This window comes from Microvirga sp. ACRRW (genome assembly GCF_022346925.1).
Classification (GTDB): domain Bacteria; phylum Pseudomonadota; class Alphaproteobacteria; order Rhizobiales; family Beijerinckiaceae; genus Microvirga.
Map to the genome: position 1 here is coordinate 1 of NZ_JAKRNJ010000010.1, position 56,377 is coordinate 56,377.

Below are 56,377 nucleotides of genomic sequence, written 5' to 3' on the forward strand. Positions count from 1 at the left end.
GGCTCGGCAGCAACCGTGCGCGAGGGGCTGGAGGGTTTCATCGAGCAGACGGGAGCCGATGAACTGATCGTGGCTTCTGCCATCTACGATCACGCTGCGCGCGTGCGGTCTTATGAAATTCTGGCGGATGTACAGAGAGCGATGAAGTCTGCTTAAGCCGCTGCGCTGCGGCCTTTCAGCGTGGGGTCGAGCGCGTCACGCAGGCCGTCACCCAGAAGGTTCAAGCCCAGCACCGAGAGTGCGATCGCGACGCCCGGCGCGATGGCGAGGTGAGGGGCTTGGGAGAGATAGGTCTGCGCATCGCTGAGCATGCGGCCCCAGCTCGGATTGGGCGGCCGCACGCCGAGGCCCAGATAACTCAACCCCGCTTCGGTGAGGATCGCGAGCGCAAGCTGGATCGTCACCTGCACGATGAGTGCGCCCGCGATGTTGGGGATCACGTCTTCCCAAGTGATCCGCAGCGGATGCTTGCCGATGGCGCGGGCGGCGGCGATGTAGTCGAGGGTCCAAACCTGAAGCGCCACGCCGCGCGTGACGCGCGCAAAGACAGGCACATTGAACACCGCAATCGCGAGGATGGCCGCGAGCGGGCCGGATCCCACGAGCGCGCCGATCATGATGGCAGAGAGAACGGCCGGAAAGGCGAACACCACGTCGGACACGCGCATGGCGATCTCGTCCGCGATGCCTTTCCAGGCAGCCGCGGCGCAGCCGATGGCGGTGCCGATGGCCGCACCCAGCAGCACCGCAGGCCATGCGATGGCAAGCGAATTCCAGGCACCCACCATCAGAAGCGAGAGGACGTCGCGGCCGAAATGATCGGTGCCGAGAAGGCCCGCTTCCAGCGGCCCTTTCAGGCGCATGGCGACGCGCACGCGGGTCGGCACTTCCGGCGTCCAGACAAGCGAGAGGAGGGCGGTGGCGATCAGCAGACTCGTGAGAATGCCGCCGAGGATGAGAGCCGTATTCCAGCGGATCGAGGAGCGCTTCATGCCCGGCTCCTCAGGCGCGGATCGAGGATCGTGTAGCCGATATCGACCAAAAAGTTCACGACGATCACGAGGCCGGAGAAGATCAGCACGATGTCCTTGATCACCACGAGGTCGCGCTGGTTGAGTGCCTGATAGGCGAGCCGCCCGAGGCCCGGCAGGTTGAACACGTTTTCAACGAGGATCGCGCCGCCGAAGAAGAAGGAGAGCTGAAGTCCCAGGATCGTGGTGACGGGGATGAGCGCATTCGGCACCACATGGCGGCGTAAGGTGGAACGACGGTCCACGCCCTTGGCGCGCGCGGTGCGCACAAAATCCGCGCCGATCACTTCGAGCGTCGCCGAGCGCGTTACACGCGTGAGCACGGCGGCCTGGGGCAGGGCGAGTGCGACGGCGGGCAGAAGCAGCGCTTGAAGAGCGGGGCCAATACCATTCCCCCAGCCCGGGAATCCACCGGCGGGAAACCACCCCAGCCATGTGGAGAACACAAGGATGAAGAGAAGGCCGATCCAGAAATTCGGCACCGCCACGCCCATCTGGCTGAACACCAGCACCGCGCGATCCACCGGCCCGTCGCGGCGCGCGGCAGCCGCGACACCGAGGGGCAGGGCGAGCGCGGTGGAAATCAGAATGGCGAGAAGGCTTAAAGGGAGCGTCACGTTCATACGCTCGGCCACCAGTGTCGAGACCGGCATCTTGTAGGTGATGGAGGTGCCGAGATCGCCGTGCAGGATCCCGCCGATCCAATCGAGGTAGCGGATGAGCGCCGGCTGATCGAGCCCCATCTCCTGCCGCAGGGCGGCAAGCGTATCTTCCCGCGCAGCGGTGCCCAGCATGATTGCCGCCGGATCGCCCGGCAGCACTTCCAGGATCAGGAAGATCGCCAGCGAGACGAAGAGCAGAGTGATGGCAAGCGAAGCCAGCCGGGAGATGATGAGGCGCAACACGGGCGAAGAAAGCCTATCCGTTGGATGCAAACCGAGCCATCAGCAAACAGCATTCCCATGCCCGGCGTAAAGCCGGGTGAAACATGAGAATGCTGTTTTCCAGTTTGGCTTATTCAGTCCACGACACTTCCGTCACGTCGTTGATCGGGATCGGCGAGTTTTCCCACATGCCTTGGACCTTCGCATTCCATACGCCGAGCTTCGGCAGCTGGAAGAGGAAGAGGGCAGGCACATCCTCGGCGAGGATCTTCTGCGCCTCCGCGTATTTGGCGAAGCGTGCCTTCTCGTCCGTGGTCTTGGCGGCGTCTGCGATCAGCGCCTTGAACTTGTCGTTCTTGTAATTGAAGTAGTAGGTGTCGCGGGCGAAGATGTCGATGTCGAGCGGCTCCGTGTGGGAGACGATCGTCATATCGTAATCCTTGTTCTTGAAGACTTCCTCGATCCACTTGGCCGGGAATTCGGTGGGGATGATCTTCAGCTCCACGCCCACTTCCGCGAGCATAGCCGAGATCAGCTCCGCCGAGCGGCTCGCATAGGCCATCTGCGGCGTCTTGATGGTAATCGAGAGACCATTGCCGTAGCCCGCTTCCGCAAGCAGCGCCTTGGCCTTCGCCGGATCATAGGGAATGACGCCAGTCATATCCACATAGGCCGGGTTGTTGGGCGAGAAGAAGCTGCCGATGGGCGTGCCGAAGCCGGAATACGCACCCTCGATGAGCGCCTTGCGGTCGATGGCATGCATCAGCGCGCGGCGCACGCGCACATCGTCGAACGGCTTCTTGGCGCTGTTGAGCCCCGCAACCGTCTCGCCTTCCGTATTGCCGGCTACGGCCTTGAAGCGAGAATCCTTCTGGAACTCGGCGAAGAGTTCGGGTGCCGCGAGGTTCGGGAAGGCATCCACATCCCCTGCACGAACGGCAGCGACCTGCGCCTGCGAGTCGCTGATGAAACGGAAGGTGACGCTGTCGAGCTTCACCTTGCCCTTCTGCCAATAATCGGGGTTCTTGACGAGTTCGACCTTGTCGCCGCGCGTCCAGGACTTGAACTTGAAGGGGCCCGTGCCGACCGGATTGGCTGCGTTGCCCGCAGCCGTCTCGGACGCGACGATCACCGCATCGCCCCAGCCGAGATAGGTGAGGAAATTGCCGGAGGTTTCCTTCAGCTTGATCACCACGGTGGCGGGATCGGGCGTCTCGATGGAATCGATGGGCGCGAAGATCTGCTTCTGCGCGTTGGTCGATTTCGGATCGCGGGCGCGGTCGAAGGCGAACTTCACGTCGGCGGAATCGAAGGCGCTGCCGTCATGGAATTTCACGCCTTCCTGCAGGCGGAAGGTATAGGTGAGGCCATCGGGAGAGATCTCCCAGCTTTTCGCCAGAAGCGGCTGCACCTTGCCGTTCCGGTCGATGCGCACGAGGCCCTCGTAGAGATTGGCGAGGGTCACCTCGCGGATCGCGACGGGCGCGGCAATGGTCGGATCGAGGCCCGGGGGCTCGATGGGCATGCCGACGACAAGCGAGGTCTTGGCGGCAAAGGCCGGCAGGGCGCTGACGGAGAGGAGCAGGGCGGCGGCCAGAAAACGCTTCGACATGGGGCGGATCTCCATCCGGTATTGAGCGAGGGTCGCGATGACCCTCAGCTTACGCAGTGTGAGGCCGGATGGAAGATGTTCCTCGGCCTTTTTTCCCGACTATTTGATCAGATGCAGCGCCCGCCATCGACCTCCAGCACCACGCCGGTGATCATGCTGGCCTCATCGGAGGCCAAGTAAAGCGCGGCATTGGCGATGTCCTGCGGGGTGGAAAAGCGGCCCAGTGGGATCGAGTTCATGAAGAGCTGGCGCCTCTCGGGTGTGTCCTCGCCCATGAAGGTGGAGAGCAGGGGCGTCTCGCCCGCCACCGGGGCGAGGGCGCAGACACGGATCTTCTGAGGCGCAAGCTCCACGGCCATGGACTTGGTCATGGTATGCACCGCGCCCTTGGTGCTGTTGTACCAGGTGAGGCCCGGACGCGGACGCAGGCCTGCCGTCGAGCCGACATTGATGATGACGCCGCCCTGGCCCTGCATCAGCGGCACGGCGGCCTTGGCGAAGAGATAGATCGACTTCACGTTGACGGCGAAGACGCGGTCGAACTCGTCCTCTTCCACTTCCAGCATGGGCCGGTTGCGATGCGTGATGCCTGCATTGTTAACCACGATGTCGAGCTTGCCGAAGGCAGCGACCGTTTTCTCCACGGCGGCGTTGACGTCGGCTGCCTTCGATACGTCGGCCGCAAGGCCGATGGCCGATGAACCGATCTTCTCCGCAGCAGCCTTGGCCGCGGCTTCGTTAATGTCGACGACGGCAACCTTCGCGCCTTCGCGGGCGAATGTTTCCGCGATCCCCAATCCGAAACCGGACCCCGCGCCCGTCACCAGCGCCACCTTGCCTTCGAGGCGTTTCATGTCTCTTCCCCTGATTTCAAAACTGATGTCGGCTTATCCGTGCGCGATGACGAGGGTCTTCGTCGTCGTGAACTCGATCAGACCCTCGAAGCCTTTCTCGCGGCCATGGCCCGAACGGCCGAAGCCGCCGAAAGGCAGCTCGATGCCGCCGCCCGCGCCGTAACAATTGACGAAGACCTGGCCGACGCGCATGGCGCGGGCCACGCGCGTGGACCGCATCGCATCGCGGGACCATACGCCTGCGGCGAGGCCGTAAGGCGTGCCGTTGGCGAGGCGGATCGCCTCGGCTTCATCCTCGAACGGCGTGGCGACCAGAACCGGACCGAAGACTTCTTCCTGAGAGAGAATGCTCTGGTGAGGCACGGGCGCGAAGAAAACCGGCGGCACATAGAAGCCTTCGGCTGGCGCATCGATGGCCACGACGCCTTCGCCCAGGATGTGCAGGCCCTCATTACGGGCGCGATCCAGATAGCCGCGCACGCGGCGCTGCTGGGCCTGATTGATCATGGGGCCGAGATCGGGCTCGCGCTCGGGATGGCCTGCACGCAGCGACCGAAAGCGCTCGGCAACGGCGTTCACCACATCGTCGAAGATGCCGCGCTGGATTAGAAGACGGCTGCCTGCCGAGCAGGTCTGGCCGCCGTTCTGGATGATGGCGTTGACGAGCGTTGGGAGTGCGCGTTCGAGATCCGCATCGTCGAAGACGACCTGGGCCGATTTTCCGCCGAGTTCGAGGGTCACGCCCACATGGTTCTTCGCGGCAGCCGTCTGCACGGCGGTGCCGGTTTCGGGACTTCCGGTGAAGGACAGGAAATCGATGCCGGGATGAGCGGCGAGCGCCGCGCCTGCCGTGCGCCCGAGGCCTGTCACGACATTGAGCGCGCCATCCGGGAAGCCCACTTCGCTCGCCAATTGCGATACGCGCAGGATCGTGAGCGACGCATCTTCCGCAGGCTTCACCACCGTGGCGTTGCCCGCAGCCAAGGCCGCGCCCACGGAGCGTCCGAAGATCTGCATCGGGTAGTTCCAGGGCACGATATGCCCCGTCACGCCATGCGGCACGCGCTCGACGCCGATGAAATGTGTATTGAGATAGGGAATGACATCGCCATGCAGCTTGTCGGCGGCGCTGCCGTAGAACTCGAAATAGCGGGCGAGCGCGATGGCATCGGCCCTGGATTGACGCAGGGGCTTGCCGTTGTCGCGGCTCTCCAGCGCAGCCAGTTCATCCGCATGCGCTTCGACAATCGTTGCGAGCTTCATGAGCAGGCGTCCGCGCTCGGTCGCCGTCAGCTTGCCCCAAGAGCCCTCAAACGCGGCGCGCGCGGCCTTGACGGCGGCATCGACATCCTGCGTCGTGCCTGCGGCGATCTTGGCGAAGAGCGCGCCGTCCACGGGCGAGACGACGTCCAGCAGCATTCCGTCGGAAGCAGGTACTTCCTTGCCGCCGATGAGATTCTTGAAAACCATGTTCGGTGCGATATGCGGGCTGATCTGATCGTTCACCGGTCTTGAACTCCCTCAAACATTCTGGCTTTTCCCGGCACGGCGGCCAGGAGCTGGCGCGTATAAGCATCGCGCGGATCGGCAAAGAGTTGCGCTGTTTCCGCCATTTCGACAATTCGACCTTTTTGCATGACAGCCACGCGGTCGCAGATCTGTGCAGCGACGCGCAAATCGTGGGTGATGAAAAGAATGGAAAGGCCAAGCTCCTTCTGAAGCGCGCGGATCAGCTTGAGAATTTCGGCCTGAACGGAGACGTCGAGAGCGGACACCGCTTCGTCCGCCACCAGCACGTCGGGCTTCATGGCAAGCGCGCGGGCGATACCGATGCGCTGGCGCTGGCCGCCGGAGAATTCATGCGGATAGCGTTCGGCAGCCTGAGCGGGAAGGCCGACTTTTTCGAGCAGCACATGCGCTTCCTTGAGCGCCTGTGCCGGATCTACGCCTTGCGTGATCGGACCCTCGGCAATGATGTATCCTACCTTGCGTCGCGGATTGAGAGAAGCGAAGGGGTCCTGAAACACCATCTGGATCTTGCGTCGGTACGGGCGCAGTTCCGCCTGAGACAGAGAGCTGAACGCTAAGTCGCCGATTTCGATCTTGCCTCCATCGGGTTCGATCAGCCGCAGCACGCAGCGCCCGACCGTGGATTTGCCGGAGCCCGACTCGCCCACTAGCCCGAGAGTCTCGCCGCGACGGATGTCGAAGCTCACCGCATCCGCTGCCTGGACCTCGCGACTTTTGCGGAAAAAACCGCGTCCACCGTAAGCTTTGGTGAGCGCATCAACCCTCAGGGTGATCGGTTCATCGCGCAGCGTCTTCGCAGGCGGCGGAGTGAGCGAGGGGACCGAAGCCAGCAGGCGCTTGGTGTAGGGATGCTGCGGGTTCTTGAGAACCTCATCCGCCGTTCCCTGTTCCACCAGCTCGCCGTTCTGAAGCACGGCGACGCGGTCGGCGATCTCGGCCACCACGCCGAAATCATGGGTGATGAAAAGAACCGCCGTGCCCTTCTTGCGGCGCAGGTTATCGATGAGTTTGAGCACCTGCGCCTGCGTCGTCACGTCGAGCGCCGTCGTCGGCTCGTCGGCGATGAGGAGCTTGGGTTCCAATGCAAGCGCCATGGCAATCATCACGCGCTGGCGCTGACCGCCGGAGAGTTCGTGCGGATAGGCCCGCGCGATAAGCTCGGGGTTCGGCAGATTTACTTCCGCAAGCAATTCGATCGCGCGCTTGTAACGGTCGGCCTGACTCAGCAGACGGTGAGCCTGGAAGGCCTCCGCGATCTGGTCGGCCACGCGCATGACCGGGTTGAGCGAGGTCATGGGCTCCTGGAACACCATGCCGATGTCCCGCCCACGCACGTCGCACCAGCCTTCCTCGTCGAGCGACAGAAGGTCGAAGCCCCCGAGCCTGATCGCGCCTGAAAGCACCGTCACCGCCGGAGGCAGCAGGCCAATGGTCGCCATGGCGGTCAGGGACTTGCCGGAACCCGATTCACCCACGACGCAGAGGGTCTCGCCCGGTCGGATCGTGAGGGACAGATCCTTGATCGCATGCTGCCGGTCCGACAGGGCAGGCAGGCCGATGGTCAGATTCTCGATCGACAGCACGGGGGAGGGGCCGCTCACTCACAATCTCCTGGTGCCGAACTTGGGATAGCCCAGCGTAAGGGAGGAGCATCCTCGCCCCATGGGCCTTTCGTCAATCCACCCAAGGCTCATCGTGCTTAAAAAAACCGGCTCGTCGCGTCACGCCGAGGGCAACGGCACCGAGATATCGTAGGACACGCCCGATTTGTCGAAGTTGAGCACCATGTATCCATCGAGCTCGCCCTCGATGCTGCGGCGGATCAGGCGGGAGCCGAAACCCTGGCGCTTGGGAGGCTGCACGGGCGGCCCGCCGGACTCGGTCCAATGAACGCGCAATTGCGAGGGGCGGTCTGCCGCATGAATGACGGACCAGGACAGGTCGAGCCGGCCTGTCGGGACCGAGAGGGCCCCGTATTTCGCGGCGTTCGTCACCAGCTCGTGCAGAACGAGGCCGAAATTGATGGCGTAGCGCGACGGCAGGTTCACCCTGGGCCCGTTGATTGTTACTCTGTCGTCGGCTTCGCGCCTGTAAGGAGCAAGTTCCTGCGTCGCGATGTCGAGCAGATCCGCCTCGCGCCAGGATTTCAGGGTCAGCAGATTGTGGGTCATGGAAAGGGCCAGCAGCCGGCCCTCGAAAGCTTCCTTGAACTGTGCCGAGCTGGCGCTGGAGCGCAACGTCTGCGCGGCGATGGACTGAACCGTGGCTAGCGTGTTCTTCACCCGATGATTCAATTCATCCAGGAAGAAGCGCTGCTGCTCCTCGGCCTGACGGCGCTCTGTGATGTCCTGAATGATGCCGACGAAAAAGGCGGGCTTCTTCCGGGCGTCGAAGGACACCTTGCCCTTCGTGCTGATCCAGCAGATTTTTCCGTCGGGTCGCCGCACCCGATACTCGTCTTCGTAATTGCCGTTGTTCTCGCCCTGAGCGGCAGCGCGCAGCCGCTCGATCGCGCGGTGCGCATCTTCCGGATGGAGGAGGGAGCGCCATTCCTGTATGTTCGTCGCGGCTTGCACGGCAGGCATGCCGAGGATCTCGGCGGCCTGACTCGACCACCCTCCCAGGCCCTTGCGGTGATCATACCACCAGGTGCCCATATGGCCGGCCTCCAAGGCAAGCCGCGCCCGTTCCTCGCTTGCCCTCAGAGCTTGCTGCCGCTCGGCGACATCGTCCATCAGGTCGTTGAAGGCTTTGGACAGAAGCCCGAATTCTCCTGAGTTCTTCGGCAGGTTGATGCGGGCCTGATAATCTCCGCGCCGCCAATCCCCGACGGCATTGGTCATGATCTCGAAGGGCTTTGTGATAAAGGCGCGGCTCGCCAGCCACGACAGCGACAGGGCGAGGACGAGAGCGGCGGCGATCAGTATGAAGCCGCGCTTGGCCGCCTCGTTGATAGTGGCGAACGCCACCTTCGTCGAGAGGCCCGCGCTCACATAGATGTTTTCCGCAGGAGGGTAGTTCACAGGGATGTAGCCATAGATTCGGTTTGTGCCGTCCTGGCTGTTCGCCTTGAAGCTGCCGGGCTTATCGGCGGTCAGCATCTGCATGAATGAGGTAGGAATCGTTGTTCCGATAAATCGTTCCGGGAATGGCTCCCGTGAGAGGATGACCCCGTTCCTGTCGGCAAGGGTAAGGGAGCCACCGGCCGGAATGACGCGCTCCTTCAATTCCTTGTCGAGCCATTTGAGATCCAAAGCTGCCGCGATGACACCGATGATCAGTCCATCGCTGCTCCAGATCGGAAGCGACAGCGGGATGACTGAATATGCTCCAAGCCCTCCCTCCGTGAATTCCTGCGTGTATGTGCCGATGGAGAAGCCCTTTTTGGCGATGGTCTCCTGAAAATAGAGACGGTCCTTAAAGCGCAGATCCGAGTTGATGAATCCTCTGTCGTTGCAGCGGACATCGCCATCCAGATCGAGGACCACGAACGAAACGATGTGCAGTACCTTCTGCTGAACGGAGCGCAGATAGGCGTTGCAGACCGCTGTCTCGAAAGACCGGATTGACGGTGCTTCGTCCATGGCCAGAAGAAGGCTATTGATGCCCTCGAAGATGTGGTCGACTTCGGAGGCTGCCAATTCCGCCTGGCGAATGACGATGTCGTTGATTTCCGCTTCACGGGCGCGCCTGAGCGAGACTTCCGTGAAGGCCCATATGACGAGCGCAGGCAAAACGGAGATCAACGCCAAAAGGAGCAAACGTCTCGTCAGAGTCATGCAGATGCCCAGCTTCAGAAGAGCAGGGGACCATAAAGATCGATGAGCGTCCACCCCGGAACAACCGCAGGATGCCCTTGCATCCCTGGCCAAGAGGTGTCAGGTGGCAGGCATGGCTCCTCCTCCTCTGCTTCTCCTCCAGGAAATTGCTCTCACTTTCGGCGGCACGCCCTTGATCGAGAGCGCGGAACTCTCCGTTTCTCCCGGCGAGCGGGCTTGCCTCGTAGGCCGCAACGGCTCAGGCAAATCGACCCTGCTCAAGATTGCCGCAGGCATGATCGAGGCCGATAAAGGCAAGCGTTTCGTGCAGCCCGGCGCTACCGTGCGCTATCTGGCCCAGGAGCCGGACCTCTCCGCTTTCCCGAACACGCTGGCTTATGTGGAATCGGGTCTCGGGCCGGGCGACGATCCCTATCGGGCCCGCTACCTGCTGGAGCAGCTCGGCCTGACCGGCGAGGAGAAGCCTTCCGACCTCTCCGGCGGCGAGGCCCGTCGTGCCGCGCTCGCCCATGTGCTGGCGCCCCAGCCTGATATCCTGCTGCTGGACGAGCCCACCAACCATCTCGACCTGCCTGCCATCGAGTGGCTGGAAAGCGAGCTGAAGAGCCTGCGCTCGGCCCTCGTTCTCATCAGCCACGACCGACGCTTCCTGGAGAGCCTGTCTCAGGCGACCGTCTGGTTGGACCGGGGCAAAACCCGCCGCATGGACCAGGGTTTCGCTCATTTCGAGGAATGGCGCGATCAGGTGCTGGAGCAGGAGGAAGCGGAGCACCACAAGCTCGGTCGCAAGCTCGTGGCCGAGGCCGACTGGCTGCGCTACGGCGTGACCGCAAGACGTAAGCGCAACGTGCGCCGCCTCGGCAACCTCCACGCCATGCGCCAGCAATACCGCGACCGCACGCGCGCCGTCGGCACGGTCAGCATGACCCTTGCCGAGGCCGAGCAGTCGGGAACACAGGTAGTGGAGGCCGAGGGCATCTCCAAGGCCTATGGCGAGCGCCCCATCGTCGCGAACCTGTCTTTGCGGCTTCTGCGCGGGGATCGGCTCGGCATCATCGGCCCGAACGGCGCGGGCAAGACTACGCTCATCAATCTGCTCACGGGCAATCTCCAGCCGGATTCCGGCCGGGTGCGCTTGGGCTCGAACCTGCAGATGGTCACCCTGGACCAGCGCCGGGCGAGCCTCGATCCCAACGCCACCGTGGCGGAGACGCTCACCGGCGGGCGCGGCGACAGCGTCACCATCGGCGGTCAGACGAAGCACGTGATCGGCTACATGAAGGACTTCCTGTTCTCGCCGGAACAGGCCCGCACGCCCGTGGGCGTGCTCTCGGGCGGCGAGCGCAACCGGCTCATGTTGGCGCGCGCGCTGGCGCAGCCCTCGAACCTTCTCGTTCTCGACGAGCCGACCAACGATCTCGATCTCGAAACCCTCGACCTGCTGCAGGAGATGATTACCGATTATTCCGGCACGGTCCTGCTGGTGAGCCACGACCGCGACTTCCTCGACCGCACGGTCAGTTCCGTTCTCGTGTCGGAAGGCGAGGGACGCTGGATCGAGTACGCGGGCGGCTATTCCGACATGGTGGCTCAGCGCGGTCAGGGCGTGCAGGCCCGCGTTGTCGAGAAGGAAGACAAGCCCAGGAACAACGGCAAGCCTGTGGCCGCGCCTTCTCAGACCAACAAGCGCAAGCTCAGCTTCAACGAGCAGCACGATCTCAAGACCCTACCCAAGCGCATGGAAGAGCTGGAAGCCAAGATCGCCAAGGTGCAGGAAATCCTCGCCGATCCCGAACTCTATTCCCGCGACCCCGCCCGCTTCCAGAAGGCGATGGATGCTCTGACGCAGTTGCAGGGAGAGCTTCATGCCGCGGAAGAGCGCTGGCTGGAGCTGGAAATGCTGAAGGAAGAGCTTGAGGGTTGAGCCGGGTGCAGGTCTCTCAGACCTTTTGGGCCTGTTGCGCGTTTTAGCCGGGACGGCTCAAAGTGCCGGGATAGATCGTTCCCAAAGAGACAATCGATGGCACCTGCAAAACTGTTCACGCCCTTCAAGGTCGGAAAGCTCAATCTCGCCAATCGCATCGTAATCGCGCCTATGTGCCAGTACTCGGCCGAGGACGGGTGCATGACCGACTGGCACACGATCCATCTGGGGCAGTTGGCTCTCTCTGGTGCGGCGCTCCTGACGATCGAGGCCACGGCCGTCGTGCCGGAAGGGCGTATCTCCTATGGCGATGTGGGGCTTTATTCGGACGAGACTGAAGCTGCCATGGGGCGCGTTCTCGACAGCGTCCGCCGCTGGTCCGACATGCCGATTGCAATTCAGCTGGCTCATGCGGGGCGCAAGGCCTCCACGGATCTTCCGTGGAATGGTGGAAAGCAGATCTCTCCCAACCATGACAACGGATGGCAAACGGAAGCTCCCTCGGCAGTCCCATATTCGACGAGCGACGTCGCTCCGACAGCGCTCGATAAGGATGGGTTGGCGCGCCTGCGCAAGGCATTCGCGGATTCGGCAAAGCGCGCGGCGCGCCTCGGAATTGGGGCCGTGCAGGTTCATGCGGCGCATGGCTATCTGCTGCACGAATTCCTTTCTCCCTTGTCCAACCAGCGCACCGATGAATATGGCGGCTCGTTGAAGAACCGAATGCGGTTTCCGCTGGAAGTCTTCGACGCTATTCGCGCGGCCTTCCCGGCTGAGCGGCCTGTAACAGTGCGTGTCTCGGGAACCGATTGGGCCGATGGCGGCTGGACCATCGAGGAGACCGTCGCCTTTTCGCAGGCACTCGAGGCGCGTGGCTGCGATGCTATGCACGTGTCAAGCGGTGGGCTGACCTCGGCGCAGCAGATTCCGGTCGGCCCCAATTATCAGGTTCCGCTTGCCCGCGCGGTCAAACATGCCACCAAGATGCCGGTCATCGCGGTGGGCTTGATCACCGACTTCGTGCAGGCCGAGGCAATCCTCGCCACAGGTGAGGCCGATCTCATCGCGCTGGCCCGGGCCATTCTCTACAACCCGCGCTGGCCTTGGCATGCAGCCGCGCATTTCGGAGCTTCGGTCAAAGCGCCCAATCAATACCTGCGCTCGCAGCCGCATCAATATCCGCGTCTCTTCGACATGCGCGCGGATGATTGAGGGTTCACGAAGGCGGCTTTAGGAGCCGCCTTCGTCCAGCGTGAAGCCTGCCTTCAGCACGACCTGATAATGGCGCACCTTGCCATCCTCGACATGGCCGCGGGTCTGCAGAACCTCGAACCAGCGCATGTTGCGCAGGGTTTGGCTCGCCCGCGTGATCGCGGTCTGGATGGCATCCTCGATGCTCGTCTCCGATGAGCCGACGAGCTCGACGACCTTGTAGACATGATCGTTCATCAGGCGCTCCTTGGTTGGGATCCAAGGTGAGTTGTAGAGCGCGGCGATGGTTCGCCCATGTCAGGCCTGCTTCTGATAAGCCACCACTTCCTGCTCGATGGCGCCGAAGATCGAGTGGCCGGCCCTGTCCTTCATCTCGATGCGGATCGTATCTCCGAAGCGCATGAAGGGCGTGCGCGGTTCGCCGTGGAGGAGGGTTTCCACCGTGCGCTGCTCCGCGAGGCACGAATAGCCGAGGCCTCCGTCAGCGATGAGCTTGCCGGGTCCGCCGCCTTCGTCCTTGTTGGAGACCGTGCCCGAGCCGATGATCGTGCCGGCCCCAAGCGGGCGGGTTTTGGCCGCGTGGGCGATGAGGGTCGGGAAGTCGAAGGTCATGTCCACCCCTGCATTCGGCTTGCCGATGGGCTTTCCGTTGAGGGTGGAGAGTAGGGGCAGGTGGAGCCTGCCGCCGTCCCAGGCGTCGCCCAACTCATCGGGGGTGACGGCGACCGGCGACAGAGTGGAGGAGGGCTTCGCGTGGAAGAAGCCGAAGCCTTTGGCGAGTTCGCCGGGAATGAGATTTCTCAGAGAGACGTCATTGACGAGCACGACAAGACGGATGGCCTTGGCGGCTTCCTCCGGCGTGACGCCCATGGGCACATCACCCGTGATGACTGCGATTTCCGCTTCGAAATCAATGCCGTGCGCCTCGTCCGCGGCGGGAATGGGATCGCGCGGGCAGAGGAAGGAATCCGAGCCGCCCTGGTACATGAGCGGGTCGGTCCAGAAGGAATCCGGCATATCCGCCCCCCGGGCTTTGCGCACCAGCTCTACGTGATTCACATAGGCCGAGCCGTCCGCCCACTGGTAAGAGCGGGGCAGGGGCGAGGCGCAGTCGTGCTCGTGAAACCGGAAGGAGGGCACGGACCCATGTTCGAGCTGTTCCGCCAGGTCACGCAGGCGGGGCTCGACTTTTTCCCAATCATCAAGGGCTTGCTGTAGCGTCGGAACAATGAAAAATGCGTCTGTCGCGCGGGTCAGGTCCCTCGAGACGAGTACGAGCCGGCCATCACGGCCCTGTTTGAGCGAAGAGAGCTTCATAGCCACCTGCCTTGTTGTCGTGGTTTATTGAGCTTGCAATGAAAGAGTCTGCGGGGAAACGCCTATGACGACGATGAAGAGAAGAAACTTCCTGAAGGGCGCCGGCCTTGCGGCCGCGGCCACCACGGTGGCGGCTCCCGCCATCGCGCAATCCAGCCCGGAGATCCGCTGGCGTCTGACTTCGAGCTTCCCCAAGTCGCTCGACACGATTTTCGGCACGGCCCAGACCTTCGCCAAGTACATGGCGGATGCCACCGACGGGAAGTTCCAGATCCAGGTTTTCGCCCCGGGCGAGATCGTGGGCGGCCTTCAGGCCATGGACGCGGTCGAGAACGGCTCGGTCGAATGCGCCCATACCCCGCTCTATTACTATATCGGCAAGGAGCCCGCGCTCGGCATGGGAACCGGCCTGCCGTTCAGCCTCAACGCGCGCCAGCTCCATTCCTGGTGGCACTTCGCGGGCGGCAAGGAAATCATCAACGATGTCCTTGCCAAGTATAACTGCACCTCGCTGGTCTGCGGTAATTCCGGCGCGCAGATGGGCGGCTTCTTCCGCAAGGAGATCAACACCGTCGACGACCTGAAGGGTCTCAAGTTCCGTATTGGCGGTCTCGGCGGACAGGTGCTCGCCAAGCTCGGCGTCGTGCCGCAGCAGGTGGCTCCCGGCGATGTTTATCCCGCTCTCGAGCGCGGCACGCTGGACGCTGCCGAGTTCGTTGGCCCCTACGACGACGAGAAGCTCGGCTTCCTGAAAGTCGCCAAGTACTACTACGCCCCCGGCTTCTGGGAAGGCGGCGCCATGCTGCATCTCGTCGTCAACAAGGCGAAGTGGGATGAGCTGCCGAAGCATTATCAGGCCATCATGAACCAGGCCTCGGAAGCCGCGAACAACTGGATGCTGGCGAAGTACGACGCCGTGAACGGCCAGGCGCTTCGCCGCATGGTCGGCGCTGGCGCGGAGCTGCGCACCTTCTCCCAGCCGATCATGGAAGCCTCGCTCAAGGCCGCGAACGAGCTCTATACGGAACTCTCCGCCAAGAACGAGAACTTCAAGAAGGCCTACGACTCCATGGTGGCCTATCGCAACGATGTGCTGCCCTGGTGGCAGCTCAACGAATACGCCTTCGACACCTTCATGATCCGCACGCGCGGCAAGGCGTAAATCATCGAGGCATTTCACGCTGAAGAAAGGCCGGCGCTTTGTGCCGGCCTTTTGCTTTTGCATGTGGAAAGGTTCTCTCACTTCGGCTCGCGCTGGTTCGGATCGAAGTGCTTCTTCAGCTCTTTCCAGCAATCGATGTAGTTCGCCTGAAGAGTCGAGAGTTCCGCGGCGTATTTCGTCACGCGCTGAGGGAAGCGCGTTTCGAACATGAAGGCCATGGTGCCTGTAAGTTTCACGGGCTTCAGCTCCACGTTGCTTGCATGCTCGAACGCCGTTGTGTCTGGTCCATGCGGCAGCATCTGGTTGTGCAGCGAGAAACCGCCTGGCACGAAGCCTTCGGGCTTGGCATCGTAGACGCCGTAGACGAGGCCCATGAATTCCGACATCAGGTTGCGGTGATACCAGGGCGGGCGGAACGTGTTTTCCGCCACTGACCAGCGTTCGGGGAAGATCACGAAATCCACATTCGCGGTGCCGGGCGTCTCCGAGGGCGCGGTGAGCACCGTGAAGATCGACGGATCGGGATGATCGAACATGATCGCGCCAACCGGCGAGAAATGACGCAGGTCGTATTTGTAGGGCGCGTAATTGCCGTGCCACGCCACCACGTCGAGGGGCGATTGCTCGATCTCGGTGCGATAGAGCTCTCCGCCCCATTTCACAAAGAGGAAGGAAAGAGCTTCCTTGTCCTCGTAGGCAGCAACGGGTGTGAGGAAGTCGCGCGGATTGGCAAGGCAGTTCGCGCCGATGGGGCCGCGATCGGGGAGGGTGAAGGCGCCGCCGTAATTTTCGCACACGTAAGCACGCGCGGAGCCGTTGAGCAGTTCGACCTTGAAGATCACGCCGCGCGGGATGATGCAGATTTCGCCGGGCTCGATGTCAATCACGCCGAACTCGGTGCGGAAGCGTAAATTGCCCTCTTGCGCCACGACGAGATATTCGCCGTCGGCGTTGAAGAAATACTCGTTGTCCATGGAGCGCGTGACGAAAAGTATGTGAGCGGCCATGCCCACCTGCGTGTCGGAGTCGCCCGCCGTGGTAATGGTTTGCAGGCCCGTCACGAAGGTGAGCGCCTCATCCGGAATCGGTGTCGGGTCCCACCGCAGCTGGCCGAGGGGCAGGTCGCTTTCCTCCCGTGCAGCAGGCGCGGTGCGCATCAGGCCCTTGTCCACTTTCACGTAACGGCCCGAATGCTTCACGCTAGGACGAATGCGATAGAGCCAGGAGCGCTGGTTCGTCGCCTGCGGGGCCGTGAAAGGCGAGCCGGAGAGCTGCTCGGCATAAAGGCCGTAATTGATCTTCTGGGGCGAGTTGCGCCCGATGGGCAGGGCACCCTCCAGAGCTTCGGTTTCGAACGAATTGCCGAAGCCGGACATGTAGCCGGGCAGGATGGCGCTTTTACGTGGCTGTTCGGATTGGAAGCCGGAGACGTTCTGAACGTTCATAGGCGCTCTCCCAGAATAAGGAGCCGATTGCGGTCAGGTTGGATATTGACCGAGCGGCCCGCAAATCTAGTTGCTTGTGCAACGAATTTATCTTATTAGTTGCATGCGCAACGAATTTGTCAACCATGGCCCAGCACTCCGCAGCAAAGAAACAGGAAGACTCCCGCCTCAAGGTGATCCTGGAGAGCTTTCTGCCTTACCGGCTCAACGTCCTGGCGAGCCTGACCTCGAATGCGCTGGCGCAGATCTATGCCGAGCGGTTCGGGCTCTCGATCCCAGCCTGGCGGGTTGTGGCGACGCTTGGCCAGTACGAGTACCGCACGGCCCGGGACATCGCGGCCCATGGGGTGATGCATAAATCCACGGTTTCTCGGGCGGTTGCCGCCCTCGAACAGCGCGGCCTGATCGCCCGCAAGCCCAACCAAGACGACCGGCGCGAGGAATTGCTGGAACTGACGGAGGAGGGGCGGGAGATCTATGAGGCCCTGGCGCCCGAGGCTCTCGCCTTCGAGGAAAGGTTCGTCTCCGTGCTTACGGAGGAGGAGCAGAAGGTCCTCGCCTCCCTCATCGATCGCCTGAGTGGCCATGCGAGGCTGCTCGCGCCCGAAGGGGAGGCTGAAGGGTGAAGCTCTACACCTATTTCCGCTCATCGGCGGCCTACCGGGTTCGGATCGCGCTCAATCTGAAGGGCGTTCCTTATGAATCGGTGCCGGTGAACCTCCTGAAAGGAGAGCAGCGGGAAGAGGCCTACGGAGCCGTCAATCCTCAAAAGCGCCTGCCGGCCCTCGATATCGGCGGCACGGTCCTCACCCAGTCTCCCGCCATCCTCGAATATCTCGACGAGGCTTATCCGGAACCGCCGCTGCTTCCCGTGGGTGCCGTCAATCGCGCGAAGGTGCGCGCCGTCGCCTCCATCATCGGGTGCGACATTCACCCTTTGAACAATCTCGGGCCGCTCAATTATCTCAAGAAGAAGCTCGGTCACGACCAGACGAGCGCCGACGCTTGGTATGCCCATTGGGTGCGAGAAGGCTTCGATGCCATCGAGGCCCTGATCGAGCCAGGTCCCTATTGCTTCGGCCAGCGCGTGAGCCTCGCCGACATTTATCTCGTGCCGCAGGTCTTCAATGCGCGGCGCTTCGACATTTCGCTTTCTAATTATCCGAAGATCGTCGCGGTGGATGCCGCCTGCGCCGAACTTAGCGCCTTTCAGGATGCCGCGCCGGAACGCCAGCCCGACGCGGTTTGAAAATCCGCAGGCTTCTTGAGGAGCCTGCATTCATAACAGGAGGAAAGCCATGGGACCGTTCCCGCACGACGCACCGCCGCCGGCCATCAGCGAAGACAACCCGATGGGGACCGACGGCTTCGAGTTCGTGGAGTTCTGCCATCCCGATCCGCAGGAGCTCGATCGCCTGTTCAAGATCATGGGCTTCTCCGTCGTCGCGAAGCACCGCTCGAAGAACGTGTTGCTCTACCGGCAGGGCGACATCAACTTCATCGTCAATGCGCAGCCCGGCTCCTTCGCCGAGCGCTTCGCCAGTCAGCACGGCCCGTCCGCTCCGGCCATGGCGTTCCGCGTGGTCGATGCGAAATATGCTTATGAGCGTGCGCTCTCCATGGGCGCCAAGCCGGTGCAGACGCAGGTCGGGCCAAACGAGCTCGAAATCCCGGCCATCGAGGGCATCGGCGGCCTGCACATCTATTTCGTGGACCGCTACGGCGCGAAGGGCTCGATCTACGACGTCGACTTCGAATGGCTCGGTGAGAAAGATCCGAAACCGCACGGCGTCGGCCTCTATTACATCGACCACCTCACTCATAACGTCTATCGCGGACGCCTGAACGAGTGGGCGGGCTTCTACGAGCGCCTCTTCAACTTCCGCCAGATTCGCTACTTCGACATCGAGGGCAAGCTGACGGGCCTGCATTCCCGCGCCATGACGAGCCCAGACGGCAAGATTCGCATTCCGATCAACGAGGATGCGGGCGAGACCGGGCAGATCGAGGAGTATCTGCAGGAGTATAAAGGCGAAGGCATCCAGCACGTGGCCCTGGGCTCGCTCGATCTCTACGAATCCATCGAGGCGTTGCTCGCCAAGGGGCACGAGTTCATGCCCGCGCCGAATGAAATCTATTACTCACGAATCGATAAGCGCCTGCCGAGCCATGAGGAGCCCCTTGAACGCTTGCAGAAGAACGGCATCCTCATCGATGGAGAGGGCGTCGTGGAAGGCGGCTTCACGAAAGTGCTGCTCCAGCGCTTCGGCAAGACCGCCATCGGCCCGATCTTCTTCGAGTTCATTCAGAGGAAGGGCGATGACGGATTCGGCGAGGGCAATTTCAAGGCGCTCTTCGAATCCATTGAGGAGGATCAGATTCGGCGCGGCGTTCTGAAGCCGAAAGTGGCCTGAAATCGACACGCTGACATGATTCCAAGGAGGCCGGGACCGCTCCCGGCCTCCTTTTTTGTGGCAGGCGGTGCACGTCGTTGCCCAAATTGTGGAGGGAGTTATTCACAGCCTCACCCGTTCGTGATTCCTCGAATAAGACCCTCGAAGCTAGTTTTCGGGCCCGTGGCTTCAGGGCGGAAGTCCTTGCGTATTAAGGGTTTGTTAAGAACCGGCTCCAAAGTTTGACGAAAAGTAAACGGGCGAGGGTAAAAACGTTGCGTTTGTGCAACATGCCCATGAAAAGCCCCCCGGGTTGCCCAGTTTGTGCCTTCATTCGGTTGCTTGCGGTCTCGCTCTGGCTAATGTGACACCAGCGACGGGGGCACCCCAGTCGTCATTTGATGGGTCCCAGCCAACCGGCGGGTCATCAGATCACTAGGGGAAAAGGGTGTGTTTGAGGTTCGGCCTCAAAGCACAACAAGCCCGACCCCCCAAGGGTCTCGAAAACTTTGGAGGTTTAACCATGAAGCTCGTTAAGAGCCTTCTTCTCGGTTCGGTTGCGGGTCTCGCTGCCGTTGCCGGCGCTCAGGCTGCTGATCTTCCCGCAAAGAAGGCCGCTGCTGTTGAGTACGTTCGCGTCTGCTCCACCTACGGTGCAGGCTTCTTCTACATCCCCGGCACGGACACCTGCCTCCGCGTCGCTGGCCGCGTCCGCGCTGAATATCGCTACGCTGAGCCGGAAACCCGCTTCAACGACACGATCGGCTTCCGCGCTCGTGGCCGCATCCAGCTCGACTCGCGTACCGCTACGGCTTACGGCCTGCTGCGTACGTTCGTCCGCTTCGAGATGACCCGCGACACCGGCGTTTACAACAGCGTCCCGGGCACCGTCACCACGACCCCGAACGTCGACCAGGCCTTCATCCAGTTCGGTGGCCTGACCGCCGGTCGCGCGATGACGTTCTTCGACAACGGCGACATCGACGGCCAGTACTTCGGTACGGTTCGTTGGTCGGACCAGCCGAACGTCAACCTGCTCGCCTACACCTTCTCGTTCGGCAACGGCTTCTCGGCCTCGCTGTCGCTCGAAGAAGGCCGCTATGCTAGCCGCTCCGGCCTCGCTGTCGGCACGCAGCTCGCTGGCCAGCGCGTTCCGGACGTTGTCGCTAACGTGAAGTACACGGGCACCTGGGGCTCGGTGCAGCTCTCCGGTGCTGTGCACCAGCTGCGCGGCCTGCCCTTCGCTGTGACGACCGTTCCTGGCGTCGTGTTCGAAGCTGACACCGATTACGGCTTCGCCGTTTCGGCTCAGGCTAACTTCAACCTGCCGATGCTCGGCGCTGGCGATGCCTTCTGGATCACCGGCACCTACACCGATGGCGCTCCGGCTTACGCTGGCTTCTCCTCGGCTGTTGAAGCTACCTACGACATCGACGGCACGAACGCTGACATCGACAATGCTCGCGCATGGTCGGTCTCCGGTGGTCTGCGTCACTTCTGGACCCCGGAAGTTCGTTCGAACCTGTTCGGTTCGTACGGCCGCATCGAGTATAGCGATGCCTTCAACCTCGCTGACTCCCGCGAGTGGCGCGTTGGTACCAACGTCCTCTGGACGCCGGTTTCCAACCTCACCTTCGGTGCTGAGGTCCTCTACGCTAACACCGACGTTAGCGGCGTTGCTGGCAACAGCGACAGCTGGGAAGGCCGTCTCCGCGTTCAGCGCGACTTCTAATCGGTTCATCCCGATTGGTTAAAGGAAACCCCGGTGGAAACACCGGGGTTTTCTTTTGTGCCAGCAATGGATCAAGCCGCGATGCCAGGCGGATGTTGCTGCTCCGGCTCGGACCAGCGATGCGCCGCTCTACAAGTTGGAAATCAGGCTGAGCTTTCAGCTCTCGCGATTAAATCCTTGATCGACTGAATGACCGGGCCCTCCAGCAAAGGGGCATGGGCTTGCCCTGAGACGATGTGGGCCGTCAGATTCGGATGACGCTTGCCCATTTCATCAAGAGTTTGTGCCGAGAGAAGATCTGAGTTCTCGCCGCGGATGACCAGCACGGGGATGGGCCGCAAGCCCTCGAACAGAGGCCAGAGATCGGGCATCGGCGCCTCGAGATCGAGCGCCTGCAAGGGATTCATCAGATTGGGGTCATAGCTGAGGGTGAGGCTGGAATCCCTCTCATGCCATGTGCCTCGCGCCATGCTCTCCCATTGCTCAAGCCCGAAAGCGGGGAATTGATCGCCGGATAGTTCCTTCAGGATCCGTGCACCTTCCTGCATCGTTCTCGGCGTCGGCAACTTTCCCACATAATTGCGGATGCGGATCAGCCCTTTGGTTTCGATGACCGGTCCGACATCGTTGAGAACAGCGCCCGCCACAAGGGTCGGCCTCGTGGCGTTCAGCGCCATGGTGATGAGCCCACCACGCGATGTGCCGACGAACACGGCGCTCTCAATTCCCACAACGCCTAGAATCTGAAGCACATCATTCAGCTCGGTGCCGATGTCGTAATGCTTCCAATCCGGATCCCAATCCGAGCGGCCGCGTCCGCGATAATCGAGCGCCAGCACGCGGCGCTGGCGTGCCGCATCCGTGCTGAGGGCCTCGGCGAGGGTGTGAAAGTCCTCGGAGTTCCGTGCAAGGCCTGGCAGGCACACGACAGGCAGCGCGCCACCATCCAAAGGGCCGTAATCGCGCGCATAGAGGCGAAGGCCGTCAGAGGCCGAAACGAAAAGATCCCGATAGGAATAGCTCATGTGAAACCGGACGCGAGTGGAATTCAGATGAGCCGCATCCTGCCTCAATACGCGGTCTTTGTCGCATCCGCCGTTTCGGCTGAAGGTGCGACGGCTGTTTCGGCAGGGGCGGGTGTTGGTGCCGGCTTTTCCTTCAGCCGCGCCCGGTAGACGTGCAGGTTCTCCATCACCCGCTGCACGTAGTTGCGCGTCTCGTAGAACGGGATCCGCTCGACCCAATCGATCAGGTCCACATCGGGCTTGCGCGGATCGCCATAGGCATTGATCCACTTCTTCACGTTGCCGCCGCCTGCATTGTAGGAGGCGAAGGCCAGGATATAGGAGCCTTTCCAATCCTCCATCAGCTCACCCAGATGAGCAGAGCCGATCTTCGCGTTGTAGGAAGGGTCCTCGACTAGCCGCTGAAGATCGAAGCCGACGCCGAAGCGCTGCGCCGTGCGCTTGGCGGTGGCGGGCATGAGCTGCATGAGGCCGCGTGCGCCCGCGCTCGAAATGGCCTTGGGATTGAAGGCGCTTTCCTGGCGCGCGATGGCATAGACCATCGCAGGCTCAACCTCGTCGCCGACCGGCTCGAAATCCGGAATCGCGGCGAGCGGATAGGCGTGCTGATCGAGCGGGAAGCCCCGCTGCAAGGAGATCTTACCGATGGCCAGCACAGCGCGCGGATTCTGCTGCGAGGTGGCAAGCGCCGCCAGGGCATCGAGCTGTCCCGGATCGTTGAGGGTCTGGGCGAGATCGCTATAGAGGCCGATCGCCAGCTCCGTTTCGCCGGATTGCTGCAGCAGGTTGAGGGCCCGAACCGGAATCAGAGCTTCGAAAGCCTTGCGCTCTTCGGCCTTCAGTGGCTCCACGGAGCGTAAGGAAACGCCTTCGCCCAGCTTCTCGCGGGCCAGCTGCCCGTAATAGGTCGTCGGATGGCCGGCGGCGCGAGCATAGAACAGCTTTGCATCCGCAGCAGATCCTGCTGCATCGGCAGCCCGGGCCTGCCAATAGGCGATGCGCGCAAGCGAGATCGGCGTGGAGGCGGTCTGGGCCACCGTTGCGAAATGCTTTGCCGCCGTCGCGGGGTCGTTCAGGAACCGAAGCGCGATCCATCCCGCATGGAATTCCGCCTCGATCTGCTGGGCCGGGGATTCCGCGGCGTGGTGGCTTGCCACCTCGTAGGCGGTCTTAGCGTCGTTCTTGTCGAGAAGCTCCCGCGCGATCCTGCGCTGCTCGGCCCACCACTCATCCCCGTCGACCCGCTGCTCGTGATCCCGGGGAGCCTGCATGATGATCTTGGCAGCCTCGACCAGATTGTTGCTGCGGCGCTGGAACAGGGCGCGGGAGAACAGGTAGGACGGGTCGCTCCTCAATGAGGCGGGCACCGCCGCGAAAGCCTGCTCGGCTTTCTTCTTGCCTTGGAATATGGCCATGCGCGCCTTGACCAAGGTGGCGTAATCCTTGCCGGCATAGCCTGCGGCGCGGGTGGCCGCGCCCCAGTTCTCCTTCAGGAGATGACGCTCCATGCGGAAGCGGTGGTCGGCCGTCGTCAGCAGGTTCGGGAGGCGGGTGAGAATGCGGCTCTCGGTGTCGTTGCCGAAAGTGTCCTCCCGCCAGGCGTAGCGGATCAGGTCCGTCGCCTCCTTGTCGAGGCCGTCATTCTTGAGCGCGAGGCCGAACGCGATCCGCCCGGTCGCGGTGACGGGAGCCTGCTTGTCGAAAAAGGTGCGGATCTGCGCGGTCGAACGGGGCTCTGCGAGGAAGGTATTCTCCATCCGCCGGCGGAGCTGCGTGGTCAGGGGCCAGTCCGAGAAATCCTTTCGGAAGGCCATGATCCGCTCATAGCCGATGCTGATTCCGCTGCGGATGACGAACCATTCCGCGAGCGCCTGGGCGGCAGGGTCCGAGAGTTTCGATTTCAGGACGGCGGCTTCGGTCAGATCGTTGTCGCGATAGGCCTTGAAGATCAGGGGCAGCTGTTCCAGGTCTCCCATGGCCTTGGCGGGTGGAGTGAAGCTCTCCAAGTTCGTCGGCTGCGGGGAGGGAGCAATGGGAGGCTCGGTGGCGTGAGCGGCAAGGGTAGAGAGCTGGACGAAGGCCATTGCTGCCAGCAATCGGATCGAAGGACGCATTGTGAGGCTCACCCGCTACCCCCTCTTTGGTCGCCGCCTCGTTTTATGGCGACGTTATCTCTTGAGGAAACACCAAGTGCCGCGCTAGGACAACCTCCCAAAGGACCGTTTGCGCCGATGCGACGCACCCCTTATGTGTTAAGCCCTTGGCCTCTCTCAGATCTGCCGCTTCTTAATTAGAGGATTATCATGACCCGCTTTTCAGGCTCCATCACGGCTCTGGTGACCCCTTTCAAGGATGGCGCCGTGGACGAGGCTGCCTTCCGGGCCTTCATCAACTGGCAGATCGAGCAGGGCACCCATGGCGTGGTTCCGGTCGGTACCACCGGCGAGAGCCCGACGCTCAGCCACAAGGAGCATGATCGGGTCATCGAGATCTGCGTCGACGAGGTGAAGGGCAGGGTGCCGGTGATCGCTGGCGCCGGCTCCAACAGCACGGAGGAGGCCATCGGCTTCTCCAAGCACGCGGAGAAGTGCGGCGCCGACGCGGTGCTCATCGTCACGCCCTATTACAACAAGCCGACGCAGGAAGGGCTGTACCAGCACTTCAAGGCGATCAACGACGCCATCGGCATTCCGATCTTCATCTACAACATCCCCGGCCGCTCGGTGATCGACATGTCGGTGGAGACGATGGCGCGTCTCTACGAGCTCAAGAACATCGCGGGCGTGAAGGACGCGACAGCGAACCTCGCCCGCACTAGCCTGCAGCGCCAGGCCATGGGCCCCGATTTCATCCAGCTCTCGGGCGAGGATGCGACGGCCCTCGGCTTCATGGCCCATGGTGGCCATGGCTGCATTTCCGTGACATCCAACGTGGCTCCGCGCCTGTGCGCCGAGATGCAGGAAGCCTGCCTGAAGGGCGATTACGCAAGCGCCCTGAAGGTGCAGGACCGCCTCATGCCGCTTCACACCAACCTGTTCCTCGAGACCAACCCGTCGCCGGTGAAGTACGCCGCGTCCGTTCTCGGCCTGATGCGCGACGACGTGCGTCTGCCGATGATCCCGGTTTCCGAGGACACTAAGAAAGCAGTGCGTTCGGCCATGGTCCATGCGGGCCTGATCAACGCTTAAAGACAAAATGGCAAAAGATCCGAAAAGCGGCCCCCGTGTTGTCGCCGACAACCGGAAGGCGCGCTTCAACTACGAAATCGTCGATACTTACGAGGCCGGCATCGCGCTCACCGGCACGGAGGTCAAATCCCTGCGCACCGGCAAGGCCACCATCGGCGAGGCTTATGCCGGGCCGTCGGGGGAAGAGTTCTTCCTCTTCAACGCCTATATTCCGGAATACCTGCAGGCGAACCGCTTCAACCACGAGACGAAGCGCCCGCGCCGCCTGCTTCTGCACCGGAACCAGATCAACAAGCTTCTCGGCGCGACGCAGCGCGAGGGCTTCACCGTGATCCCGCTCAAGATCTATTTCAATGAGCGCGGAATGGCGAAGGTGGAACTTGGGTTAGGCCGAGGCAAGAAGCTCCACGACAAGCGCGAGACGGAGAAGGAACGCTCCTGGAACCGCGAGAAGGCACGCCTCATGCGCGAGAAGGGCTGACACGCGACGCCTGCGCTCTAACTGATCCCTCATCCGGGAGGGTTCAGCATGGCGTCCGTGGCACTCGTTTCCGTTCTTGGTCCCGACCGCGTCGGGCTCGTTTCCGCGATTGCGGCGCACCTGTTCGATATCGGCGTGAATCTCAGGGACACGACATTCGCCGCGCTTGGTTCGGGAGCCGAGTTCGTGGCGATCTGCGAACTGCCCTCAGGTCTTGAAGCCCGCGAGGTTGAAGCAGGTCTCAGGGTGCTTCCGGAACTCGCGGGGGCGGAAGTACGGGCTGTGCCTTACGCCTTCGATCCAAGCCCTGGACCCGCCGGCAGCATCACCCATCGCATCACCATCAGCGGCGGCGATCAGCTCGGCCTCGTGGCGCGGCTGGCGGAGGTGTTCAAGCAGTACGGCGCCAATATCGTGCGTCTCGAAGCGCGAAAGTTGTCCGGTGCGGAGGGTGGGCTCTACGTGACTCGCTTTGCGGTGTTCATTCCCGAAGAGCAGGCCCATCTTTGCCTTGCCACCGTGAGCAACACGGCCGGAGCGCTGGGCCTTGAATGCGAGGTCGAAGCGGGCAGCCTTTAAACGACGATGGCCGGGACGAGCCCGGCCATTGCTGCATTCCAATACGGAAAATCTCACACGTCAAACTCGTCGTCTGCTCCCTGCTGCCGGATGCCGTAGCGGCTCTCCAGGGCGCCGTTGCGCGGCTGCTGCTGTTGCTGCGGCGAGCGCGGACGATCCGGGCGGTCGTTGCCCTCACCCGGCGCGCGCTGCGGCCGGTCCGACGGGTCACGGCCAATGCGGGAAGCGAGCTGCGATAGGTCGAGGAACTCGTCGGCCTGGCGGCGCAGCTCGTCGGCCACCATCGGCGGCTGGGTGGTAATGGTGGACACCACAGACACGCGAACGCCACGGCGCTGCAGGGCTTCGACCAGCGAGCGGAAATCGCCGTCGCCGGAGAACAGAACCATGTGGTCGATGTAAGGGGCGAGTTCGAGCGCATCGATGGCGAGCTCGATATCCATGTTGCCCTTCACCTTGCGGCGGCCGGCGGAATCCACGAACTCCTTCGTCGGCTTCGTGACGACGCGATAGCCATTGTAATCGAGCCAGTCGATCAAGGGGCGGATGGAAGAGTATTCCTGATCTTCCACGAGCGCCGTGTAGTAGAACGCGCGCACCAGGGTTCCGCGTCCCTGAAATTCCTTCAGCAGCCGCTTGTAGTCGATATCAAAACCAAGGGTCTTTGTCGTAGCGTAAAGGTTCGCTCCGTCAATGAAGAGCGCGATCCGCTGCTGGCCTGACATAAGTATTCTCTGTTTGCGTCTGCCTGGGTGGCATAACAACCTTATGTGTCACGGCGACATCTATTGTTTATGCGGACAATACACTTGCGCAATAAAAACGGACGCGCCCAGCAACAGGCTGCTATCAACCCTTTAGACGAGTAAAAAACGAAACTTCAAATACTTAATGGCGTGTAAACGGAAAGAGTCAAGTTGTCGGAAAGGGGGCAGTCAACCCTTAAGGTTAGAAATAAACAGATTTTTACGATTTAAGATTGCGGCTGCCGGGTTTGATGGCGGGGAGGGCGGCAAGTTCGGGCGGCAACTTGTCCGGCTCGTAGGCCGGAATGTCGAGTTGGACCAGGGACACGAGTGGAGCGCCGAGATCGGCCTTGCCGCCCGAGCGGTCGATGAGGCAGGCCGCTCCCAGAAGCTTACCTGGGTGCTCCTTGAGAGCCGCCAGGCACTCGCGGGAGGAGAGACCCGTTGTGACGATGTCCTCCACCATCACGACGCGCGCGCCTTCCGGAATGGCGAAGCCGCGCCGTAGGGCGAACACGCCGTTCTCGCGCTCCACGAAGATTGCCTTGGCGCCCAGGTGACGGGCGGTCTCATAGCCCGGTACGATGCCGCCGACCGCCGGAGAGACCACGTAATCGACGGGCCCGAAGGTCTGCTTGATCTTGTCCGCGAGCGCCCTGCAGACCCGCTCGGTGCGTGCCGGGTCCTGGAACACGAACATCTTCTGCAGGAAGACCGGGCTGTGAAGTCCCGACGAGAGAATGAAATGCCCTTCGAGCAAAGCGCCTGCGGAGCGGAACTCTTCGAGAACTTCGTTCTGGGTCATGGCTGTCTCTCCTAGTCAGGGCTGTGTGGCAGGAGGGACGGCGAGAGGCAAGAGCCAAACCGCACGCCCGCATCAAATAGGCACTGTTGTCAGCTTCGTTCCGCTGCCTGCACAAACGCTCTGAAGATCGCGTTGCCGGGGTGGTCCTGTTTGGCGAACAGCTCCTGGTGCCATTGCACGCCGAGCGCGAAGCGGCGAGACGGGATTTCGATGGCTTCGATCACGCCATCCTGCGCGCGGGCGCTGGCGACGACGCCGTCGGACAATTCGACGACGGCTTCGCGGTGGAAGGTATTCACCGTGAGTTCGCGCTCATTGACGAGACGGGAGAGCAGTGTGTTCTGCGTGATGGCAACGGAATGCTCATGGCCGCGCTTGTCGTGCTCCATGATGTGCGGGCTCATTGCGCGGATGTCGGGCGAGAGGCGGCAACCATGGAGGGCTGCGAGAACCTGCATGCCGTTGCAGATGCCGAGCACCGGCTTGTCGCGCTCGAGGAAGCCGCGCATGAGCGCGAGTTCCACGGCGAGGCGCTCGGATTGCGGGGCTTTCGAGACCTGTCCGTCGATGAACCATTCATCGGGAAAGGCGAAGCGCCCGCCCACATTCACGAAGCCGTCGAACTCGTTCACGACGGTTTCGACCATGTCCATGAAATATGGAATGCCGTAGGGCAGAGCGCCTGCCTTATGAATGGCGACGAAGTAATTCTTCGTCATGTCGTAGCGCGTTGCGTCCACGCTGGTGTTCTCGTCCATGATGACGGCGATGCGCGGCTTGCGGGACATGATGCTTTATCCGGTGATACGGTCGACGCGGCTTACTACGCGCTTGGCGCGCAGCTCCGCGATGATGGCGTTGAGGTGTTTCAGGTCCCACACGGTCAGGTCGATGGTCACGTCCGTGAAGTCCTGCGTGCGGCGCTTCATGTTGACGCTGTCGATGTTGCCATCGTGATCCGCGATCACTTGCGCGATCTGCGCGAGCGAGCCCGGCTCGTTGATCGATTGCAGCTTGATGCGCGCGGGGAAGCGCTGCGTGGAACCGAATTCGAGATCCCAGCGCACGTCGATCCAACGGTCGGGCTCGTTGTCGAAGTCGGCGAGCGCCGATGACTGGATCGGATAGATGGTCACGCCTTCGCCGGGCGTCAGGATGCCGACGATGCGATCGCCCGGCACCGCGCCGCCTTCCGGTGCGAAGCGGATCGGCATGTCCTTGTTGAGACCGCGGATCGGAATGCCGTCAGCCTGTTCGCCGTCCGGCCTTGTCCCGTCACCGTCCGGCTGGGCTGCGCCTCTGCCGTCGGCCCCCGTGCGGCGCTCTTCCTTGTAATCGGGATAGACCGCGCGCACCACGTCGCCGGAGAACATCTCGCCACGGCCCACTGCCGCCAGCACGTCTTCCACGGAAACGCGCGCAAGGCGGGGCAGGGCGCCTTTCAGCTTTTCGTCAGAGAAGGCGCGGCCTGCGCGTTCGAAGGCGCGTTCCAGAATCTGATGACCGAGGCCCGTATATTGCCGCCGCACGGCAGCACGCGTGGCGCGGCGGATCGAGGCGCGCGCCTTGCCGGTCACGACGAGAGATTCCCACGCTGCCGGCGGGGTCTGTCCTTCGGAGCGCACGATCTCCACCTCGTCGCCGTTCTGCAATTCGGTGAGTAGGGGCGACATGCGGCCGTTGATCTTGCAACCGACGGCCGTGTTGCCGACATCCGTGTGCACGGCATAGGCGAAGTCGATAGGTGTCGCGCCGCGCGGCAGTGCGATGAGGCGGCCCTTCGGCGTGAAGCAGAACACCTGATCGTGGAAAAGTTCGAGCTTGGTGTGCTCCAGAAACTCTTCCGGATTGTCGCCCTCCGCCAGCAGGTCGATGGTGCGACGCAGCCATTGAAACGCGCGGCTTTCCGTGGCGAGGCGCGAATTGTCGTTCACGCCTTCCTTGTAGAGCGCATGCGCGGCGATGCCGTATTCCGCCACTTCCTCCATATCGGCGGTGCGGATCTGCAGCTCGACGCGCTGGCTGCCTGGACCGATCACCGTGGTGTGGATCGAGCGGTAATCGTTCTGCTTCGGCGTCGAGATGTAATCCTTGTAGCGGCCCGGAACCATCGGCCAGCTCGTGTGCACGATGCCGAGTGCGCGGTAGCATTCATCGACGGAGCGGACGATGATGCGGAAGGCGAAGATGTCCGACAATTGCTCGAAGGAGACGGATTTGCGCTCCATCTTGCGCCAGATGGAATAGGGGCGCTTCTGCCGTCCTGACACTTCCGCGTCGATGCCCTGGGCCTTGAGCTTGGTGGTGAGCGTCCGTTCGATTTCCTCGACGAGCTTTTCGCTCTTCGCCGTCAGTTCATGCAGGTGGCGGTTGATGGCCTCGAAGGCTTCCGGATCGAGGTTCTGGAAGGAGAGTTCCTCCAGTTCCTCGCGCATTTCCTGAATACCCATGCGCCCGGCAAGCGGTGCGTAGATCTCGAGCGTTTCCTGCGCGATGCGCTGGCGCTTCTCCGGCGGCATGAAGCCGAGGGTGCGCATGTTGTGCAATCGGTCGGCGAGCTTGACCAGAAGCACGCGCACGTCGTCCGCGATGGCCAGCAGCAGCTTGCGGAAGTTCTCGCCTTGCGCGGCGCGCTTGGAGACCAGGTCGAGGCGCTTGATCTTGGTGAGGCCGTCGACGAGGGCGCCGATCTGGGGGCCGAAGGTCTTGTTGATTTCCTCCAGCGTCGCTTCCGTGTCCTCCACCGTGTCGTGAAGAACGGCTGCGGCGATGGTCGCCTCGTCGAGCTTCATGTCCGTGAGGATGGCCGCGACTTCGAGCGGGTGGCCGAAGAACAGGTCGCCGGAGGCGCGCTTCTGGTTGCCATGAGCCATCATGGCATACACGTAAGCACGGTTGAGAAGCGCCTCGTCAGCCGAGGGGTTGTAGCGCTTGACCCGCTCGACGAGTTCGTACTGGCGCATCATGTCCGCCGCCACCTCCTTAACGTTTGGTTATCTGGCTGAAAACAGAAGGGCTTAAAGAGTATTGTACAACGTTTTCTGACCGCAAGCTGAATACCTTGCCGCAGGCAGTAAAACCACGCAGTGGTTAAAGCGTTCATGAAAAAGCCCGGCTGTAAGGCCGGGCTTTTCAGAAAATCGGTTGCTTCGAACGCTTATTCGCGGTCGTCGTCGTCCGCGCTGCTGCTCGGGGGCACGAGGCCCTCGAGGCCGCGGAGGAGGTCGTCCTCGCTCATGCGGTCGAACTGTACGTCGGCGTCGTTGTCGCTGCCCGAGGCGGCGGCGGTGTTGCCGAGCATCGGAACGGCCTCGGCCTCCGGCTCGTCCACCTCGACATACTTCTGCATGGAGTGGATGAGCTGCTCCTTCAGGTCGTCGGGAGCAATGGTCTCGTCCGCGATCTCGCGAAGCGCCACGACAGGGTTCTTGTCACGGTCGCGGTCGATGGTGAGCGGCGAGCCCGAGGAGATCAGGCGAGCGCGGTGGCTGGCGAGCAGCACGAGCTCAAACCGGTTATCGACCTTGTCGATGCAGTCTTCGACGGTCACGCGAGCCATGCAGGCGCTCCTTCTTCAGGTTCGTAAGGATAGGAAAGGCGACCGGATACACCGGATGGCCCAAGAAAACAAGAGCAAGAAAACAAGAGGATGCGTTCCCGGACAGGGACTTAAAGGTCGGAGACAGCCCATCTAGGGCTTGGATAAGCCCCGAAAATACGCTCTTTTCCTTGACTCTGGGCCTGACGGGTGCGAGTCCCGCGCCAATTCGATGCAATAAAGGTTCCGCTCCGATGAAGCGCGCATTCATTTTCCCGGGCCAGGGCAGCCAGGCGGTGGGCATGGGCAAGGCCCTCGCCGATGCCTTCCCCCAGGCCAAGGCCGTGTTCGACGAGGTGGACGAGGCTCTCTCCCAGAAGCTCTCCGCGCTCATGTGGGATGGCCCCGCCGAGGAGCTGACCCTCACCGCCAATACCCAGCCGGCCCTGATGGCCGTCAGCCTCGCCGCCATGCGCGTGCTGGAGGCCGAGGCCGGGCTCGATCTCAAGAAGCATGCCGCCTTCGTCGCCGGCCATTCGCTCGGCGAATACTCGGCGCTGGCTGCTGCCGGCAGCCTCTCGATTGCCGATACGGCCCGCTTGCTGCGCATTCGCGGCAATGCCATGCAGAATGCCGTGCCCGTGGGGCAGGGCGCCATGGCGGCCCTTCTCGGCCTTGAATATGATGCTGCCCTCGAAGTGGCCCGCGCCGCTGCCCAGGGCGAGGTCTGCGATGCAGCCAATGACAATGGCGGCGCCCAGGTTGTGGTCTCCGGCCACAAGGCCGCCGTCGAGCGCGCCGTGGTCATCGCCCAGGAGAAGGGCGCTAAGCGCGCCGTGATGCTGGCTGTGTCCGCCCCCTTCCATTGCTCCCTCATGCAGCCCGCCGCCGACGCCATGCGCGAGGCCCTTGCCAGCGTGACCGTGAACGCTCCCGTTGTTCCAGTGGTCGCCAATGTCGAGGCCGCCCCGATCAGCGACCCGAACGCGATCCGCGATGCCCTGGTCCGCCAGGTCACCGGCACCGTCCGCTGGCGCGAATGCGTGGCCACTATGGCGGCGCAGGGTGTTGAATCGTTTTATGAGGTTGGCTCGGGTAAGGTGCTGACAGGACTCGTGAAACGCATCGCGGCGGGCGCGACCTCCAGCGCCATCGGCACGCCTGATGACGTCGCCGCCTTCAAAGCCGCCTTACAAGGATAAGAGGAGAGCCTCCATGTTCGATCTGACTGGCCGCAAGGCTCTCATTACCGGTGCCACCGGCGGCATCGGCGGATCCATCGCCCGTGCTCTTCATGCTCGCGGCGCGACCGTAACCCTGTCGGGCACCCGCCGCGCGGCCCTCGACGAACTGGCCTCCTCGCTCGGCGAGCGCGTCCACGTGGTCGAGGCTAACCTCGGCGACAAGGATTCCGTCGAAGCCCTCGTTCCCGCGGCCGAAACCGCCATGGACGGCCTCGACATTCTCGTGAACAACGCCGGCGTGACCAAGGACAACCTGTTCATGCGCATGAAGGACGAGGAGTGGGATACGGTGATCGCCGTCAACCTCACCGCCGCCTTCCGCCTCTCGCGCGCCGCCGTGAAGGGCATGATGCGCCGCCGCTATGGCCGCATCGTCAATATCGGCTCCGTCGTGGGCTCCACCGGCAATCCTGGGCAGGGCAACTATGCCGCCTCCAAGGCTGGTCTCATCGGCATGACCAAGGCGCTCGCCGCCGAGGTCGCGAGCCGCAACATCACCGTAAACCTGGTCGCTCCAGGCTTCATCGAATCCCCGATGACGGACGTTCTCAACGACAAGCAGCGCGAGGGAATCCTTGGCACCATCCCTATGGGAAGGCTCGGCCATGGCGATGAGATTGCCTCGTCGGTCGTCTATCTCGCATCCAACGAAGCCGGCTACGTGACAGGGCACACCCTGCACGTGAACGGCGGAATGGCTATGTTCTAAAGGCACTTAGCGGTACCTGCAGAATCTGTTCGCAGGTGCCGCTGGCCTCTCGCCAGAGAGGATAAGCTTGTGTTAAGCATGAGCCCGATCACGCCAAAGGGGTTGACCGGCGCTTAAAAATGCGGCTTTGCACGGCGCAAGGTAGCCGTTTCAGCGTTGTCAGCTGAGCAGGTGATCTAAGTTTCGATTTTTAATCCGCCCAATTCTGAGGCGGCAGCCACTGAGGAAGAAAACGATGAGTGACGTCGCTGATCGCGTGAAGAAGATTGTTGTCGAGCACCTCGGCGTCGAAGCCGACAAGGTTGTCGACAATGCCAACTTCATCGACGACCTGGGCGCTGACAGCCTCGACACCGTCGAGCTGGTGATGGCCTTCGAAGAAGAGTTCAACGTCGAGATCCCGGACGATGCCGCTGAGACCATCGTCACGGTTGGCGACGCCGTTCGCTTCCTCGAGAAGAACGCAGCCTAAAGAGCTGGACGGGCGTCGGGTGAGCCACCTGACGCCCGATTTTTATTCAACGATAGGGTAGAACGTTATGCGCCGGGTTGTTGTTACGGGTCTTGGCATGGTCACGCCGCTGGGCAACGGGGTCGATGCCACGTGGTCCCGCCTCATCGAGGGCCGGAGCGGCGCCAAGAAGATCACCGACTTCCAAGTCGACGATCTTGCCTGCCAGATCGCCTGCCAGATCCCCACCGGCGACGGCTCCAACGGCACCTTCAACGCCGACGAGTGGATGGAGCCGAAGGAACAGCGCAAGGTCGATCCCTTCATCGTCTACGCCATGGCGGCTTCCACCCAGGCCCTGCGCGATGCTGGCTGGGCCCCGAAGACCTATGAAGAGCAATGCGCCACAGGCGTGCTCATCGGCTCCGGCATCGGCGGCATCGGCGGCATCTATGAAGCTTCTGCTACCCTGATCGAGCGCGGCCCCCGCCGCATCTCGCCCTTCTTCATTCCCGGCCGCCTCATCAACCTCGCGGGCGGCTATGTTTCCATCGAGCACGGCCTGAAGGGCCCGAACCACGCGGTGGTGACGGCCTGCTCCACCGGTTCCCACGCCATTGGCGACGCAGCTCGCCTGATCGCTCTCGGCGATGCGGACGTCATGGTGGCCGGCGGCACGGAATCTCCGGTCAATCGCCTCTCCATCGCAGGCTTCGCTGCCTGCCGCGCTCTCTCCACCGGCTACAACGACACGCCCGAGAAGGCCTCGCGTCCCTACGACAAGGACCGTGACGGTTTCGTCATGGGCGAGGGCGCAGGCGTCGTCGTGCTGGAAGAGTACGAGCACGCCAAGGCGCGCGGCGCCAAGATCTACGGCGAGGTCATCGGCTATGGCCTCTCGGGCGATGCCTATCACATCACTTCGCCCTCCGAGGATGGCGACGGCGCCTATCGCTGCATGGCCGCTGCCCTGAAGCGCGCGGGCATCCCGGTTTCCGAGATCGACTACGTCAATGCCCACGGCACCTCGACTCCGCTCGGCGACGAGCTGGAGCTGAAGGCCGTCGAGCGCATCGTCGGCAATTCGGCGGGCAAGCTCTCCATGTCGTCCACCAAGTCGGCCGTCGGCCATCTGCTGGGCGCGGCCGGTGCGGTCGAGGCGATCTTCTCGCTGCTCGCCATGCGCGACGGCATCATTCCGCCGACGATCAACCTCGACAATCCGTCGGTCGAGACCGCCATCGACCTCGTGCCGAAGGTGGCCAAGCGCAAGGAAGTCAACGTGGCCCTGTCGAACTCCTTCGGGTTCGGCGGCACCAACGCCTCGCTGATCTTCCGCCGCGTGGCCTGAGGATAAGCGTACCTCCGTTACGGCTTTTCGCCATAATCCCCGTTAGGGTGTCGGTAGAGTCGGGGAACGACCCGGCCGGCACCAGAAAAGCATCGTGATGTTTGGACGTAAAAAGAAAAACACCCTGATTTCTGAGCACGAGGCCGAGGCCCACGGCCAGGAGCAGCCGCGCCTTGCGCCCCGCTCGCCGAGCGAGGCGCTGAAGCCCTCGCTCGCTCCGCCGCCTCCGCCGCGCCTGCGCCGCCGTCGCGGCGGTATGCTCTCGGTCATGAGCGGTGCGCTGACACTGATCGTGGCCTTGGCGCTCGCCGGGATCTTCGGCTTCACGATGCTGGAGCACGAAGTCACCGCCAAGGGCCCGCTGCAGAGCGACAAGGTCGTGCTGATTCCACGCAATACCGGCACGAGTGAGATCGCAGGCATCCTCAAGGACGAGGGCGTCATCAACCAGCCGTTCCTGTTCGAGACCTATGCGCTCATCAACCGCCAGCGCGGTCAGCTGAAAGCGGGCGAGTTCCAGTTCAAGGCAGGCACGAGCATCGAGGAAGCCATCGATACCCTCGTGCAAGGCAAGGCGATCCTTCACTCCGTCACCGTTCCCGAAGGACTGACGAGCGATCAGATCGTCGCGCGCCTCTACGAGAATGAGATTCTCTCCGGCGACGTCGCAGAGACGCCGCGCGAGGGAACCCTGCTCCCCGATACCTACAAGTTCGAGCGCGGCACTACGCGCCAGCAGATCATCAATTCCATGCAGGCGGCCCAGCGTCAGGCGCTCAACCAGATCTGGCAGCGCCGTTCGTCGGAACTGCCGATCAAGTCGCCGCAGGAACTTCTGATCCTCGCTTCCATCGTGGAGAAGGAAACGGGCCGCGCGGACGAGCGCACCCGCGTGGCGGGCGTGTTCATCAACCGTTTGATGAAGCGCATGAAGCTCCAGTCGGATCCGACTATCGTGTACGGTCTGGTCGGCGGCAAAGGTACGCTCGGGCGCGGAATCCTGCGCACTGAGATCGAGACCGCAACGCCTTACAACACTTATGTGATCGAGGGCCTGCCGCCGGGCCCCATCGCTAATCCGGGACGTGCTGCGCTCGAAGCGGTCGCCAACCCCTCGCGCACGAAGGATCTCTACTTCGTCGCCGACGGTTCGGGCGGCCACGCCTTCGCGGAGTCTTACGAGCAGCACCAGCGCAACGTTTCCCGCTGGCGCCAGATCGAGAAGACGAAAGCGACGTCCGATGGCGACAATGTCGATCGCGTCGTCGATCCGGATGCTTCCGGCCAGCCTGCAACGCCCGGTCGTTCCGGTGCCGTGGACGATGGCCTGTCCGAGTTGCGCGGCACGGCCAATGCCCTGCCGGCCGCCGGCGCGCGGACCGCAGGCGCAAACACCGGAAGGCGTCCCCGTGGCTTCGATGCCAGCGAGGGCACGGAGAAGGACCCGCTCAAGAACAAGACGTTCGATCTGACCAATCCGAAGAACGTTCCGGATTTGAAGCAGCCTTGATCGTTCGAGACAGAGTTCTTGTATTCGACTTCGAGATCGGCGCGCATTCTAGCATCGGACCCAAAAGTGGAATGCACTTTTGGGATCAAGCCGATGCTCTTCTTTTAACGAGCGCATCGTTATTGCGGAAAACCGGATCCACTTTTCCGCACGATGCGCTATGGTCGCGCCGATTTTGTTTTTAGATGACGCCTGAGGTTCAGTGCATGTCGATTGCAAGCATGACCGGCTTTGCCCGCGAGGCCGGTGTGACCGGTGCCTATCAATGGGCTTGGGAGATCAAGACCGTCAACGGACGCGGACTCGAGGTGCGCGTGAGAACGCCGTCCGGCCTCGACGCTATCGGGGAAGAGGCGCGCGGCCATATCCTCAAGGCGCTCACGCGAGGGCAGGGGCAGCTCAACCTCTCGATTTCCAAGGCCTCCTCGACACCGAAGCTGCGCGTCAATCAGGACGTGCTGCAATCGCTCCTCTCCGCTATCGGCACCTTGAGCCTGCCGGACAACGTGAAGCCCGCCTCCCTCGACGGGCTTCTCTCCGTTCGCGGTGTCGTGGAGCTTGACGAGGATGCGGTCGATCCCGGCCAGGACGAGACCTTGGCCGCGGCGCTCAAGGCCGGTATCGCCAAGCTGATCGAGGCTTTGAAGGCGACGCGGGTGAAAGAGGGCCAGGCACTCTCCGTCGTCCTGAACCAGCAGCTCGATACGATTGCGGCGCTTGTGAGCGAAGCCGAAGCCTGCCCCGCCCGTCAGCCGGAAGCCATTCGCGCCCGTCTCGAAGCGCAGATCGCAGAGCTTCTCGAGGGCAAGGCGTCCCTCGATCCGGCCCGTCTCCATCAGGAGGCCGTGCTCATTGCAGCCCGCGCCGACATCCGTGAAGAGATCGACCGTCTGCGTGCCCATGTGGATGCCGCGCGCGGTCTTCTGCAGGAAGGCGGCAGCGTCGGACGCCGCCTCGATTTCCTGGCGCAGGAATTCGGCCGCGAGGCCAATACCCTGTGCGCAAAGGCCAATGATGTGGCTCTCTCGCGGATCGGCCTTGAATTGAAGGCCGTTATCGAGCAATTCCGCGAGCAGGTTCAGAATGTGGAGTGATGCGGTGAGCCAAGATTCGAAAACTCTGGTCGGCCGTCGCGGCCTCATCCTCATCCTGTCCTCGCCCTCCGGCGCCGGAAAGACCACGCTCACCCGCAGCCTCGTGGAAGAGCGGGCCGGCGCGCTCTCCATCTCCGTCACCACGCGCCCCAAGCGGCCGTCCGAGATCGAGGGCAAGCACTATCACTTCATCGACGTGGAAGAGTTCAAGGCGATGCGTGATCGCGACGAACTCCTGGAATGGGCCGAAGTGCACGGCAATTTCTACGGCACGCCGCGCAAGCCCGTCGAGAAGACGCTGGCCTCGGGCCAGGACATGGTCTTCGACATCGATTATCAGGGCACCCGTCAGGTGCGGCAGAAGCTGCCCGACGACGTAGTGACCGTGTTCATTCTGCCTCCGAGCTTCAAGGAGCTGAAGGCGCGCTTGGAGCGCCGCGCGGAGGATGCTCCCGAAGTCATCGCCAAGCGTCTCGCCAATGCGCGCGTCGAGATGGAGCGCTGGGTCGAGTACGACTACGTGATCGTCAACGAGGATCTGGGTGACTCGTTCGAGAAGCTCAAGGCGATCCAGTCGGCGGAGCGCCTCAAGCGCGACCGCCTCGTGGGCCTGCAGGAATTCGTCGACGGCCTGCTCGCGGAGAAGCTGGACTGACTTTTAGTTTTTCCCGCGCATCGCATCGAACGCATTGGCGAGCGCCACATAGCCCTCCACGGGTACGTTCTCGGCACGGGTCGTTTCTTCCAAACCTGCAGCGGTGATAATGGCCGCAGGATCCGGCGTGATCGCCTTCAGGCTCTGGCGCAGCATCTTGCGGCGCTGGCCGAAGGCGGCGCGGGTGACCGCTTCCAGCGCGCCGATGCGGCACGGCAAGGGCGATGCTTTCGGCGTCAGATGCACGATGCTCGATGTGATCTTCGGCGGTGGCACGAAAGCGGAGGGCGGCACGTCGAAGAGGATGCGCGCATCCGTGCGCCAGCCGCAAAGCACGCCGAGCCGCCCGTAATCCTTCGGGTCGTCTTCTGTCGCCACGATGCGCTCGGCCACTTCGCGTTGGAACATGAGAGTGAGCGAGGACCACCAGGGCGGCCATGCCTCGGTCGTCAGCCAGCCGGTCAACAGCGCCGTTCCCACATTGTAGGGAAGGTTCGCGATGATGCGCACCGTGCCTTCGCCCACCATGGGGCGCGGGTCGAATTGCAGCGCATCCGCTTCGATCACTTCCAAGCGCCCCGGATAATGATCGGCGATCTCGGCAAGCGCAGGCAGGCAGCGACTGTCGCGCTCGATGGCGATCAGCTTTTTCGCGCCTGCCGCCAGGATGGCGCGGGTGAGACCGCCGGGGCCCGGGCCGACCTCGATCACGGTGGCATCTTCCAGCGGGCCCGCAGAACGGGCGATGCGGCTCGTGAGGTTGAGGTCGAACAGGAAGTTCTGGCCGAGCGACTTTTTGGCCATCAGACCGTGGGTGCGGACGACTTCACGCAGAGGGGGGAGGTTGTCGATCTGGCTCATGGCGATTTCGTCCCCGAGCCGAGGTGTGCGGCGAGCTTAATGGCGGCGATCAGGCTGTCGGGGCGTGCGATCCCTTTGCCCGCGATGTCGAAGGCTGTGCCGTGATCCGGAGAAGTGCGTACGAAGGGCAGGCCGAGCGTGACGTTCACTCCCTCATCGAACGCGATGGTCTTGATCGGGATGAGAGCCTGGTCGTGATACATGGCAAGCGCCGCATCATAGCCCTTGCGGGCCCGGGCATGGAACATGGTGTCTGCCGGAAGCGGGCCGGAGACGGCGATGCCGTCGGCCCGCAGCGCGGCAACCGCTGGCGCGATGATAGCCTGATCCTCAGAGCCCATGGAGCCGTTCTCGCCCGCATGGGGGTTGAGGCCTGCGATGGCGAGGCGGGGATTCTCGATACCGAAGCGATCCTTCAGCTCCCGGGCCACGATCCGGCCTGTGAGCACGATCAGGTCCGTGGTCAGGGCCGAAGGCACGGTTGCGAGCGGGATGTGGACGGTCACCGGCACGACGGCAAGTTCCTCGCTCCAGAGCATCATCACCGGATGATAGGTGTTCCCGTCCTCGGCGGCGAGGGCAGCCAGGAACTCCGTGTGCCCGGGATGCCGGAAACCCGCATCGTAGAGCACGTGCTTGGCAATCGGGTTGGTGACGACGGCGCTGGCCGCGCCCTTCCGCACAAGGCTCACCGCCGTCTCGATGGACTCGATCACGGATGCCGCAGAGGCCGCGTCCGGTTTTCCGGCTTGTGCAGAAACGCTTGCCTTCAAGGGAAGGACGGGCAGGGCGTTGAGGAAGGTCGAAGTGACCTGTGATAATTCCACGGAGGCAATCGGCACGGCCCAGCCCAGAGCCTTCGCCACTAGCTCCAGATGAGCAGGGTCGGCCAGGACCGCGAAAGGCGGCAGCTTCTTCTTGTCCCGCTGGAGCCAGGCTTGGAGGGTTAGTTCCGGACCTATGCCCGCAGGATCGCCTTGAGTGAGCAGGAGAGGGCGCTCAAGCCCGGCCACTAGTTCGCGACGCCTTCTTCGGAGGAATCGTCCCCGTCGATGCGCTGGCTGATCGTTGCCTCACCCAGGGTCCGCAGCTCGAGGCTGAGCATGACGGTGTGATTGCTGTTCTTCTCACCTGAGCTCGTGGTCACGGAGCGCGGGGTCATGATGTACCTAACCGACAGGGTGGTGCATTCGTCCACATATCCTACACCCAGCGACATGGAGCTGACATAGGCTCTGTCTACATCGGGGGCGATTGCATTCGGGTTCGTGGCTAGCTGCAGGTTGTAGTTGTCGCGAGCCAGCAGATAGCGGTCGAGGTCCAGCAGCAGCGATCCCGAAATGGACCAGTTCGGGGTTATGCTCCAAGTCGCGGAACCGAGCAGGCCCTCGCGGCGGCGCGGGAAGCCGATCTCCGGCTGTGCGCCATAGCGCGCATAGGTCAGCGAGGTCGATATCGGCAGATAAGGATTGAAGTTCGCGCGAACGCCCGCCTCGATCCTGTTGACGCCGAAATCATCCTGATCGAACCGCGCGCGGCTCACGAAGGAGAAGTTCCGGTTCGGAGCGATCTGGATGCGGCCCACATAATCCGACGCACGGGAATCCAAGCCGGACTCGAGGCCGACATTGGCGAGATCGGGCTGGCGGAACGAGTTGCGTCCGGCGACCTGATAGGACTGCCCGAAGATCGCGCTGGCGGAGAAGTCGTCGGCGCCCATCACCGTATACTGGATGCCGAGATTGGCGCGAACGCCTCCTTCCGCACGGTCGTAACCGGAGAACTTGTCCCAATCGAACAGGGACGTATCGTCGAAGACGAGGCTCTGCGCATCCTCGTTGGGAAGATTGCCGATCTTGGTCTCGTTCGGGCGAGCGATGATCTGCGCGATCGGCTCGATGACTTGGCGTCCCGAGGTGCCGAGGTTGGCTACGAAAGGATAGCGATACTCGACGCCCACGGCCGGCATGGCGCGGAAGAGATAATCGTCGTCGTCGGAGAGATAGTTGGTCAGTTCGGCGTTCTGGTAGCCGTTGAAATCCGGCGAGATCCAGAAATTGTCGGCGCGGACATAAGCGAAAGGCGTCCAGACCTGGCCGATGGGATCGATGAACTCACGACGCCAGGAAGCGTTGATCGAGGCGCGGGACAGGGATCCGCTTGTGCCGCGAACAAGGCATTCTTCCGGGTCGAAGATCCTGCAGGTCTGGTAGATGCTGTATCTTCCCTCGTTCGCGACCGTCAGCGGCTCGAACTGAGCCGCCTCACGCGAGAGGCTCGTCACATTGACGTTGATGCCGAACTCGCCGCCGAGAACCGACGGGGTGATGCGCTTGTCGTAATCGACGACCGGATGAACGACGGGCTGCTGCTTCTGCCAGTCCTGCGTGGACAGGCCTTGGAAGTAATAGCCGCGCATATCGAAGAACGAACGGTCGCCCTGGCCCTGCAGGTAAAGGGTCGAGACCGATTCCTTCAGATAGATCGACTGAAGGCTCTCGCTGCGGATGCGGTAGTTTTCCAGGAACCACTTGTCCGAAACGAGGGCAATATCCCAGCCCCATTTCCAGCGCTCGTTGATGTTGAACTGGCCTGCGGTTTCCAGCGAGCCGCGGAAATCGCGGTCGCCCGGGCCGCGTGGGCTCGGCAGGAAGGCATCCTTGTCCTGCTGGTCGATCCCTGCAACGCGGATGTTGTAAGCGCCCGTCTCGAGCCGGTGACGCCATTCGGCCTGCCCGAGAACGCCCTGGCGCGTCAGGAAAGTCGGAGCGAGCGTCAGGTCGTAATTCGGGGCGATGGCCCAGAAGAACGGAAGCGAGGCGCCGACGCCGAGCGTGTTCGAGATCACGTATCGGGGCGCGAGGAAGCCGGTCTTGCGCTTAACGGTCGGGTCCGGCGTCCAGAAATAGGGGAGATAGGCAACGGGCAGGCCGAGGATCTCGAGGGTCGCGTCCTCGTAATAGATCGTCTGCTCGCTGTTGTTGTGAATGATCTTGGCGGCCTTGACCTGCCACAGAGGCGGGCGCTCCGGGTTGTCCTTACAGGGCTCGCAGGCCGTGTAGGTGCCGCTCTGGAACGTAGTCGTCTCGCCTGCGGCGCGCTCGGCGCGGGGCGAGGAGAAGCGGGTCGTGACGGGACGGCCGTTGTCGACCGTCGTCTGAACCACCCGCAGGGAATCGATGAAGCCGTTCTTGAAGTCGTCCGTCAGCTCGAACCGGTCGCCCGTGACCACGGCGCCGCTGGCATCGGTGAGGCGGGCATTGCCCTGGGCATAGACGCGGCCGGTGTTCCGGTCATAGGTGACCCGGTCGGCCTGAAGCGTCCGGCCCTGATAGTTCATCTGGACGTCGCCGGAGGCGGCAATCGTGTTCCGGTCGTTGTCGTAGATGATTTCCTTGGCGTCGACGAGGAGCCGGTCGCCTTTCGGATTGGCTTGCAGGCGAGCGCCGAGGCTCTCGTTAAGAGATTGGGCAGACGCAGGCATTGACCCAACGGCACAAAGAAGCGCCGTTGCGACCGCAGACGTTGCGATCGTTGCCTTAAGCCGCTGCATCCCCACTCCTTAACACACGCCTTTTATATGAGGACGGGGATCAGCCATCCTCTTGGTATAATAACGCCAGGGTTCCTAATAGACTGCCTACTACAGCAGGGAACCAGGCTGCAACAGCCGAGCTGATGATTCCCGAAGCACCAAGCTCCGCCATAAGCTCAGTGGCGACATAAAGCATGAACCCGGCGGCAACGCCACCCAGAACCATCATCGCTACACCGCCAAATCGAAAGAATCTTAACGACACCGATGCGGCCACGAAAACCATGGCGATGAAGAGGAGGGGGCGGGCCAAAAGGATGTCGTAATGGAGCCTGTAGGCGGTCGTGTTGATGGCCGCTCGGTCCATGCGGGCGATGGTCTCACGCAGGTCCCAGAACGGCACGGAATCGGGCGCAATGAAGCTCTGCCTCAGCTGGGAGGGCTGAAGATGGGAGGCGATCAGATAGCGCTCGTGAGATTCGGGCTCTTCTGTTGCCGAAAGGACACGGGCATTCTTCAGCTCCCAGAAGCCTTCATGGAGGGTGGCCTCCCGGGCTTCGATTCGGTGTGTGAAGGCGCCTTCCAGGTCGAAGGTATAGACCGTCACGCCGACCAGGGTCGCGGCGTCGGTGCGCGACCCGTCGGCCCGGAAGATCGCGTGCCCGTCCTGGCTCTTCTGCCGCAGCCAGATGACTTTCCCCGAGGTTTGGGTCGTGCGGGAGAAAATGCTGGTTTCCAGCTCCGCGGCCTGCTGCTTCAGGCTCGCCGAGACCGGGTTGTAGACCGTCACCGATCCGACGCCGATGAGCAGGGCCACGAGGAAACCCGGCTGCAGGAACTGCCAGGCGGAGATGCCGGCGGCCCGGGCTACCACGAGTTCCAGCTTACGGCTGAGCTGCAGGAGGGCGGCCATGCTGCCGAACAGCACGGCGAAGGGCATGACCTGCTCGGCGATGGCGGGGGTACGGAACAGGGCGAGCTGGGCGACGAGCCCCGCCGTTGCATTCTCGGCATCGCCCGCGCGGCGCATCAGCTCAACGAAGTCGAGGGTATAGACGAGGGCAAACACCGTGGCGAAGACGATGAAGATCGTCTTGATGAACTGGCGCGCGAAATAGAAGCCGAGCGTACGTCCGATCAGCATGCTCAAACTCCCTGGCTGGCTGCTTTGCGCGAGGGAGTCAGACCACGAAGGGCCGAGCGGAGTTTGGCGTTCAAGGCGCGAACCTTCGGTCCCTTGAAGATGATTGTGAGGCAGAGGGCGATGCAGCCCAATGGAACCGCATAGACCGCTACGGTGGCCGCGGCTGAGCGAGTTACCGCACTGGACGCGGCAAAGCCCAAAACCCTGAGCAGGACGACTGCCGCAATGGCCACGGCGATGGCAAGACCGCGTCCCTGGCGGGTGGTGCGGGCTTCGCCCAGGGCAGCAAAGGCGATTGCCATCATGGCCAGGGGATAGAGCCAGGACGAGAAGCGATCGTGAAGTTCGGCCCTGAAGCGTCCCGACTGGGCTTGATAGATGAATTCGCTCTTGTCGGGGAACAGGAGCTGCGTGGTGCTGCGCTCGCGCGGCTTGTAGACGACTTCGTTGTTCTCTTGGTTGAAGGCTGCCAGATCCACGGCATAGCGCTCGAAAGCAACGATGGAGGAATCCTTGCTGTTGGGATCCTTGCGCTGCACGCTGCCCTTCTCGAGCACGAGATAGGCCTGCCCGTTCTGCTCGACGGTCTGGCCGCGCTCGGCGAGGTAAACGATGGGTTTGGCCTTGTCGCGCTGGTCTTCCATGAAGATGCCGAGCAGGGCATCGCCCGCCCGTTCGCGGTAATGGAAGGTGATGCCGTTCTCCAGGGAGATGAACTGACCCTCCTTGGCCATGGTGGCCACGAAATCCGCCCTGATCCGCGTGAACAGCAGGCGCAGTTCCTGAAAGCTCGCGGGCATGAGATAGAGGGAAATCATCCCCACGATAAGGCTGATGAAGAGCGCCAGGGCGGTGAAGGGGCGCAGCAGGCGCTGCGGGGCCATGCCGCCCGCGCTCATGACGATGAGCTCGGAATCGCCGTTCAGCTTGTTGAGGGTATAGATGACGGCCATGAACAGGGCGACCGGCGCGATAACGTTGATGAGCGCCGGCAGGGACAGCCCGGTCACGGTCATGAAGATCAGGAACGTCTGTCCCTTGCCGGTCAGAAGATCGAGTTCGCGCAGGGCCTGCGTGATCCAGATGACGCCGGTCAGGGCAATCAGGCACGCGGCAAAGGCGCTGAATGCGATTTTCAGGATGTAGCGTTCGAGAAGTTTCATGAAGCCCTTCGCGCCCTGGAGCGAATGTCCCAGGGTTACCTTGTCGCTTGGTCTTAAGGCAAGACGGCCGTTTTCAACAGCCTGAGATTGCGCCTATTTCACGGCGAGGCCTCGCATGCCCTATATGATGCCGGTCACCAAGAGAGGGTGGGCCCGAATCCGGTGCCTGCTCGGGTTAAAACAAGAGGGTTTCATGGCCGAGAGCTTCAAGATCGACTTCCAGCCGTACGGCAAGGTCGAATCCGGCGATCTCATCGTCTTCGTGGGGGACAATCTCAAGCCTGCGCCTGCGGTTGCCAAGCAGATTGGCTCCAAGGCCGTCGATCTCATCACTAAGGCTGCGGCGGCCGAAAGCTTCAAGGGCAAGGCCAAGTCCGCCATGGCCATCGTGGTGCCGAACGGCCTGACGGTGGATCGCCTGATCGTGATCGGCGTCGGCGGTGAGAAGGAGAGGGCGGATGTGGACTTCGTCCAGCTCGGCGGCCTGATCTCCGGCAAGACCAACGGCAAGACGGCCACCGTCGTGCTCGACCTGCCCGGCGTCGACGTGTCGCCGGAAGCGGCTGCCGATATTGCGCTTGGCATTCAGATGCGCCGCTACAGCTTCGACCGCTACAAGACCAAGAAGGATAACGGCGAGCAGAAGGGCATCACCCGTCTCGTTCTGAACGTGGCCGATCCGGCCGCGGCGAAGAAGGTCTACAAGGCGCGCGAGAGCGTGCTCCAGGGCGTCAATCTCGCCCGTGATCTCGTCAATGAGCCGCCGAACGTGCTCGGCCCTCAGGAATTCGCGGCGCGCGCTCAGGAACTCACCAAGCTTGGCGTGCAGGTCGAGGTCCTTGACGACAAGGCCATGAAGAAGCTCGGCATGGGCGCGCTTCTCGGCGTGGCTCAAGGCTCGGTCCGCGGCGGACGCATCGCCATCATGCGCTGGAACGGCGGTAAGGCGAACGACAAGCCCATCGCCTTCATCGGCAAGGGCGTGGTGTTCGATACCGGCGGCATCTCGATCAAGCCTGCCGCTGGCATGGAGGACATGAAGGGCGACATGGCGGGCGCGGCCTGCGTCGTCGGCCTCATGCATGCGCTCGCTTCCCGCAAGGCGAAGGCGAATGTGGTCGGCGCCATCGGCCTTGTCGAGAACATGCCCGACGGCAATGCGCAGCGTCCCGGCGACATCGTCACAACCATGTCGGGCCAGACCATCGAGATCATCAACACGGACGCGGAAGGCCGCCTCGTGCTGGCCGATGTGCTCTGGTACGTGCAGGACCGCTTCAAGCCTAAGTTCATGGTCGATCTCGCAACGCTCACCGGCGCGATCCTCGTGGCGCTCGCGCAGGAATATGCGGGCCTGTTCTCGAACAACGACGAGCTCGCGGATCGTCTTGCCGTTGCAGGCAAAGCCACGGGCGAGCGGGTGTGGCGCATGCCCATCGGTCCGGAATTCGACAAGATGATCGAGTCGAAGTTCGCGGACATGAAGAACACCGGCGGCCGCTTCGGCGGTTCGAGCTCGGCGGCGGCTCTGCTCCAGCGCTTCGTGAACGACACGCCCTGGGCGCATCTCGACATCGCGGGCACGGCCATGGGCTCGCCGCAAAGCGAGATCAATCGCGGCTGGGCCTCGGGCTGGGGCGTACGCCTGCTCGACCGGCTCGTGCGTGATCACTACGAAGGCTAAATTCAAAGCGTCATCCCGGGGCCGCGTCAGCGGAACCCGGGATCGCGTGGCGAGATTTGCGCTCTGTTCCGACAACGATCCCGGATCGGCTTCGCCATCCGAGATGACGAGATGAGAATGGCCGAGGTCCTTTTCTATCACCTTCAGCAGCAGCCGCTCGAAGCGGTTCTGCCGACGCTCCTGCAGAAAACGCTGGAGCGCGGATGGCGCGCGGTGGTGCAGGTGTCGACCGAGGAACGCATGGCGGCGCTCGATGATCATCTCTGGACCTTCACCGACGAGAGCTTCCTGCCGCATGGCACGGACCGCGAGGCCCATGCGGCGGATCAGCCGATCCTGATCACGTTGAGTGGGGAAAACCCCAACGGCGCCGCCATTCGTTTCCTGGCCGAAGGCGCGAGCCTGCCGGAGGACATCGCCTCCTATCAGCGCCTCGCCATTCTCTTCGACGGCAACGACGTGCAGGCGCTTGCCATCGCCCGCGACCAGTGGAAGGCGGTCAAGGACGGCGGCCACGATGCCACCTATTGGCAGCAGGACGATAACGGGCGCTGGCAGCGCAAGGCGTGAGGCGAACACGAAGTGTTCAACGCCAAAAGGCTTGCAACCCTTGCTCGCTTCTCCAGTTTCCCGAAGGCCACAAGGACAAAAGCCATGCTTCGCGCCTTCCATTTGCCCATCGCCGCCACACTCTGTCTGCTGCTCGCCATGCCCTTCGCCATGGCGCAGGAGCAGCAGCGCGGCGAGCAGCAGGAATCCCGCAGGCCGCGCCAGGAGATGCAGGCTCAGGCTCTTCCCCCGGAATCGGTGACGCGGCATACGCTCGAACTTCCAGGCCGGACGCTACAGTTCACCGCGACGGCGGGGCATCTGACGCTCACCGACCAGCAGGGCGCGCCGCAGGCCGAGATCGGTTTCGTGGCCTATACGAAGGATGGCGCGGATGCCACGACGCGGCCGGTCACCTTCGCGGTGAATGGTGGGCCGGGGGCCTCATCGGCATACTTACATCTTCTCGCCATCGGCCCGTGGCTGCTGCCGCTCGACGGGCCGACGATCAGCCCGTCCGCGCCGACGGCGCTCGTGCCGAATGCCGAGACATGGCTCGACTTCACGGACCTGGTTTTCATCGATCCGCCGGGCACGGGCTACAGCCGCGTGATCGGCGGCGATCAGGTGCGGGAGCGGTTCTATTCCGTGCAGGGCGATATCGATGGCCTTGCCGCCGTCGTGATGCGTTGGCTGAAGGAGAAGAGCCGGCTTACCTCGCCGAAATTTTTCGTGGGCGAGAGCTATGGCGGATTCCGTGGGCCGCTGCTGGCGCAGAAACTGCAGAGCGATCAGGGTGTCGGCTTCAGCGGACTCGTGCTCGTCTCGCCCGTGTTCGATTTCGATTGGCTCGGTCAGGGAACAGGCGCACCCTGGATTAACGCGGCGCTATTGCCTTCGCTCGCAGCCGCAAAGCAATCGCGTAATGGGCCGGTGTCGCGTGAGTCGTTGCAGGCCGCTGAGAATTACGCTGCCAGTGAGTATCTCCTCGATCTGATGAAGGGGTTTCAGGACAAGGGGGCGGTGGACCGTGTGAGCGGCCGCGTCGCCGAGTTCACGGGGCTTTCGCCCGAACTCACGCGTCGTTTGGCGGGCCGTATCGACATGCGCACGGCGCAGCGCGAGCTGCGGCGCGATACAGCGGAAGTCGTGAGCGCCTACGATACCAACATCGCCATTGCCGATCCGAACCCGAACGCGCATTTCTCGCGGTTCGACGATCCAGTGCTCGATGCGATGACCGCACCGTTGTCGAGCGCGATCATTCACCACTTGAATGACACGCTGAACTACAAGGCGGAGGGACGCTACAACCTGCTCAACGGCGCCCTCAGCGGCGCATGGCGCTGGGGCAACGGACGAAACAGCCCCGAAAACCTCGATGAGCTGAAGCAGGCCATGTCCCTCGATGGCAAGATGCGCGTGCTCGTCACCCACGGGTTCACCGATCTCGTCACGCCGTATTTCGCCTCGAAGCTGCTTCTCGATCAATTGCCTGATCTCGGTCCCCAGAAGCGTGTGGCCCTGAGCGTTTACGAAGGCGGCCACATGTTTTATTCACGACAGGCGTCGCGGCAGGCCTTCCGCAACGATGTGCAGCGGCTGTTTGAAGAAGCCCTGCAGGCCAGGGCCGCCAATGGGGATTGATCGATGCGTCTGAAGGTTTCGTCGTGTGTGGCTCTCGCCGCTCTGAGCCTGTCCGCCTGCAACAGCACAAGCTCCGCCCCGCCACCGGTTGCGGCTTCGGCTCCCATGGCTGCCGCCCCGACCGGCCCGACCTTCGACGGCCCGCTTCTCGGCCCTGACGGACGCTGCACCGGCCCTTCGACGGGTACCGCCACCGTGATCGAGCCCGGCATCAGCGAATGCGACCTCGTGCGCCTCAAGGGCAAGCCCGCCACCGACGTGCTCGTGGGTGAGAGCGGCAAAGGCCAGCGCGAGGTGCAGGTGCTGTATTCCGAGCCCGGCGGGCGCGAGCTGTATTTCTTCGTGAACAACCGGCTGGATCGCATCGCGAAGCCGTAAGTCACAGAGGTCATCCCGGACGGCGCAGCCGATCCGGGATCGTGTGCAGGATATGGCGCCATTTTCGTCATGCGATCCCGGGTTCCGCTGACGCGGCCCCGGGATGACGTGAGAGGTTCGGTACAACGCGAGAGATTACGCGGTCGCTTCCTCAATCTCTCCGCTCACACTCAGCCATTCTTCTTCAAGAGAAGCGAGCGTTTGCGCCGCATCCGCGCGCATCTTCGACAGTTCGGTGGCTTTCGCTGAATCCTTCAGGAAGGCCGTTCCATCTGCGAGTGCCGTGTCGACCTTGCCGATCACTTCGGTTAGTTTCGCCATACGGGCTTCGATGGCCTCGAGCTTCTTGCGCAAAGGAGCGAGAGCTGCACGCTTTTCAGCCGCCGCGCGGCGTTCGTCCACTTTCGATGTGGTAGGCGCCGAGGCTTTCTCGTCCTGCTTCTGCGGGTCGAGTTCTCCCGACAGGATGAGCTGGCGGTAATCGTCCATGTCGCCGTCGAAGGATTTCACCGTGCCGTTGCCGACGAGCCAGAGGCGGTCGGCGCAAGCCTCGATGAGAAAGCGGTCGTGGCTCACCAGGATCACCGCGCCGTCGTAGTCGTTGATGGCTTCCATCAGCGCCGTGCGGCTGTCGATGTCGAGATGGTTCGTCGGCTCGTCGAGGATGAGTAGGTGAGGGCCGTTGAAGGCCGCCAATCCCATGAGCAGGCGCGCCTTCTCGCCGCCCGACAGCGAAGAGACCGGCGTGTCCGCCTTCGCGCCCGGAAAGCCGATCTGTGCCGTGCGGGCGCGGATCTTGGCGATGGGCGTATCGGGCATGCGCTCGGCCACGTGATCGTAGGCGGTCGCCTTCGGGTTCAGTTCGTCAAGCTGATGCTGCGCGAAATAGGCCACATCCATGCGGGAAGGCGTGCGCATCTCGCCCTTCATGGGCACGAGCCTGCCGCCGATGAGCTTACAGAACGTGGACTTGCCGTTGCCGTTTGAGCCCAAGAGCGCGATCCGGTCGTCGGGTGCAATCGTGAGATTGAGACGGTCGAGCACGATGCGCTCGCCGTAGCCGACGGCGCCACCTTCCACCGTCACCAGTGGCGGCGCGGCGGGGCGCTCGGGGCCCGGCAGGTTGAAGGGCATCACGTCGTCTTCGACGATGGTCGTCACGGCTTCCATCTTGGCGAGCCGCTTCACGCGCGATTGCGCCTGGCGCGCCTTCGAGGCCTTCGCCTTGAAGCGATCCACGAAGGCCTGGAGATGCTTGCGTTCGGCCTCCTGCTTCGCCGCCATTTTCGCGGTCAACTCGCGCTTGTCCGCGTATTGCTTGGCGAATGACGTATAGCCGCCGCGATAGATCGAGAGCTTGCCTTGATCCAGGTGCAGGATGTGGTTCACGCAGGTGTCGAGCAGCTCGCGGTCGTGGCTGATGACGAGAACCGTGTGCGGATAGCGCCCCAGGTAATCATAGAGCCAGAGCGTACCTTCGAGATCGAGATAGTTCGTCGGCTCGTCCAGCAGCAGCAGGTCCGGCTCCGTGAACAGCACGGCGGCGAGCGCCACGCGCATGCGCCAGCCGCCCGAGAAGTCGGAGCAGGGGCGCTGTTGCGCCTCGGCATCGAAGCCGAGACCGTGGAGGATCGCGGCGGCGCGGGCGGGGGCGGAATGCGCCCCGATGTCGGTCAGGCGCATCTCGATCTCGGCACGGCGGATGCCGTCCGCATGCTCGGCCTCGGCGAGGAGGGCGCTGCGCTCCTTGTCGGCGGCGAGCACCACGTCGATGAGGCGCTCAGGTCCGCCGGGAGCTTCCTGCGCCACCGCGCCGATGCGCATGCCGCGGGGCAGGGTGATGCCGCCGCTCTCGGTGGCGAGTTCGCCCTGGATGATCTTGAATAGGGTGGTCTTGCCCGCGCCGTTGCGACCGACAAGCCCCACCTTCGCGCCGTCCGGCAGGTTGAAGGAGGCATGGTCGAGGATCAGGCGGCTGCCAATGCGGTAGGTCAGGTCGTTGACGTGGAGCATGCCGCCTTTTGGCCTGTGAAAGGGGCGCTGGCAAGGTGTTAACGTAAGGGAAGCGAGCTTGGGCTTTTCCCTAGGGTGATCTAGGTATGATTTCGTGACGTAGCGAAATGCCCATGAGGTCTTCCGATGCCGGCCGATCACGTAACCTATGACACCCATGCCATGGGTGTGGCGCAGCTTTTGGAGCGCTTCAAGGCGCGACAGGCGACTATCGGCATCATCGGCATGGGCTATGTGGGCCTGCCGCTCGCGCTCACCGCCGCCAAGGCGGGCTTCCATGTGCTGGGCTTCGACATCAACGCCACTTACGTGGAGCGGCTCAACCGGGGCGAGAGCTATATCAAGCACGTTCCCTCGAACCTCGTCGCGGCAGCGGTGCAGGACGAGCGCCTCGCGGCGACGAATGATTTCAGCCGCCTGTCCGAGGCAGACGCCATCCTGATCTGCGTGCCGACGCCGCTGACCAAGCATCGCGAGCCGGACTTGTCTTACGTGGAAAAGACGGCCCGCTCCATTGCCGAGCGTTTGCGCGAGGGGCAGCTGATCGTTCTCGAATCCACCACCTATCCCGGCACCACGGACGAAGTGCTGAAACCCATCCTGGAAGCCACAGGCCTGAAGAGCGGCAAGGACTTCTTCCTCGCCTTCTCACCCGAGCGGGAGGACCCCGGCAATCCGGATTTCGGCACCTCCACGATTCCGAAGGTCGTCGGCGGCGACGGAGCGGATGCGCTGGCGCTGGCGGACATGCTCTACGGCCAGCTCGTGGTGAAGACGGTGCCGGTTTCGTCCGCCGCGACGGCGGAGGCGGTGAAGCTCACGGAAAACATCTTCCGGGCCGTGAACATCGCCCTCGTGAACGAGCTGAAGGTGGTGTACGCCGCCATGGGCATCGACGTGTGGGAAGTGATCGACGCCGCCAAGACCAAGCCCTTCGGCTTCATGCCGTTCTATCCGGGGCCGGGGCTTGGCGGGCACTGCATTCCCATCGATCCGTTCTATCTCACCTGGAAGGCGCGCGAATACGACATCACCACACGCTTCATCGAGCTGGCGGGGCAGATCAACACCCACATGCCCTATTACGTGGTGGAGCGGCTGGTGGAGGCCGTGGACCGCAGCGGCAGGCCGTTCAGCGGCTCGCGCATCCTCATGCTCGGTGCGGCCTACAAGAAGAACGTGGACGACATGCGCGAAAGCCCATCCCTCAAGCTCATCGAGCTGATCGAGGCGCGGGGCGCGAGCGTGGATTACCACGATCCCCACATCCCCGAGCTGCCGCCGACCCGAAAGCATGGTCCTCTGGCCGGCCGCCGCTCAGTCCCGCTGACAGGGGAGAGCGTGGCTTCCTATGATGCCGTGCTGATCGCGACAGATCATGACAACGTGGATTATCGCCTGGTCGCTGAGCACGCCAGGCTCGTGGTTGATACACGCAATAGTTTAACCAGGGCCGGTCTTGCGAATGACCGGATCGTCAAAGCCTGATAAGGTAAGGGGCCTGGACGAAAACGAAACGTGATATAGTTATATTGGGGTCAACAGACGCGGGTGGGGTTAAAGACATGGCGCGGCTTGCCAATGTTCACTTGTTCAAGGGCCTGGACATCGATCTCGCCCTCTTCGAGGCGCGGGCCAAATGGCGGCGTTTCGATCCTGAGGAGGTGCTGGTCGATTTCGACGAGCTTTCCACCGACGTCTATTTCCTGCTCTCCGGCGAGGTGCGTGTTCTCATGCGCACGGCTTCGGGCAAGGAGATCATCCTCAACGAGATGAAGCCGGGAGAGGTGTTTGGCGAGCTGGCCGCCCTCGACGGCATCAAGCGCTCCGCGAACGTGACGGCACTGACCAGGGGCGAGGCCTGTGTGATGCCGGCAGCCGTGTTCAAGGAACTGCTTTTCACCAATCGGCCCGTGGCCGAGCGCCTCTTCTGCCTCATGGCCTCGCGCCTGCGTGAGCTGAATGCCAAGTTCATGGAGCAAACGGTGCTCGATCTGCGGCACCGGCTTTATTCCGAACTCCTGCGTCTCTCCGTACCGCGGGGCGAGAAGGGCATCGAGCGCGTGATTACGCCACCGCCCTTCCACCACATCGTCGCCGCCCGCATCGGCTGCCGCCGCGAGCAGATCACCCGCGAGTTCACGATGCTGACCCAGGAAGGGCTGATCGAGCGCACCCGCGGCGCGTTGATCCTGCGCCAGCCGGATGTGCTGAAGGAGCGCGTGGCCGAGGCGATGCGGGCGGATCACTGAGAGCTTTCCAGTAAGCCGTTTGGATCGGTCGAACCAAACCATACCGACGCAGCAAGGCTTCCATTGCACCCAAGATGGGAGCCTTCTTTATTTGCGCTCAACCAAGCAGGTAAGAAACAAAAAGATCATAGCGCGCTCTGAATTGACATAATGTAATTTTGATTACATTTCTTGTTTGCGTAGTAGTCTCCCAGATCAGAGTACGGCCGATCGCAAGTACATTGCTCAAAATGACATAGACCGAACGGTCTAGGCCTGCGACCAGTAGTAGGTTTCTTACCGAGCGTCAGCCTATCTTACGCTAGAATCTTCGGAAAATATCTTTGGTTTAGATATGAACCCTCTCTGATTGAAGAGTAGCCACGCTTCTTCAGCATTGAAAACACTCCAGGCCGAACGTGCCGTCTATGCGGGCCGAGAAGGATCCGCAGGCATCTGAGACATTCTTTTGGGCGAAGGCCCACCCTGGAGAGCTGACATGGCAAAAAGCGAATGGGACGGCCACATCATTCAGTACACCGACATGCAGGGCGTGGCTGCCGCCAGCGTTCACTTTGGTGGTGGAACAGCCATGTCACGCCTTCAGCAGGCGGCTGATGCCTACTTCAGCGGCGATCAGATTAATTACGAAGGATCGCAGGTCGGCAACGAGATCACGGGCAGCGGGACAAGAACCGTTGTCATGATCAACGGCGTCAGAACGTCCATTGTCGTCAAAGATGCCGACGGGGAAGAGGCGGGTACAGGCGGATCAGGTACAGGCGGCAGCGGATCAGACGACGGCACGTCTCAGCCTATTGCGTTTGACATCAATCAGTGCACTCAGGAAGAGTTTTTCTCTGTCTTGAATGACTTCTTTGCCGCGATTGATTTCAAGCAGAAGGATCAAACGGACGATGCCATTCGCGCCCGCGAAATTCTTTACCGGGAGATTTTCGACTCCATTGACGCGAACAATCCAGATGCCACTAACCAGGAGAAGCTGGACCTGCTCGTCCAGGAGTATAATGCCGCTCTCCTAGAACATAATATTGGCACGCTGTTATCAATCGTGCCCGGTGTGAGCGATGGTGGTACAGATGGCGATAGCGGAATAGAGCACGCGGCCCTCGTTGATGCTCTTGATGAAGAGCAGTTTTACGACTTTGTAGATGGTTGGTTTAGCCGTTTGGATTCGGAACAGCGCGATCAATCAGATTCAGCTGTCTTTGTGAGAAGAGACCTCTTCGATCAGGTTTTCGAGGAGCTCGAACTTGCTAATCCTAATGCTTCTAACAGTCAGCTTATAGAACTGCTCGTTAAGGAATATGAGATCGCACTTGAGGAAGAATGGCCAGGTAGTACAACTGATCAGTTTCCAAACGGTCGCGGCACCTGGGAGATGAGCCCTGAAATCGATGATTTCTCCGGAGATACATTTCATAAATTTCTGGACGCTCTGTTCGACTCCGAAGACATGGACCAACAGGACCAGTCTGAAGCCGCATGCGCCCTGCGGAAAGAAATCTTCAATCAATTATATGGATGGGCGGAATTCGACTATGAAGACATGCCCAATCGTCAGTTCATTCAAGCTCTTTTTGATGACTACGATCGTGAACTTGCCGAACGAGGTATCGGCAATGGCAAGAGAATCCAACCTATTGATGAAACAATCGTCAGGAAGCAGAGCGTCGTTCATTTAAAAATCCGTGGAGCCGAAAACGACACATTGGTGGGTGTGTCCGAGTCTGACAATTTTTACGGCGGCGGCGGCAACGACACCCTCGACGGTGCGGGCGGCCACGACAAGCTCTCCGGCGACGCCGGCGACGATCTCCTTGATGGCGGCATGGATGCCGACTTCCTCTCCGGCGGGCATGGCAACGACAGTCTGCTCGGCGGCACCGGCGACGACAGGCTCTACGGCGGCGCGGGTGACGACCGTCTCAATGGCGGCGCCGGCAAGGACTTCCTGGATGGCGGCGCCGGCAACGATAGCCTCGTAGGCAGCATTGGCAACGATGCGCTCTCAGGGGGTGATGGCAACGACACCCTCTACGGTGGCGCGGACGACGATATTGCCTTCGGCGACAATGGCGATGACGTCATCGATGGCGGCGAGGGCAACGACGTCCTCAATGGTGGCGAGGGCAGAGATACGCTTTTGGGCGGCATGGGCGACGACGTCCTTATCGGCGCCTCGGGCAGCGACAGCCTCGATGGCGGTGACGGCAACGACCTGCTCCATGGTGGGTTCGATCAGGACAACCTTGCCGACACGCTCAATGGCGGCGCCGGCGTGGACACAGCCGATTACTCCAACAGCTCCAGCGGGATCTACATCGATCTGGCGTCCGGTGTTGCAGGCGGCGGTGCGGCGCAGGGCGATCGCCTGATCAGCATCGAGAACGTGCTCGGCAGCAAGCACGACGACTTCATCATCGTCGGCAATACCAGCGGCCAGTACTTCGACTTTGGCGATTATCTCGCCAAGAACGGCGACGTGCGGGCGCATATCCTGGCCAACAATCTGGGCTTCGACTGGGCTTACACCCACTGGCTGACCTGGGGCCGGTTCGAAGGCCGCGCCGGCGGCTGGAGCGGTCTGGCGCAGACTGGCGCGGATTGGGGTTCGGCCTTTGATGTGGCGGGCTATCTTGCCGCCAATGCGGACGTGGCCGCTCACAAGAACAAGTACAATCTGTCCGATGCCTGGGTGTGGCAGCACTGGCTCGAGTTCGGCGCGCAGGAAGGCCGCGCCGGCGCGTTCAAGGTCTCCGGCTCGGTGATCGATGCTGGCGAGGGCCACGACACGGTGCAGGGCGGCGTCTATTCCGATTACCTGATCGGCGGCACGGGCAACGACAGCCTCGTCGGCCACCAGGGCCACGACGTGCTGGTCGGCGGCGAGGGCGACG

Annotated in this window: 47 protein-coding genes; 24 read left to right on the plus strand and 23 right to left on the minus strand. The window is 62.4% G+C overall.

Going from position 1 to position 56,377, the window contains the following annotated elements:
- Nucleotides 1-152: 152 nt before the first annotated feature.
- From MHY87_RS17315 to MHY87_RS17345, 7 genes are all read right to left on the minus strand, one after another.
- Nucleotides 153-992: an ABC transporter permease gene (locus MHY87_RS17315; protein WP_239353825.1), complete on the minus strand. Its 840-nt coding sequence runs from the start codon at nucleotides 990-992 to the stop codon at nucleotides 153-155.
- Nucleotides 989-1,936, minus strand: a complete 948-nt coding sequence (locus MHY87_RS17320) for an ABC transporter permease (RefSeq protein WP_239353826.1) — start codon at nucleotides 1,934-1,936, stop codon at nucleotides 989-991. Before MHY87_RS17320 ends, MHY87_RS17315 begins: the two co-directional genes overlap by 4 nt.
- Nucleotides 1,937-2,045: 109 nt before the next feature.
- Nucleotides 2,046-3,527, minus strand: coding sequence for an ABC transporter substrate-binding protein (locus MHY87_RS17325; RefSeq protein ID WP_239353827.1), 1,482 nt, complete (start codon nucleotides 3,525-3,527; stop codon nucleotides 2,046-2,048).
- Between the two features lie 107 nt (nucleotides 3,528-3,634).
- Nucleotides 3,635-4,381 (minus strand): SDR family oxidoreductase, encoded by a 747-nt coding sequence (locus MHY87_RS17330; RefSeq protein ID WP_239353828.1) that lies wholly within the window; start codon nucleotides 4,379-4,381, stop codon nucleotides 3,635-3,637.
- A 33-nt stretch (nucleotides 4,382-4,414) separates the two neighbouring features.
- The gene (locus MHY87_RS17335) at nucleotides 4,415-5,887 is read right to left on the minus strand and encodes an aldehyde dehydrogenase family protein (RefSeq protein ID WP_239353829.1); all 1,473 of its coding nucleotides are present in this window, start codon (nucleotides 5,885-5,887) and stop codon (nucleotides 4,415-4,417) included.
- A complete protein-coding gene (locus tag MHY87_RS17340) occupies nucleotides 5,884-7,512 on the minus strand; it encodes an ABC transporter ATP-binding protein (RefSeq protein WP_239353830.1) in 1,629 nt (542 codons plus the stop codon). Before MHY87_RS17340 ends, MHY87_RS17335 begins: the two co-directional genes overlap by 4 nt.
- A gap of 120 nt (nucleotides 7,513-7,632) precedes the next feature.
- A complete protein-coding gene (locus MHY87_RS17345; protein WP_239353831.1) occupies nucleotides 7,633-9,690 on the minus strand; it encodes a sensor histidine kinase in 2,058 nt (685 codons plus the stop codon).
- A gap of 112 nt (nucleotides 9,691-9,802) precedes the next feature.
- Between MHY87_RS17345 and MHY87_RS17350 the strand changes: the two genes are divergently transcribed.
- Nucleotides 9,803-11,614, plus strand: a complete 1,812-nt coding sequence (locus MHY87_RS17350; RefSeq protein WP_239353832.1) for an ABC-F family ATP-binding cassette domain-containing protein — start codon at nucleotides 9,803-9,805, stop codon at nucleotides 11,612-11,614.
- Nucleotides 11,615-11,710: 96 nt separating this feature from the next.
- Nucleotides 11,711-12,826, plus strand: coding sequence for an NADH:flavin oxidoreductase/NADH oxidase (locus MHY87_RS17355; RefSeq protein ID WP_239353833.1), 1,116 nt, complete (start codon nucleotides 11,711-11,713; stop codon nucleotides 12,824-12,826).
- Between the two features lie 18 nt (nucleotides 12,827-12,844).
- Here MHY87_RS17355 and MHY87_RS17360 read toward each other — a convergent pair whose 3' ends face one another.
- On the minus strand, nucleotides 12,845-13,063 hold the full coding sequence (locus MHY87_RS17360) for a dodecin (RefSeq protein ID WP_239353834.1): 219 nt from the start codon (nucleotides 13,061-13,063) through the stop codon (nucleotides 12,845-12,847).
- Between the two features lie 60 nt (nucleotides 13,064-13,123).
- Nucleotides 13,124-14,143, minus strand: a complete 1,020-nt coding sequence (locus MHY87_RS17365; RefSeq protein ID WP_239353835.1) for a fumarylacetoacetate hydrolase family protein — start codon at nucleotides 14,141-14,143, stop codon at nucleotides 13,124-13,126.
- A gap of 73 nt (nucleotides 14,144-14,216) precedes the next feature.
- Between MHY87_RS17365 and MHY87_RS17370 the strand changes: the two genes are divergently transcribed.
- Nucleotides 14,217-15,305, plus strand: a complete 1,089-nt coding sequence (locus tag MHY87_RS17370; protein WP_239353870.1) for a TRAP transporter substrate-binding protein — start codon at nucleotides 14,217-14,219, stop codon at nucleotides 15,303-15,305.
- A gap of 77 nt (nucleotides 15,306-15,382) precedes the next feature.
- Here MHY87_RS17370 and hmgA read toward each other — a convergent pair whose 3' ends face one another.
- Nucleotides 15,383-16,750, minus strand: coding sequence for a homogentisate 1,2-dioxygenase (gene hmgA, locus MHY87_RS17375; RefSeq protein ID WP_239353836.1), 1,368 nt, complete (start codon nucleotides 16,748-16,750; stop codon nucleotides 15,383-15,385).
- Between the two features lie 125 nt (nucleotides 16,751-16,875).
- Between hmgA and MHY87_RS17380 the strand changes: the two genes are divergently transcribed.
- From MHY87_RS17380 to MHY87_RS17395, 4 genes are all read left to right on the plus strand, one after another.
- Nucleotides 16,876-17,376: a MarR family winged helix-turn-helix transcriptional regulator gene (locus MHY87_RS17380; protein WP_239353837.1), complete on the plus strand. Its 501-nt coding sequence runs from the start codon at nucleotides 16,876-16,878 to the stop codon at nucleotides 17,374-17,376.
- Entirely contained in the window at nucleotides 17,373-17,999 is a 627-nt protein-coding gene (gene maiA / locus MHY87_RS17385) for a maleylacetoacetate isomerase (protein WP_239353838.1), read from the plus strand. The genes MHY87_RS17380 and maiA overlap by 4 nt, the downstream gene beginning before the upstream one ends.
- 49 nt (nucleotides 18,000-18,048) lie before the next feature.
- Nucleotides 18,049-19,164, plus strand: coding sequence for a 4-hydroxyphenylpyruvate dioxygenase (hppD, locus tag MHY87_RS17390; protein WP_239353839.1), 1,116 nt, complete (start codon nucleotides 18,049-18,051; stop codon nucleotides 19,162-19,164).
- Nucleotides 19,165-19,666: 502 nt separating this feature from the next.
- Entirely contained in the window at nucleotides 19,667-20,875 is a 1,209-nt protein-coding gene (locus MHY87_RS17395; protein ID WP_239353840.1) for a porin, read from the plus strand.
- A 143-nt stretch (nucleotides 20,876-21,018) separates the two neighbouring features.
- Here the strand turns inward: MHY87_RS17395 and MHY87_RS17400 are convergent, their stop codons facing one another.
- Together MHY87_RS17400 and MHY87_RS17405 are read right to left on the minus strand one after the other, a co-directional pair.
- Entirely contained in the window at nucleotides 21,019-21,900 is an 882-nt protein-coding gene (locus MHY87_RS17400; RefSeq protein WP_239353841.1) for an alpha/beta fold hydrolase, read from the minus strand.
- A 44-nt stretch (nucleotides 21,901-21,944) separates the two neighbouring features.
- The gene (locus MHY87_RS17405; RefSeq protein WP_239353842.1) at nucleotides 21,945-24,014 is read right to left on the minus strand and encodes a lytic transglycosylase domain-containing protein; all 2,070 of its coding nucleotides are present in this window, start codon (nucleotides 24,012-24,014) and stop codon (nucleotides 21,945-21,947) included.
- 189 nt (nucleotides 24,015-24,203) lie between these two features.
- Here MHY87_RS17405 and dapA point away from each other — a divergent pair, with 189 nt between their 5' ends.
- The 3 genes from dapA to MHY87_RS17420 are packed head-to-tail and all read left to right on the plus strand — an operon-like array spanning nucleotide 24,204 to nucleotide 26,148.
- Nucleotides 24,204-25,088 (plus strand): 4-hydroxy-tetrahydrodipicolinate synthase, encoded by an 885-nt coding sequence (gene dapA / locus MHY87_RS17410; protein ID WP_239353843.1) that lies wholly within the window; start codon nucleotides 24,204-24,206, stop codon nucleotides 25,086-25,088.
- A gap of 7 nt (nucleotides 25,089-25,095) precedes the next feature.
- On the plus strand, nucleotides 25,096-25,569 hold the full coding sequence (gene smpB / locus MHY87_RS17415; RefSeq protein WP_239353844.1) for an SsrA-binding protein SmpB: 474 nt from the start codon (nucleotides 25,096-25,098) through the stop codon (nucleotides 25,567-25,569).
- A 48-nt stretch (nucleotides 25,570-25,617) separates the two neighbouring features.
- On the plus strand, nucleotides 25,618-26,148 hold the full coding sequence (locus MHY87_RS17420) for a glycine cleavage system protein R (RefSeq protein WP_239353845.1): 531 nt from the start codon (nucleotides 25,618-25,620) through the stop codon (nucleotides 26,146-26,148).
- 53 nt (nucleotides 26,149-26,201) lie between these two features.
- Here MHY87_RS17420 and MHY87_RS17425 read toward each other — a convergent pair whose 3' ends face one another.
- The 5 genes from MHY87_RS17425 to rpoZ form a co-directional block, all read right to left on the minus strand.
- Nucleotides 26,202-26,873, minus strand: coding sequence for an NYN domain-containing protein (locus MHY87_RS17425; RefSeq protein WP_239353846.1), 672 nt, complete (start codon nucleotides 26,871-26,873; stop codon nucleotides 26,202-26,204).
- A gap of 241 nt (nucleotides 26,874-27,114) precedes the next feature.
- Nucleotides 27,115-27,699, minus strand: coding sequence for an orotate phosphoribosyltransferase (pyrE, locus tag MHY87_RS17430; RefSeq protein ID WP_239353847.1), 585 nt, complete (start codon nucleotides 27,697-27,699; stop codon nucleotides 27,115-27,117).
- 89 nt (nucleotides 27,700-27,788) lie between these two features.
- Entirely contained in the window at nucleotides 27,789-28,487 is a 699-nt protein-coding gene (locus MHY87_RS17435) for a gamma-glutamyl-gamma-aminobutyrate hydrolase family protein (RefSeq protein WP_239353848.1), read from the minus strand.
- 6 nt (nucleotides 28,488-28,493) lie between these two features.
- Nucleotides 28,494-30,665: a bifunctional (p)ppGpp synthetase/guanosine-3',5'-bis(diphosphate) 3'-pyrophosphohydrolase gene (locus MHY87_RS17440; protein ID WP_239353849.1), complete on the minus strand. Its 2,172-nt coding sequence runs from the start codon at nucleotides 30,663-30,665 to the stop codon at nucleotides 28,494-28,496.
- Nucleotides 30,666-30,856: 191 nt separating this feature from the next.
- Entirely contained in the window at nucleotides 30,857-31,258 is a 402-nt protein-coding gene (gene rpoZ, locus MHY87_RS17445; protein WP_239353850.1) for a DNA-directed RNA polymerase subunit omega, read from the minus strand.
- A gap of 233 nt (nucleotides 31,259-31,491) precedes the next feature.
- On the opposite strand from rpoZ, the gene fabD reads away from it, so the two are divergent.
- From fabD to gmk, 7 genes are all read left to right on the plus strand, one after another.
- The gene (gene fabD, locus MHY87_RS17450; protein ID WP_239353851.1) at nucleotides 31,492-32,439 is read left to right on the plus strand and encodes an ACP S-malonyltransferase; all 948 of its coding nucleotides are present in this window, start codon (nucleotides 31,492-31,494) and stop codon (nucleotides 32,437-32,439) included.
- A 13-nt stretch (nucleotides 32,440-32,452) separates the two neighbouring features.
- Entirely contained in the window at nucleotides 32,453-33,190 is a 738-nt protein-coding gene (gene fabG / locus MHY87_RS17455) for a 3-oxoacyl-[acyl-carrier-protein] reductase (RefSeq protein WP_239353852.1), read from the plus strand.
- Between the two features lie 235 nt (nucleotides 33,191-33,425).
- Nucleotides 33,426-33,662, plus strand: coding sequence for an acyl carrier protein (locus tag MHY87_RS17460; protein WP_239353853.1), 237 nt, complete (start codon nucleotides 33,426-33,428; stop codon nucleotides 33,660-33,662).
- A 67-nt stretch (nucleotides 33,663-33,729) separates the two neighbouring features.
- Nucleotides 33,730-34,992, plus strand: a complete 1,263-nt coding sequence (gene fabF, locus MHY87_RS17465; RefSeq protein WP_239353854.1) for a beta-ketoacyl-ACP synthase II — start codon at nucleotides 33,730-33,732, stop codon at nucleotides 34,990-34,992.
- 97 nt (nucleotides 34,993-35,089) lie between these two features.
- Nucleotides 35,090-36,502 (plus strand): endolytic transglycosylase MltG, encoded by a 1,413-nt coding sequence (gene mltG / locus MHY87_RS17470; protein WP_239353855.1) that lies wholly within the window; start codon nucleotides 35,090-35,092, stop codon nucleotides 36,500-36,502.
- 206 nt (nucleotides 36,503-36,708) lie between these two features.
- Nucleotides 36,709-37,596, plus strand: a complete 888-nt coding sequence (locus MHY87_RS17475; RefSeq protein ID WP_239353856.1) for a YicC/YloC family endoribonuclease — start codon at nucleotides 36,709-36,711, stop codon at nucleotides 37,594-37,596.
- Nucleotides 37,586-38,251, plus strand: coding sequence for a guanylate kinase (gene gmk / locus MHY87_RS17480; protein WP_239353857.1), 666 nt, complete (start codon nucleotides 37,586-37,588; stop codon nucleotides 38,249-38,251). The genes MHY87_RS17475 and gmk overlap by 11 nt, the downstream gene beginning before the upstream one ends.
- Before the next feature lie 3 nt (nucleotides 38,252-38,254).
- Here gmk and rsmA read toward each other — a convergent pair whose 3' ends face one another.
- Genes rsmA through lptF form a run of 5 tightly spaced genes read right to left on the minus strand, consistent with a single transcriptional unit; the run spans nucleotide 38,255 to nucleotide 44,954 of the window.
- Complete coding sequence (rsmA, locus tag MHY87_RS17485) at nucleotides 38,255-39,112, minus strand: 16S rRNA (adenine(1518)-N(6)/adenine(1519)-N(6))-dimethyltransferase RsmA (RefSeq protein WP_239353858.1); 858 nt, start codon at nucleotides 39,110-39,112, stop codon at nucleotides 38,255-38,257.
- Entirely contained in the window at nucleotides 39,109-40,125 is a 1,017-nt protein-coding gene (gene pdxA / locus MHY87_RS17490) for a 4-hydroxythreonine-4-phosphate dehydrogenase PdxA (protein WP_239353859.1), read from the minus strand. Before pdxA ends, rsmA begins: the two co-directional genes overlap by 4 nt.
- Nucleotides 40,125-42,665, minus strand: coding sequence for an LPS-assembly protein LptD (locus MHY87_RS17495; protein WP_370644981.1), 2,541 nt, complete (start codon nucleotides 42,663-42,665; stop codon nucleotides 40,125-40,127). The genes pdxA and MHY87_RS17495 overlap by 1 nt, the downstream gene beginning before the upstream one ends.
- Before the next feature lie 40 nt (nucleotides 42,666-42,705).
- A complete protein-coding gene (gene lptG / locus MHY87_RS17500) occupies nucleotides 42,706-43,791 on the minus strand; it encodes an LPS export ABC transporter permease LptG (RefSeq protein WP_239353861.1) in 1,086 nt (361 codons plus the stop codon).
- A gap of 2 nt (nucleotides 43,792-43,793) precedes the next feature.
- Nucleotides 43,794-44,954, minus strand: a complete 1,161-nt coding sequence (gene lptF, locus MHY87_RS17505) for an LPS export ABC transporter permease LptF (protein ID WP_239353862.1) — start codon at nucleotides 44,952-44,954, stop codon at nucleotides 43,794-43,796.
- A 193-nt stretch (nucleotides 44,955-45,147) separates the two neighbouring features.
- On the opposite strand from lptF, the gene MHY87_RS17510 reads away from it, so the two are divergent.
- The 4 genes from MHY87_RS17510 to MHY87_RS17525 all read left to right on the plus strand — a co-directional run bounded on the left by MHY87_RS17510 (nucleotide 45,148) and on the right by MHY87_RS17525 (nucleotide 49,212).
- A complete protein-coding gene (locus MHY87_RS17510; protein ID WP_239353863.1) occupies nucleotides 45,148-46,638 on the plus strand; it encodes a leucyl aminopeptidase in 1,491 nt (496 codons plus the stop codon).
- 117 nt (nucleotides 46,639-46,755) lie between these two features.
- Complete coding sequence (locus tag MHY87_RS17515; RefSeq protein ID WP_239353864.1) at nucleotides 46,756-47,208, plus strand: DNA polymerase III subunit chi; 453 nt, start codon at nucleotides 46,756-46,758, stop codon at nucleotides 47,206-47,208.
- Between the two features lie 84 nt (nucleotides 47,209-47,292).
- The gene (locus tag MHY87_RS17520) at nucleotides 47,293-48,834 is read left to right on the plus strand and encodes a S10 family peptidase (RefSeq protein ID WP_239353865.1); all 1,542 of its coding nucleotides are present in this window, start codon (nucleotides 47,293-47,295) and stop codon (nucleotides 48,832-48,834) included.
- 3 nt (nucleotides 48,835-48,837) lie between these two features.
- Nucleotides 48,838-49,212: a hypothetical protein gene (locus MHY87_RS17525; RefSeq protein ID WP_239353866.1), complete on the plus strand. Its 375-nt coding sequence runs from the start codon at nucleotides 48,838-48,840 to the stop codon at nucleotides 49,210-49,212.
- 135 nt (nucleotides 49,213-49,347) lie between these two features.
- Here MHY87_RS17525 and MHY87_RS17530 read toward each other — a convergent pair whose 3' ends face one another.
- On the minus strand, nucleotides 49,348-51,225 hold the full coding sequence (locus MHY87_RS17530; protein WP_239353867.1) for an ABC-F family ATP-binding cassette domain-containing protein: 1,878 nt from the start codon (nucleotides 51,223-51,225) through the stop codon (nucleotides 49,348-49,350).
- Nucleotides 51,226-51,351: 126 nt separating this feature from the next.
- Between MHY87_RS17530 and MHY87_RS17535 the strand changes: the two genes are divergently transcribed.
- From MHY87_RS17535 to MHY87_RS17545, 3 genes are all read left to right on the plus strand, one after another.
- On the plus strand, nucleotides 51,352-52,713 hold the full coding sequence (locus MHY87_RS17535; RefSeq protein ID WP_370644982.1) for a nucleotide sugar dehydrogenase: 1,362 nt from the start codon (nucleotides 51,352-51,354) through the stop codon (nucleotides 52,711-52,713).
- A 77-nt stretch (nucleotides 52,714-52,790) separates the two neighbouring features.
- Complete coding sequence (locus MHY87_RS17540) at nucleotides 52,791-53,477, plus strand: Crp/Fnr family transcriptional regulator (RefSeq protein ID WP_239353868.1); 687 nt, start codon at nucleotides 52,791-52,793, stop codon at nucleotides 53,475-53,477.
- Between the two features lie 478 nt (nucleotides 53,478-53,955).
- The coding region (locus tag MHY87_RS17545; protein ID WP_239353869.1) for a calcium-binding protein at nucleotides 53,956-56,377 on the plus strand (2,422 nt) is incomplete at its 3' end.

Bases quoted from the DNA above. Each gene is read 5' to 3' on its own strand.
- hppD (WP_239353839.1), top strand. From the start codon at position 18,049: ATGGGACCGTTCCCGCACGACGCACCGCCGCCGGCCATCAGCGAAGAC.
- smpB (WP_239353844.1), top strand. From the start codon at position 25,096: ATGGCAAAAGATCCGAAAAGCGGCCCCCGTGTTGTCGCCGACAACCGG.
- MHY87_RS17325 (WP_239353827.1), bottom strand. From the start codon at position 3,527: ATGTCGAAGCGTTTTCTGGCCGCCGCCCTGCTCCTCTCCGTCAGCGCC.
- MHY87_RS17515 (WP_239353864.1), top strand. From the start codon at position 46,756: ATGGCCGAGGTCCTTTTCTATCACCTTCAGCAGCAGCCGCTCGAAGCG.
- MHY87_RS17425 (WP_239353846.1), bottom strand. From the start codon at position 26,873: ATGTCAGGCCAGCAGCGGATCGCGCTCTTCATTGACGGAGCGAACCTT.
- fabG (WP_239353852.1), top strand. From the start codon at position 32,453: ATGTTCGATCTGACTGGCCGCAAGGCTCTCATTACCGGTGCCACCGGC.
- MHY87_RS17435 (WP_239353848.1), bottom strand. From the start codon at position 28,487: ATGTCCCGCAAGCCGCGCATCGCCGTCATCATGGACGAGAACACCAGC.
- MHY87_RS17475 (WP_239353856.1), top strand. From the start codon at position 36,709: ATGTCGATTGCAAGCATGACCGGCTTTGCCCGCGAGGCCGGTGTGACC.
- hmgA (WP_239353836.1), bottom strand. From the start codon at position 16,750: ATGAACGTTCAGAACGTCTCCGGCTTCCAATCCGAACAGCCACGTAAA.
- pyrE (WP_239353847.1), bottom strand. From the start codon at position 27,699: ATGACCCAGAACGAAGTTCTCGAAGAGTTCCGCTCCGCAGGCGCTTTG.
- MHY87_RS17370 (WP_239353870.1), top strand. From the start codon at position 14,217: ATGAAGAGAAGAAACTTCCTGAAGGGCGCCGGCCTTGCGGCCGCGGCC.
- MHY87_RS17380 (WP_239353837.1), top strand. From the start codon at position 16,876: ATGGCCCAGCACTCCGCAGCAAAGAAACAGGAAGACTCCCGCCTCAAG.
- MHY87_RS17395 (WP_239353840.1), top strand. From the start codon at position 19,667: ATGAAGCTCGTTAAGAGCCTTCTTCTCGGTTCGGTTGCGGGTCTCGCT.
- fabF (WP_239353854.1), top strand. From the start codon at position 33,730: ATGCGCCGGGTTGTTGTTACGGGTCTTGGCATGGTCACGCCGCTGGGC.
- MHY87_RS17540 (WP_239353868.1), top strand. From the start codon at position 52,791: ATGGCGCGGCTTGCCAATGTTCACTTGTTCAAGGGCCTGGACATCGAT.
- dapA (WP_239353843.1), top strand. From the start codon at position 24,204: ATGACCCGCTTTTCAGGCTCCATCACGGCTCTGGTGACCCCTTTCAAG.
- MHY87_RS17330 (WP_239353828.1), bottom strand. From the start codon at position 4,381: ATGAAACGCCTCGAAGGCAAGGTGGCGCTGGTGACGGGCGCGGGGTCC.
- lptF (WP_239353862.1), bottom strand. From the start codon at position 44,954: ATGAAACTTCTCGAACGCTACATCCTGAAAATCGCATTCAGCGCCTTT.
- MHY87_RS17525 (WP_239353866.1), top strand. From the start codon at position 48,838: ATGCGTCTGAAGGTTTCGTCGTGTGTGGCTCTCGCCGCTCTGAGCCTG.
- MHY87_RS17405 (WP_239353842.1), bottom strand. From the start codon at position 24,014: ATGCGTCCTTCGATCCGATTGCTGGCAGCAATGGCCTTCGTCCAGCTC.
- mltG (WP_239353855.1), top strand. From the start codon at position 35,090: ATGTTTGGACGTAAAAAGAAAAACACCCTGATTTCTGAGCACGAGGCC.
- MHY87_RS17510 (WP_239353863.1), top strand. From the start codon at position 45,148: ATGGCCGAGAGCTTCAAGATCGACTTCCAGCCGTACGGCAAGGTCGAA.
- MHY87_RS17495 (WP_370644981.1), bottom strand. From the start codon at position 42,665: ATGCAGCGGCTTAAGGCAACGATCGCAACGTCTGCGGTCGCAACGGCG.
- MHY87_RS17350 (WP_239353832.1), top strand. From the start codon at position 9,803: ATGGCTCCTCCTCCTCTGCTTCTCCTCCAGGAAATTGCTCTCACTTTC.
- MHY87_RS17360 (WP_239353834.1), bottom strand. From the start codon at position 13,063: ATGAACGATCATGTCTACAAGGTCGTCGAGCTCGTCGGCTCATCGGAG.
- MHY87_RS17460 (WP_239353853.1), top strand. From the start codon at position 33,426: ATGAGTGACGTCGCTGATCGCGTGAAGAAGATTGTTGTCGAGCACCTC.
- lptG (WP_239353861.1), bottom strand. From the start codon at position 43,791: ATGCTGATCGGACGTACGCTCGGCTTCTATTTCGCGCGCCAGTTCATC.
- rsmA (WP_239353858.1), bottom strand. From the start codon at position 39,112: ATGAGCCAGATCGACAACCTCCCCCCTCTGCGTGAAGTCGTCCGCACC.
- MHY87_RS17440 (WP_239353849.1), bottom strand. From the start codon at position 30,665: ATGATGCGCCAGTACGAACTCGTCGAGCGGGTCAAGCGCTACAACCCC.
- MHY87_RS17355 (WP_239353833.1), top strand. From the start codon at position 11,711: ATGGCACCTGCAAAACTGTTCACGCCCTTCAAGGTCGGAAAGCTCAAT.
- MHY87_RS17535 (WP_370644982.1), top strand. From the start codon at position 51,352: ATGCCGGCCGATCACGTAACCTATGACACCCATGCCATGGGTGTGGCG.
- fabD (WP_239353851.1), top strand. From the start codon at position 31,492: ATGAAGCGCGCATTCATTTTCCCGGGCCAGGGCAGCCAGGCGGTGGGC.
- MHY87_RS17345 (WP_239353831.1), bottom strand. From the start codon at position 9,690: ATGACTCTGACGAGACGTTTGCTCCTTTTGGCGTTGATCTCCGTTTTG.
- MHY87_RS17530 (WP_239353867.1), bottom strand. From the start codon at position 51,225: ATGCTCCACGTCAACGACCTGACCTACCGCATTGGCAGCCGCCTGATC.
- MHY87_RS17400 (WP_239353841.1), bottom strand. From the start codon at position 21,900: ATGAGCTATTCCTATCGGGATCTTTTCGTTTCGGCCTCTGACGGCCTT.
- rpoZ (WP_239353850.1), bottom strand. From the start codon at position 31,258: ATGGCTCGCGTGACCGTCGAAGACTGCATCGACAAGGTCGATAACCGG.
- gmk (WP_239353857.1), top strand. From the start codon at position 37,586: ATGTGGAGTGATGCGGTGAGCCAAGATTCGAAAACTCTGGTCGGCCGT.
- MHY87_RS17420 (WP_239353845.1), top strand. From the start codon at position 25,618: ATGGCGTCCGTGGCACTCGTTTCCGTTCTTGGTCCCGACCGCGTCGGG.
- MHY87_RS17315 (WP_239353825.1), bottom strand. From the start codon at position 992: ATGAAGCGCTCCTCGATCCGCTGGAATACGGCTCTCATCCTCGGCGGC.
- MHY87_RS17365 (WP_239353835.1), bottom strand. From the start codon at position 14,143: ATGAAGCTCTCTTCGCTCAAACAGGGCCGTGATGGCCGGCTCGTACTC.
- MHY87_RS17520 (WP_239353865.1), top strand. From the start codon at position 47,293: ATGCTTCGCGCCTTCCATTTGCCCATCGCCGCCACACTCTGTCTGCTG.